The sequence below is a fragment of the Acidiphilium sp. 34-64-41 genome (genome assembly GCF_002282635.1).
Lineage (GTDB): Bacteria > Pseudomonadota > Alphaproteobacteria > Acetobacterales > Acetobacteraceae > Acidiphilium > Acidiphilium rubrum.
In genome coordinates this window covers 1-46,263 of sequence record NZ_NCJX01000004.1, presented here as the reverse complement: position 1 = coordinate 46,263, position 46,263 = coordinate 1, and the positions used below count along the sequence as shown (strand labels likewise).

General features: G+C 64.9%; 42 protein-coding genes. 13 read left to right on the top strand and 29 right to left on the bottom strand.

Annotated elements, in window-relative coordinates; genetic code table 11:
- Nucleotides 1-106 precede the first annotated feature (106 nt).
- Nucleotides 107-907, top strand: coding sequence for a hypothetical protein (locus B7X49_RS01620; protein WP_286703024.1), 801 nt, complete (start codon nucleotides 107-109; stop codon nucleotides 905-907).
- A 47-nt stretch (nucleotides 908-954) separates the two neighbouring features.
- Here B7X49_RS01620 and B7X49_RS01615 read toward each other — a convergent pair whose 3' ends face one another.
- From B7X49_RS01615 to B7X49_RS01580, 8 genes are all read right to left on the bottom strand, one after another.
- Nucleotides 955-1,935 (bottom strand): ABC transporter ATP-binding protein, encoded by a 981-nt coding sequence (locus B7X49_RS01615; protein ID WP_286703025.1) that lies wholly within the window; start codon nucleotides 1,933-1,935, stop codon nucleotides 955-957.
- On the bottom strand, nucleotides 1,932-2,930 hold the full coding sequence (locus B7X49_RS01610) for an ABC transporter ATP-binding protein (RefSeq protein ID WP_286703026.1): 999 nt from the start codon (nucleotides 2,928-2,930) through the stop codon (nucleotides 1,932-1,934). The genes B7X49_RS01615 and B7X49_RS01610 overlap by 4 nt, the downstream gene beginning before the upstream one ends.
- A complete protein-coding gene (locus tag B7X49_RS01605; protein WP_286703027.1) occupies nucleotides 2,927-3,901 on the bottom strand; it encodes an ABC transporter permease in 975 nt (324 codons plus the stop codon). The genes B7X49_RS01610 and B7X49_RS01605 overlap by 4 nt, the downstream gene beginning before the upstream one ends.
- 4 nt (nucleotides 3,902-3,905) lie before the next feature.
- Entirely contained in the window at nucleotides 3,906-4,925 is a 1,020-nt protein-coding gene (locus B7X49_RS01600) for an ABC transporter permease (RefSeq protein ID WP_286703028.1), read from the bottom strand.
- Nucleotides 4,922-6,565, bottom strand: a complete 1,644-nt coding sequence (locus tag B7X49_RS01595; RefSeq protein WP_286703029.1) for an ABC transporter substrate-binding protein — start codon at nucleotides 6,563-6,565, stop codon at nucleotides 4,922-4,924. Before B7X49_RS01595 ends, B7X49_RS01600 begins: the two co-directional genes overlap by 4 nt.
- Nucleotides 6,562-7,563 carry a tryptophan--tRNA ligase gene (trpS, locus tag B7X49_RS01590; RefSeq protein WP_286703030.1) on the bottom strand — a complete coding sequence of 334 codons (1,002 nt, stop codon included), beginning with the start codon at nucleotides 7,561-7,563 and terminating at the stop codon, nucleotides 6,562-6,564. The genes B7X49_RS01595 and trpS overlap by 4 nt, the downstream gene beginning before the upstream one ends.
- A 222-nt stretch (nucleotides 7,564-7,785) precedes the next feature.
- On the bottom strand, nucleotides 7,786-9,345 hold the full coding sequence (gene murJ / locus B7X49_RS01585; protein ID WP_286703031.1) for a murein biosynthesis integral membrane protein MurJ: 1,560 nt from the start codon (nucleotides 9,343-9,345) through the stop codon (nucleotides 7,786-7,788).
- A gap of 9 nt (nucleotides 9,346-9,354) precedes the next feature.
- Nucleotides 9,355-9,867, bottom strand: coding sequence for a CHAP domain-containing protein (locus B7X49_RS01580; RefSeq protein ID WP_286703032.1), 513 nt, complete (start codon nucleotides 9,865-9,867; stop codon nucleotides 9,355-9,357).
- A 43-nt stretch (nucleotides 9,868-9,910) separates the two neighbouring features.
- Between B7X49_RS01580 and B7X49_RS01575 the strand changes: the two genes are divergently transcribed.
- A complete protein-coding gene (locus B7X49_RS01575) occupies nucleotides 9,911-10,603 on the top strand; it encodes a tyrosine-protein phosphatase (RefSeq protein ID WP_286703033.1) in 693 nt (230 codons plus the stop codon).
- Nucleotides 10,604-10,606: 3 nt separating this feature from the next.
- Here the strand turns inward: B7X49_RS01575 and B7X49_RS01570 are convergent, their stop codons facing one another.
- The 9 genes from B7X49_RS01570 to B7X49_RS01530 form a co-directional block, all read right to left on the bottom strand.
- Nucleotides 10,607-11,080 carry a DUF4167 domain-containing protein gene (locus B7X49_RS01570; protein WP_029312792.1) on the bottom strand — a complete coding sequence of 158 codons (474 nt, stop codon included), beginning with the start codon at nucleotides 11,078-11,080 and terminating at the stop codon, nucleotides 10,607-10,609.
- Between the two features lie 253 nt (nucleotides 11,081-11,333).
- Nucleotides 11,334-12,197 carry a peptide chain release factor N(5)-glutamine methyltransferase gene (gene prmC / locus B7X49_RS01565; RefSeq protein ID WP_286703034.1) on the bottom strand — a complete coding sequence of 288 codons (864 nt, stop codon included), beginning with the start codon at nucleotides 12,195-12,197 and terminating at the stop codon, nucleotides 11,334-11,336.
- Nucleotides 12,198-12,201: 4 nt separating this feature from the next.
- A complete protein-coding gene (prfA, locus tag B7X49_RS01560) occupies nucleotides 12,202-13,257 on the bottom strand; it encodes a peptide chain release factor 1 (protein WP_029312794.1) in 1,056 nt (351 codons plus the stop codon).
- Nucleotides 13,254-14,489, bottom strand: a complete 1,236-nt coding sequence (gene hisS, locus B7X49_RS01555) for a histidine--tRNA ligase (RefSeq protein ID WP_286703035.1) — start codon at nucleotides 14,487-14,489, stop codon at nucleotides 13,254-13,256. The genes prfA and hisS overlap by 4 nt, the downstream gene beginning before the upstream one ends.
- A gap of 252 nt (nucleotides 14,490-14,741) precedes the next feature.
- Nucleotides 14,742-15,878 (bottom strand): flavodoxin-dependent (E)-4-hydroxy-3-methylbut-2-enyl-diphosphate synthase, encoded by a 1,137-nt coding sequence (ispG, locus tag B7X49_RS01550; RefSeq protein ID WP_286703036.1) that lies wholly within the window; start codon nucleotides 15,876-15,878, stop codon nucleotides 14,742-14,744.
- Between the two features lie 15 nt (nucleotides 15,879-15,893).
- A complete protein-coding gene (locus tag B7X49_RS01545) occupies nucleotides 15,894-17,054 on the bottom strand; it encodes a helix-turn-helix domain-containing protein (RefSeq protein ID WP_286703037.1) in 1,161 nt (386 codons plus the stop codon).
- 86 nt (nucleotides 17,055-17,140) lie between these two features.
- Nucleotides 17,141-19,411, bottom strand: a complete 2,271-nt coding sequence (ptsP, locus tag B7X49_RS01540) for a phosphoenolpyruvate--protein phosphotransferase (protein WP_051657486.1) — start codon at nucleotides 19,409-19,411, stop codon at nucleotides 17,141-17,143.
- On the bottom strand, nucleotides 19,389-20,429 hold the full coding sequence (locus tag B7X49_RS01535; protein WP_286703038.1) for a nitronate monooxygenase family protein: 1,041 nt from the start codon (nucleotides 20,427-20,429) through the stop codon (nucleotides 19,389-19,391). The genes ptsP and B7X49_RS01535 overlap by 23 nt, the downstream gene beginning before the upstream one ends.
- Nucleotides 20,429-21,646, bottom strand: coding sequence for an aspartate kinase (locus B7X49_RS01530; protein WP_029312800.1), 1,218 nt, complete (start codon nucleotides 21,644-21,646; stop codon nucleotides 20,429-20,431). The genes B7X49_RS01535 and B7X49_RS01530 overlap by 1 nt, the downstream gene beginning before the upstream one ends.
- A gap of 130 nt (nucleotides 21,647-21,776) precedes the next feature.
- Here B7X49_RS01530 and ubiG point away from each other — a divergent pair, with 130 nt between their 5' ends.
- Complete coding sequence (gene ubiG / locus B7X49_RS01525) at nucleotides 21,777-22,496, top strand: bifunctional 2-polyprenyl-6-hydroxyphenol methylase/3-demethylubiquinol 3-O-methyltransferase UbiG (protein ID WP_286703039.1); 720 nt, start codon at nucleotides 21,777-21,779, stop codon at nucleotides 22,494-22,496.
- Between the two features lie 99 nt (nucleotides 22,497-22,595).
- Nucleotides 22,596-23,453: an oxidoreductase gene (locus tag B7X49_RS01520; RefSeq protein WP_286703040.1), complete on the top strand. Its 858-nt coding sequence runs from the start codon at nucleotides 22,596-22,598 to the stop codon at nucleotides 23,451-23,453.
- 98 nt (nucleotides 23,454-23,551) lie between these two features.
- On the opposite strand, the gene B7X49_RS01515 is transcribed toward B7X49_RS01520, so the two are convergent.
- The 3 genes from B7X49_RS01515 to mutL form a co-directional block, all read right to left on the bottom strand.
- A complete protein-coding gene (locus B7X49_RS01515; protein ID WP_051657487.1) occupies nucleotides 23,552-25,306 on the bottom strand; it encodes an ABC transporter ATP-binding protein in 1,755 nt (584 codons plus the stop codon).
- Between the two features lie 133 nt (nucleotides 25,307-25,439).
- Entirely contained in the window at nucleotides 25,440-27,122 is a 1,683-nt protein-coding gene (locus B7X49_RS01510; protein WP_286703041.1) for a M3 family oligoendopeptidase, read from the bottom strand.
- A gap of 40 nt (nucleotides 27,123-27,162) precedes the next feature.
- Nucleotides 27,163-28,899: a DNA mismatch repair endonuclease MutL gene (gene mutL / locus B7X49_RS01505; protein WP_286703042.1), complete on the bottom strand. Its 1,737-nt coding sequence runs from the start codon at nucleotides 28,897-28,899 to the stop codon at nucleotides 27,163-27,165.
- 54 nt (nucleotides 28,900-28,953) lie between these two features.
- On the opposite strand from mutL, the gene B7X49_RS01500 reads away from it, so the two are divergent.
- Together B7X49_RS01500 and B7X49_RS01495 are read left to right on the top strand one after the other, a co-directional pair.
- Nucleotides 28,954-29,802 carry an SDR family oxidoreductase gene (locus B7X49_RS01500; RefSeq protein WP_286703043.1) on the top strand — a complete coding sequence of 283 codons (849 nt, stop codon included), beginning with the start codon at nucleotides 28,954-28,956 and terminating at the stop codon, nucleotides 29,800-29,802.
- Between the two features lie 32 nt (nucleotides 29,803-29,834).
- Nucleotides 29,835-30,725 carry an alpha/beta hydrolase gene (locus tag B7X49_RS01495; RefSeq protein WP_286703044.1) on the top strand — a complete coding sequence of 297 codons (891 nt, stop codon included), beginning with the start codon at nucleotides 29,835-29,837 and terminating at the stop codon, nucleotides 30,723-30,725.
- Nucleotides 30,726-30,750: 25 nt separating this feature from the next.
- Here B7X49_RS01495 and B7X49_RS01490 read toward each other — a convergent pair whose 3' ends face one another.
- The 4 genes from B7X49_RS01490 to ileS form a co-directional block, all read right to left on the bottom strand.
- Nucleotides 30,751-31,962: an MFS transporter gene (locus tag B7X49_RS01490; RefSeq protein WP_286703045.1), complete on the bottom strand. Its 1,212-nt coding sequence runs from the start codon at nucleotides 31,960-31,962 to the stop codon at nucleotides 30,751-30,753.
- 68 nt (nucleotides 31,963-32,030) lie between these two features.
- Nucleotides 32,031-32,609: a DUF3035 domain-containing protein gene (locus B7X49_RS01485; protein WP_286703046.1), complete on the bottom strand. Its 579-nt coding sequence runs from the start codon at nucleotides 32,607-32,609 to the stop codon at nucleotides 32,031-32,033.
- Complete coding sequence (gene lspA / locus B7X49_RS01480) at nucleotides 32,606-33,115, bottom strand: signal peptidase II (RefSeq protein ID WP_029312810.1); 510 nt, start codon at nucleotides 33,113-33,115, stop codon at nucleotides 32,606-32,608. The genes B7X49_RS01485 and lspA overlap by 4 nt, the downstream gene beginning before the upstream one ends.
- Nucleotides 33,112-35,979: an isoleucine--tRNA ligase gene (ileS, locus tag B7X49_RS01475; protein WP_286703047.1), complete on the bottom strand. Its 2,868-nt coding sequence runs from the start codon at nucleotides 35,977-35,979 to the stop codon at nucleotides 33,112-33,114. The genes lspA and ileS overlap by 4 nt, the downstream gene beginning before the upstream one ends.
- Before the next feature lie 259 nt (nucleotides 35,980-36,238).
- Here ileS and B7X49_RS01470 point away from each other — a divergent pair, with 259 nt between their 5' ends.
- The 6 genes from B7X49_RS01470 (at nucleotide 36,239) to B7X49_RS01445 (ending at nucleotide 42,196) form a co-directional block, all read left to right on the top strand.
- Complete coding sequence (locus B7X49_RS01470) at nucleotides 36,239-37,093, top strand: sulfite oxidase heme-binding subunit YedZ (protein WP_286703048.1); 855 nt, start codon at nucleotides 36,239-36,241, stop codon at nucleotides 37,091-37,093.
- A gap of 72 nt (nucleotides 37,094-37,165) precedes the next feature.
- Nucleotides 37,166-38,455, top strand: coding sequence for a hypothetical protein (locus B7X49_RS01465; protein WP_286703049.1), 1,290 nt, complete (start codon nucleotides 37,166-37,168; stop codon nucleotides 38,453-38,455).
- Nucleotides 38,452-39,792: a hypothetical protein gene (locus B7X49_RS01460; protein ID WP_286703050.1), complete on the top strand. Its 1,341-nt coding sequence runs from the start codon at nucleotides 38,452-38,454 to the stop codon at nucleotides 39,790-39,792. Before B7X49_RS01465 ends, B7X49_RS01460 begins: the two co-directional genes overlap by 4 nt.
- The gene (locus B7X49_RS01455) at nucleotides 39,789-41,096 is read left to right on the top strand and encodes a nickel-dependent hydrogenase large subunit (protein WP_286703051.1); all 1,308 of its coding nucleotides are present in this window, start codon (nucleotides 39,789-39,791) and stop codon (nucleotides 41,094-41,096) included. The genes B7X49_RS01460 and B7X49_RS01455 overlap by 4 nt, the downstream gene beginning before the upstream one ends.
- Nucleotides 41,089-41,592, top strand: coding sequence for an NADH-quinone oxidoreductase subunit B family protein (locus B7X49_RS01450; protein WP_029312816.1), 504 nt, complete (start codon nucleotides 41,089-41,091; stop codon nucleotides 41,590-41,592). Before B7X49_RS01455 ends, B7X49_RS01450 begins: the two co-directional genes overlap by 8 nt.
- Complete coding sequence (locus B7X49_RS01445; protein ID WP_286703052.1) at nucleotides 41,585-42,196, top strand: ribonuclease HII; 612 nt, start codon at nucleotides 41,585-41,587, stop codon at nucleotides 42,194-42,196. Before B7X49_RS01450 ends, B7X49_RS01445 begins: the two co-directional genes overlap by 8 nt.
- Here the strand turns inward: B7X49_RS01445 and B7X49_RS01440 are convergent.
- Together B7X49_RS01440 and B7X49_RS01435 are read right to left on the bottom strand one after the other, a co-directional pair.
- The gene (locus B7X49_RS01440; RefSeq protein WP_029312818.1) at nucleotides 42,193-42,489 is read right to left on the bottom strand and encodes a hypothetical protein; all 297 of its coding nucleotides are present in this window, start codon (nucleotides 42,487-42,489) and stop codon (nucleotides 42,193-42,195) included. The genes B7X49_RS01445 and B7X49_RS01440 overlap by 4 nt on opposite strands.
- Before the next feature lie 289 nt (nucleotides 42,490-42,778).
- Nucleotides 42,779-43,834 carry a ribonucleotide-diphosphate reductase subunit beta gene (locus B7X49_RS01435; RefSeq protein ID WP_029312819.1) on the bottom strand — a complete coding sequence of 352 codons (1,056 nt, stop codon included), beginning with the start codon at nucleotides 43,832-43,834 and terminating at the stop codon, nucleotides 42,779-42,781.
- A 318-nt stretch (nucleotides 43,835-44,152) separates the two neighbouring features.
- Between B7X49_RS01435 and B7X49_RS01430 the strand changes: the two genes are divergently transcribed.
- A complete protein-coding gene (locus B7X49_RS01430; RefSeq protein ID WP_029312820.1) occupies nucleotides 44,153-44,425 on the top strand; it encodes a hypothetical protein in 273 nt (90 codons plus the stop codon).
- Here the strand turns inward: B7X49_RS01430 and B7X49_RS01425 are convergent, their stop codons facing one another.
- The 3 genes from B7X49_RS01425 to B7X49_RS01415 form a co-directional block, all read right to left on the bottom strand.
- Nucleotides 44,426-45,121 carry a thioredoxin domain-containing protein gene (locus B7X49_RS01425; protein ID WP_286703053.1) on the bottom strand — a complete coding sequence of 232 codons (696 nt, stop codon included), beginning with the start codon at nucleotides 45,119-45,121 and terminating at the stop codon, nucleotides 44,426-44,428.
- A 106-nt stretch (nucleotides 45,122-45,227) separates the two neighbouring features.
- Nucleotides 45,228-45,650: a type II toxin-antitoxin system VapC family toxin gene (locus B7X49_RS01420; protein ID WP_286703054.1), complete on the bottom strand. Its 423-nt coding sequence runs from the start codon at nucleotides 45,648-45,650 to the stop codon at nucleotides 45,228-45,230.
- Nucleotides 45,651-45,652: 2 nt separating this feature from the next.
- Complete coding sequence (locus B7X49_RS01415; protein WP_286838092.1) at nucleotides 45,653-45,985, bottom strand: type II toxin-antitoxin system Phd/YefM family antitoxin; 333 nt, start codon at nucleotides 45,983-45,985, stop codon at nucleotides 45,653-45,655.
- Between the last annotated feature and the right edge of the window lie 278 nt (nucleotides 45,986-46,263).

Genomic DNA, 46,263 nt, shown 5'->3' with positions numbered 1-46,263 from the left:
GAAAAGCCAGTTCGTCACGCTGGTGAATGTCAATGGCCGCCATGGCGGGGGCCACTAGCCCTAGTGGGTGTCTGAGTCAACCGGATAGGCACGCAACAAGATAGCAGTGCCGCAGTTGATACAAAACGATATATATCGCCAGTATATCGCACGTCATTCAATCGTTATGGTTCTTCCAGTATTAGCGGCCAATGGTGATGCCATACTGTGGCAAACTGAAACCAAAGGTTATTTTAGGATATTGGATGGTTATGGTGACTTTGTCCCACCTCCTTTCATTCATTGGCCAGTTATCCAGATGTTGGGTCAAGGTGCTGCCGGCCCAGGTTTCTCCAAACAATTCAACCTGTTTATGAAATATTTCGGCGCGCAAACCGTACTCGCCCCAGCCTCCCAGCTCACGATTTGGGGCGCTGCCTTGAGGCGAGCCGGATGGCATGAAAAACTTATCGGTCATATCGGGCTCTTCACGATGCACGCCAAATCCTGGGCGTCAATTCCGGTTCTCTCAAGGTCCGACACCATTTTCAGGATGACGAGCGCTCACTTGGCTGCTTTGAAGGGCGCCGCGACCTGTATGATCGACAAGGGGGCCACGATCCTGAACCCGGGCGCGGCGATAGCGGCGGGTTGTCTTGCGCCTGACTTTGGTGCTGGACCAGGGCCGGCAAACAACTGGGACAAGATGAGTGGTTGGCTTGGTTTTCTTGGAAATGAAATTGGCGTTTCCGTCGTTACGAGCGGTACCGTTGCGAACCGGCTCGTTAAACAAGCGGGCGATGGTGCCGCAAAAATCTATTTCCCTTATCCGAAGATTTACAATTCACAGACAGCGAAATCAATATCTTGGGGGCAGTTGATCATCGCTTACGACCCCGGAGGTCTCAAATCCGCCAAACCAAACTAACAGAAGTTTTTGCTTCTTTTTTCAAAAAAAAGCACTTGCTATTCTTGTTATTCTCCCACCGGATGGTGACAGGCAACCGACCGTCCATCGGCCATTTCACGCAGCGCCGGCATCGCGGTTTTACAAATATCGGTGGCATAGCGGCAGCGCGGATGGAACGGGCAGCCGCTGGGCGGGTTGGCCGGGCTCGGCGGATCGCCGGCGAGGACGATGCGGTGGCGTTGTTTCGCGCGGGCCGGGTCTGCCACCGGCACGGCGGAGATCAGCGCTTCGGTGTAGGGATGCGCTGCGGCCGCGAGGATTTGTTCGGTCGCGCCGATCTCCACGATATGGCCGAGGTACATCACCGCGACCCGATCCGCGATTTGCCGCACCACGCCCAGATCATGCGCGATGAACAGCATGGCGATGCCGCGATCGCGCTTGAGATCGGTCAACAGGTTGATGATCTGCGCCTGCACCGAAACGTCGAGCGCTGATACCGGTTCATCGGCGACGATCAGCCTGGGTGCCAGCGCGAGCGCGCGCGCAATGCCGACGCGCTGGCGCTGACCGCCGGAAAACTCGTGGGGAAACCGGTCGAGATGTTCCGGCCGCAGGCCGACATCGGCGATCAGGCGCCGTACCGAATCGCTGACGGTGGCGCGGTTGCCGCGCCGATGCACGACGAGCGGCTCGGCCACGATATCGCGCACCCGCCGGCGCGGGTTGAGCGACGCGTAGGGGTCCTGGAAGATCATTTGCAGATCGGCGCGGGTGGCGCGCAGGGCAGCGCCGCGTTGCCGGGTGATGTCGGTGCCGGCCAGCGTGATCCGCCCGGACGAAACATCGAGCAACCGGGTGACGCAACGCCCGAGCGTGGATTTGCCGCAGCCGGATTCGCCCACCAGGCCGAGCGTTTCGCCATCCGCTATCGTGAACGACACGTCATCGACAGCGCGGATCAGCGATTTGCCCGCCCGCGTCAGGCCGCTGCCGGTGGTGTAGGTTTTGCTCAGCCGGTCGATCGTCAGCAAGGGCGTGCTCATGCCGCCAGCACCTGATTGCGCGCGGCGGCGCGTTCATGATCGGCGATCACGCAGGCGGCCTGGTGCGTAGTGCCGGTCAAACACGGTGGCGCCGGCAGGCATTCCGGCCGCACGAAGCCGCAGCGTGGCGAGAACGCGCAGCCTTGCGGCCGGCGGTCGAGCGCCGGCGGCAGACCGGGAATGGTGGTCAGCCGTGGGCGGCGGATGCCATCGAGCGCCGGCATCGAGCCCAGCAGGCCCCAGGTGTAGGGGTGGTGCGGGTCGGCAAACAGCGCGCCGGTGTCGGCGGTTTCGACGATGCGCCCTGAATACATCACCGCGACGCGATCGGCGGTTTCGGCGACGACGCCCAGATTATGGGTGATCAGAATGACCGCGGAATTGAAATCATCCCGCAATTTGCGGATCAGTTCGAGAATCTGCGCCTGCACCGTCACGTCGAGCGCGGTGGTCGGTTCATCGGCCAGCAGCAAGGCGGGGTTGCATGACAGCGCCATGGCGATCACGGCGCGCTGGCGTTGCCCGCCGGACAATTCCTGCGGATAGCGCGCGGCGGCGCGGTGCGGATCGGGCAGCCCCACCGCATCGAGCAACTCGACCGCGCGTGCCTGTGCTGCATGGCGTGACAAATCGGTATGGATGCGGATCTGTTCGCTGATCTGCGCGCCGATGGTAAACACCGGGGTCAGCGCTGTCATCGGGTCCTGGAAAATCATCGCGATGGCGCCGCCGCGCAACCGGCGCAGGGTTTCGGGCTTCTGCCCGATCAGTTCGGTGCCACGAAACCGGATCGACCCGGTGACGACGGCGTTGGGGTCGCCGATCAGGTCGAGAATGGCAAGCACGGTGAGGCTTTTGCCCGAGCCCGATTCACCGACGATGCCGAGAATTTCCCGCTCGGCGATGCTGAACGAAACCCCATCGACCGCGCGGATCAAACCATTGCTCGTGCGGAAACTGACAGCCAGATCCACAATCTCCAGTAAAGGGTTCATCGGCGCAACCGCATGCGCGGGTCGAACGCGGCGTAAACAATATCGACCACCGCGTTCGAGACGACGACGAACACGGAGGCATAGATCACGGTCGCCATGATCATCGGCAAATCCAAAGTCTCCAGGGCCTGATAGGTCAGATACCCGACGCCTTGCAGCCCGAACACCACCTCGGTCAACAGCGCGCCGCCGCCGACCAGCACGCCGAAATCGAGGCCGAACAGCGTCACTACGCTCACCAGCGAGCAGCGCAGCGCGTGGCGCAGCAGCACCTGGCGTTCGGATAATCCCTTGGCGCGGGCAGTGCGGATGAAATCTTCCTGCATGGTTTCGATCAGGGCGGCGCGCAGCACGCGGGCATAAAGGCCGATGTAGAGTATAGCGAGCGTGATCCACGGGATCAGCAGTGATTTAAACCACAGCACGGGCGATTTCGAAAAATCGACATAGCCGAGCGGTGGCACCCAGGAAAACAGCCACGTATGATGCCAGATGCCCTGGGTGAACAGATTGGCCATGGTGCCGACCCAGAACACTGGCATGGAAATGCCGATCAACGACAGCACCATCAATAATCGGTCGATCCAGCTATTGCGAAACGCCGCCGCCACGGCCCCGATCGCGATGGCCACGACAATCCAAATGATTGCCGCGCCCGCCACCAACGATAAAGTGATCGGTGCCGCCTTGAACACCTGCGGCACGACTTTTTCACCAAGGTTCACGTAGGAGGTAAGATTGCGGGTGATAAAGATTTTTTTCATCATGAGAGCGTATTGAATTGGCAGCGGCCGGTTGAGGCCGAACTGCCGCTCCACCCGTGCGACCGTCTGCGGCGAGGCGTTCTTGCCGGCGATGCGCGCGGCCGGATTGGCGCCGGGGGTTGCGAAAAAAATCAGGAACACCAGGACGGAAATGCCGAACAGCACGGCAACCATATGAACCAACCGGCGAATGATGGTGCTTGCCATGCCTCTAGTTCCGCAGTTTCGCGCGCGGGTCCAACGCATCGCGCAGGCCATCGCCCAGAATGTTCAGCGCCAGGACCGTGATGACAATGGCAAGCCCCGGCGCGATCGCGACCATCGGGCGGGTATAGATCAGGCTCTCGCCGTCATGAATAATCGTGCCCCAGCTTGCCGCCGGCGGTTGCACCCCGATCGACAGGAACGACAGCGCCGCTTCGGTCAGCAGATCGAGGGCGATGATCAGCGGCGCGAACACCACCAGCGCTGAAATCACGTTCGGCAGAATATCGAACCACAAGATCCGCCAAGCCGGCGCGCCGATGCCGATGGCGGCGAGCACATAGTCGCTCTGGCGCAAACCCATCACCAGGCCACGCACCGGCCGCGCCACATAGGGCACGTAGATGACGCCAATGATCGTGATCGGCAGCGCAAGGCTCGACGCATCGAGCCTGAACAGGCCAAGATCGATCCCATGCGCGATCAGCACGACCGAGAGCGAAATGGCCAACAGGAATACCGGAAACGCCCAGAGCGCATCGAGCAGCCAGGAAATGACGCGATCCACCCAGCCGCCGAAAAACCCTGCCAGAATTCCGGTTATCGCGGCCAGAATCAGGCAGACGGCGGCGGCGGCGAAGGAAATGATCAGAGAATTGCTGCCGCCATAGAGCAGACGGGCCGCGACATCGCGCCCCTGTTGATCAGCACCCAGCATATAGGGACCGAGCCGCCACGACGGCCCGATTGGCTCGATGCCGAGATGCAGCGGGTTGTTCGCCGCACCCAGCACCTCGACCGGCTTGCCATGACGCATCACCGTGCCCGACAAATTCGAGCGGAACGGATTGGTGTGCGCAATATGCGCGGCATACCAGGGAGCAGCCGCGCACAGCAGCGCGATGATAACAAGCACGGCCAGTGAAATCATCGCCGCCCGGTCGCGCAGCAGCTTGCGGCCGGCCATCGCCCAATACCCCGGCGCCGGCGGTGCGATATCGCGTTCCGTTGCGCTCACCTCGCTCATTTGACCACCGCAAGCTGGGGCAGAAACATGTATTCGCCACTGAACGTGAAATTTTTCAGCGTGGCCGCCGTGAAATCGAGTTTCGCGACCGAAAACAGGCTGACCACCAAAGCCCGCCGTGTGATCTGATGATCGACATGCGACCAGATGGCATTGGCCTGGTTGGGGTGCAGCAGCGACAAAGTTTCGGCATGCGCCATCTCCGCATCGATCGCGGGTTCACAGAATCCCGAAATATTGATCGAATTATCCGAGCCTTTCCGAAACGAATTACAGGAGAACAGCACATTCAGAAAATCCGATGCGGCCGGATAATCCTGGGCCCAGTCGGTCACAGAAATCTGCACCTTGTTGTTGGTGTTCTGGATGTAATTGAATTCGATATTCGACGAGAGCGGTTTGACATCGGCGACGAACCCAAGCCGGTTCAGCACATCCTGCAAATAAATACCAATCTGGCGGAACGGTGACTGCACTTGGGTGATTACGGTCACGTGCTGGCCGATCATACCGGATTTCTTCATGTAGGCACGGGCCAGGGTCCAGTTCGGGGCCGACCATGTGGGGCCGGGATGTTCGGTATACGGGCAATAGGCCTGATAACCCGGCATTTCGGGCGGTAGGATTTGGCAATCGGGCTTGGCCAGGGCGTTGCCGCCGAACAATTTGACCATCGATTCCCGGTTCACCGCATATTCCACGGCCAGACGTGCATCCTTGTTGTTGAACGGCGCAATATTCACGTTCATCGGCGCGTAATAGAACCAGTTGAGCTGATTGATATGGACCTGTGTGGTGTATTTGGTCGCAATCTCGTTCAGCCGGTCGGCCGGCACGTCTTCGAACATCCAATCGTACTGATTGTTTTCAACCGCGGTGACCTGCGATTCCGCCGATAGGCCGAATTTGTAGTCAATCTCGTTCGGGTAGCCTTTTGGCTGCGCCTGCGCGCTCCATTGATGAAAATGCGGATTGCGCACCATCACGATGCCGCCGGACGGATCGTAGGATTTGACCATATAGCTGCCGGTGCCGGGAATCGGCTGCGTGCCCATATCGTGATCGGGCGTGTCAGCCGGCAGGATCGCGCCGAACGGCACGGCCAACTGATCGAGAAACTCGGAATCCGGATGGCGCAGATGAATCGTGACGGTGTTGCTCGCGGCATCGATCACCACGCCCGGCAGGGTGCAATGGCGCGGATGGGCGTTGCAGGTGCGCCCGCCCACGATCACGTCGTACCAGGTGCCGGCGTTGGGATTGTTCACCTTGAACAGGCGGCGAAGACTATGAGCCACCGCCTGGACCGTAACGGGTTCGCCGTTCGAGAATTTTATCCCGCGGCGCAGATGAAACACGTAGGTCTTGCCGTCGTCAGTTGGTTTCGGCACCTCGGTCGCGAGATCCGGCACGATCACCAGCGATCCCGGCCCGCTGGTCTTCGCGAAAGTGACCAGGCCGTCGTACATGGCCTGGAAAATCTCCCAGTAGCGCTCGGTATAGTTGATCTGCGGATCAAACGAGCCCGATCCGGCGGTGGTAATCAGCCGCAGCGTTCCGCCATAGTCGGCGGCCTTCGCCTCGGCCTTGCCGGCGATGAGGCAGGCGACAATCAGCAGCGCCGCTGCAACGACCTTCATGCGGCCGGCAACATGCCGACCAGGCGTTCAGCCTCCGCGACGATCGGGTTGGCGATTGCGGCGGCACGGGCCGCACCATGTTGCAAAATCGTATCGATATGCGTGGGGTCGGCCGCCAGCCGGTTGGTTTCCTCGCGAATCGGGGTTAGTTTTTCGATCACGAGTTCGGTCAGTTGTTCCTTCAAATGCCCGAACCCCTGATTGCCATGCAGGCGCAGCACCTCGGCTTGGGAGATATCGGCAAGGGCCGCGAAAATACCAACCAGATTGCGCGCTTCCGGCCGGCCTTCGAGCTTTTCGGGATGATCCGGCAGATCGGCGGGATCTGTTTTGGCCCGGCGGATTTTCTGCGCGATCGTGTCGTTGTCGTCGGTCAGGTTGATCCGGCTTTGGTCTGACGTGTCGGATTTCGACATTTTTTTCGCGCCATCACGCAGGCTCATGATCCGCGCGGTGCCGCCGATGATGCGCGGGTGGATGACCGGGAAAAACTCGGTCTCATAATCGTGATTGAATTTCTGCGCGATGTCGTTGGCCAGTTCCAGATGCTGGCTCTGATCGTCGCCCACCGGCACTTCGGTGGCGTGATAGGCAAGAATATCGGCCGCCATCAGGTTGGGATAGACAAACAGGCCGGTCGAAACCGCCTCGCGATCCTTGCCGGCCTTGTCCTTGAACTGGGTCATCCGGTTGAGCCAGCCGAACCGCGCGACGCAGTTGAAAATCCATGCCAATCGCGCGTGCGCGTGCACGGCCGATTGATGAAACAGAATGCTGCGGGACGGATCGATGCCGCAGGCAATCAACAGGGCCGCGTTGGTGCGGGTTTGCGCCCGTAACGCATGCGGGTCCTGCCACACCGTGATCGCGTGCAGATCGACCAGGCAATAAATGCCCTCATTGCCCTCCTGCAGCGCCACCCAGTTCTGGATGGCGCCGAGATAATTGCCCAAATGCGCGATGCCGGTGGGCTGAATGCCCGAGAAAATGCGTGCCATGCGCCTGTATCGGCTGTGTTGTGCGGCGGGGTCAAGCAGGGGATCGGCCGGAGGGAGGCGAGATAGTTGGGGTAAAGGTTCTTCTTTTTTGTGAACAAAAAAGAAGCAAAAAAACTTTGTTAATTTGGGCCCGTGTCGTTTCAAACGCCCATGCCCCAGAGTCAAAAAGTTTTTTGTTTCTTTTTTACAAAAAAGAAGCCCTTCCTCAACTGACTCGCCCTTTCAACCTTTAACACCATCCAGCGCCGCGGCCCCCTTCGCCGGCCGCCGCAACAAGCCCCGCACTTCGGCCACGCGAAACGCCCCGATCCCCAGCCCGATCACGCCGAATCCGCCGATGCCCAGGCCGATCAGCCCGATCAGCGCAAGGCTGCCCGGCAGGTGCATCAGCGGTGTGGCGCGCAGTGTGACCAGCATGATCGCCATCGCCGCGCTGGCGATCACAATGCGGATGACGCGCCCGAGCAGTCGCCGATCCGGCGCGAAGCCGCCGTGCCGGCGCAGCAGCAGGGCGAGCATCGCGACATTGAACCAGGCCGCAGTGCTGGTCGACAGCGCGATTCCCACCTGCTGCAACGGGTGCATCAGCATCAGGTTGAGCGCCAGATTGAGCGCGACGGCGGCGAGGCCGATTTTCACCGGCGTTCTCGTATCACCGCGCGCGAAAAAGCCCGGTGCGAACAGCTTGACCAACACGAAGGCAGGCAGGCCGAACGCATAGGCCGCCAGGGCTGCCGCGCTGCGGGCGGCATCGGCATCGGAAAACGCACCATGCGCGAACAAGGTGCGCATGATCGGCAGGCCGATCGCCCCGAGTGCGGCAGCACCCGGCAGGGTCAGCAGCAGGGCGAATTCGAGCGCCCGATTGAGCGCCCCCTGGGCTTGCAGCGTCTCGTTGCGCCGAAAATGCCGCGACAGGCTGGGCAGCAACACGGTGCCGAGCGCCGCACCGATCACGCCGAGCGGCAGTTGATTGACCCGGTCCGCGTAATACAGCACCGAGACGGTGCCGTTCGGCAGCAGCGAAGCGATGATGGTATCGACCGTCAGATTAAGCTGCGTGACACCCGCACCGATCAACCCCGGCCCGAGGCGGCGCAGCACGGTGACCGCACCCGGCGTCAGGCGCGGCATGCGCAGGCGCAGCGGCGTGCCGGCCTTCACCAGGGCGCGCCCGAGCATCGCGAATTGCACGATGCCCGAAATCACCACGCCATAGGCCAGGGCTTCGGGCACGCGCTCGCCATTGCCGTGTAGAATGAACAAGGCTCCGATGATCGACACATTGAACAGGATCGGTGCGGCGGAAGCGGCGGCGAAATGGCCCCGCGCGTTCAGCACGCCGGCGAACAGCGCACACAGGCAGATCAGCCACAGATAGGGAAAGGTGATCCGCGACAAATGCACCGCCAGCGCGAATTTCGCAGGCTCCGCACGAAATCCCGGTGCGAGTGCATCGAGCACCGCCGGCATGAAGATCATGCCCAGCGCCATCAGCACGAACAGAAACACCACCATGATCGCCGTGATATCCTCGGCCAGTCGCCGCGCCGGCGCTTCGCCTTCATGGCTCAGTGTCGCGGTATAGGCGGGGATGAAGGCAGCGCTGAACGCACCTTCACCGAACAGCCGCCGGAACAGATTGGGCAGCCGCAGGGCCACGAAAAACGCGTCGGCCGCCGGCCCCGCGCCGAGCAGCGCCGCGATCAGGATATCGCGCGCGAAGCCGAGCACGCGGCTGCCCAGCGTCCAGGCGCCGACCGTAAGGGCGTTTCTGATCATTGCAGGGTCTTAGCGTGCGGCAAGCGTGGCTTCCAGCCGGGCTACGTTCTGCGGCGCGGTGGGCAAGATAAACCCATCCGCCGGATACTCGGTGATGCCCAGCGCCCGCGTCGGCGGATACCATACGCGCACCAGCGTCCAGTCGTTGCGCGGCGAGACATCGAACACCGGTTGCCCATGCTCGATCCGCCCCGGCAGCCAGTTCGCCTGGGTCACGGTGATTTCGCGGGATGCCACAATATGCGTCACCACGGCCAAATGCCCTTCATCCATCGAGCCATGCCGGCGCAGCACCAGCACGGCACCCACCGCCGGTGCGTGGCTGCGCGTATAGCGGCCGGCGGCCTCGTGCCACCAGGTCCAGGCATTGCCGGTCAGCGCAATACCGGAAACCGCGCGGGCATAGGGCACGCAGGAAAGGTTTGTGCGCTGCCCGTACGCGTTAATGCCGGTGCGCGGCGGCGATGTGCCGCAGCCACTGAGACCGAGCACCACGATAACCATCGGCCAGCCGATTCGCATGGCTGGATATTATCAGAGCCGCTGTCCTGCTAAACAGGATTTTATGGACACGATCTATCGCGGTGACATTGCAACCAGGGCCGGACGGCGCAACGCTTGGCTCGATGCGCTGTTCGTCGATCACGCCGTGCTCCGCCTCGGCTGGACCAATTTCGCCGCGGTGAAGGCAGGTGCGTTGTACCGCTCGAACCACCCGGTGCCGTTTCAGCTGGAAAAATTCACCCGCACCGTCGGGCTGCGCACACTCGTCAATTTGCGGGGCGAATGCCGCAACGGTTCGGATGCGTTGTCGCGCGACGCGGCCCGCCGGCTCGGGCTCGATTTCTACGACATGGCGCTGGAATCGCGCGGTGCGCCGCAGCGGGACCGGATTTTGCGGATCGCCGATATTTTCCGCACGATGCAGCGCCCTGCACTGGTCCATTGCAAATCCGGCGCCGATCGTGCCGGGATCGGCTCAGCGCTGTTCGTCCTGATCGAAGGCGGCACGGCGGCGGCGGCGCGCGCGCAGTTGAGTTGGCGGTTCGGCCACATCCGCCAGTCGAATACCGGCATCCTCGACGCGTTTCTCGATGAATACGAGCGCGCGGGCGAGGGGCGCAAACCGTTTCTGAACTGGGTGGCCGAGGATTACGACGAGATCGCCCTGCGGCGCGCGTTCGATGCGCGCAGCGCCAAATCCCTGCCACGCCGGATCGCCCGCTTCGTGAACGACCGGATCCTGGCGCGGGAGTAGCGCTCAGCCTTCCGGCGGTGCGACGCTGATCGGGATTTCGCGCGGCTCGACCTGCGGTTGATCGCCCAGGCCGTTGGCCTGATCGTTGTATTCACCCTCGTTCTGGGACTCGTCGCGCTGATTGTCATCGCGCCGGCCGTTGGCATGGCCGTTCTGCTGGTTGTTCTGATTATGCTGCTGGCCGCCCTGGTTGCCCTGGGCCTGGTTCATCGCGGTGATGATGCGGAAATAATGCTCGGCATGCTGATAATAGGCTTCCGCAAGCACGCGATCGCCGCTGCTCGACGCATCGCGACCCATCTGCTGGTATTTGTCATAAAGCTGCTGCGCCGTGCCACGCACCCGCTGCTCCGGGCCGGAACTGTCGAACACATGGTTCCGATTGAGCGGTGTTCCGCTCTGATAGCTTCGAAAATTACCGCCGCCGCCACCGCCGTTATTCCGGTTGTTGCGCCCGCGCATACGTTTGATATTCATCGAACTTCCGTCATCCTGTTGCAGTGCGTCCTGCCGCGCCCCCAGCGTTCGAACCTATGTCGAGCGTTCATGAGCGCGCCAAATCCGCTAACCCGAGAGATAAAGTGATTGATCATTACGAGATCGTTCATACACGCTCGATCCGGTGATATTGCACCACAACCGTTAATGTTCGGTTGTATGACCACCAACCCGAATCACATTTATCCGGGTATCAAAGAATGCACGTGCTAGATAGTCTGATTCGCGAGATTCACCAAATGGTTTTTTCACGCACTCCCTCCGGTGCTGACATGACGATGGCGCGGGGCACGCCGGCAAGGTCGGCGTGACTGACCGCGGCAAGTCCGGCCGCCGCCGCGAGGCCCGCAATTCCCGCCGCCTGCCCGATGCCGGCCTCGATAACAGCAATCCCCGCCGGGGCCAGCAGCCGCGGCAGCTCCGCAATGATGCACCGATAGGCATCGAACCCGTCCACCCCGCCATCCAGCGCTGAAACCGGCTCGAACCGGGCGACATCGGGCATCAGCCCGGCAAGCGCGGGTGAGGGGATATAAGGCGGGTTCGACAGGATCAGATCGAACGACCCGGCCAGCGGCGCGGTCCAATCCGCGACCACGAATCCGCAGCGTGCGGCGAACCCCAGGTGCCGCGCATTGGCGCGGGCGAGGGCGGTTGCCGCGGCGATCCGGTCGGTCCCGATCCCGAACGCGCCGTCGAAGGCGCTCAGCGCGGCCAGCAGCAACGCGCCGGTGCCGGTGCCGAGATCGAGCACGGTGCGAACCCACGCCCGATCCGGCCGATGATGCAGCGCTGCCTCGATCAGGGTTTCACTGTCCGGCCGGGGGATCAGCGTGGCGGGTGACACCGCCAACTCCAGGCTCCAGAACTCGCGGTGCCCAGTGATATAGGCCAGAGGCTCGCGCGTCGCCCGGCGCCGCGCCAGCGCCAGTGCCGCATCACTCATGACGGTTTCACGGCTGAACAGCGATGAAGGATCACACCCGATCGCATGCGCCAGAATCAGCCGCGCTTCCCGGCGCGGCTCCTCGATGCCGCCCGCCGCGAGAATCGCCGCGATCGCCGTTAAAGCCTCGTGCGTCGCGACGACCGCCATCCGATCAGGCGAGCGCCGCCAGCCGTGCCGCCTGGTCTTCCTCGGTCAGGGCGTCGATGATCTCGTCGAACTCGCCCAGCATCACCCGATCGATCTTGTGCAGCGTCAGATTGATCCGATGATCGGTGACGCGGCCCTGCGGGAAATTGTAGGTCCGGATGCGCTCCGATCGATCACCGGTGCCGACCTGCGATTTCCGGTCCGCCGCGCGATCGGCCGCAAGGCTGGCACGCGATTGCTCATAGAGCCGCGCGCGCAGAATTTTCATCGCCTTGGCGCGGTTCTTGTGCTGGCTGCGCTCCTCCTGCATCGCCACGACGATGCCGGTGGGAACATGCGTGATTCGCACGGCGGATTCGGTCTTGTTGACATGCTGCCCGCCCGCGCCCGAAGCCCGATACACATCGATCCGCAAATCTCCCTCGTTGACCTCGACATCGACCTCTTCCGCCTCCGGCAGCACCGCGACCGTGACCGTCGAGGTATGGATGCGCCCCTGCGTCTCGGTGGTCGGCACCCGCTGCACCCGGTGCACGCCGCTCTCGTATTTCAGCCGCGCAAACACCGACCGGCCGGTGATCTCCGCGATGCCTTCCTTCAACCCGCCCAGTTCGGTTTCCGCATAATCCATGATCTCGAAGCGCCAGCCCTTCGCATCGGCATAGCGCTTGTAGGCGCCGAACAACTGGGCGGCGAACAATCCCGCCTCGTCCCCGCCGGCGGCCGGGCGAATTTCCAGAATGCCTGAGCGCGCATCCGCCTCGTCGCGCGGCAGCAACGAGAGCGTGATCTCGCGTTCCAGTCTGGGCAAGCTCTCGCGCAAACCTTCCAGCTCGGCATCGGCCAGATCGCGCAACTCGGGGTCCGCCCGCGCCGCCTCCGCCTCGGCCTGCGCCCGCTGGGCGGCGCGAAACTCGATCACCTGCGCCTCGATCGTCTCGATCTCGGCCAGCTCGCGCGATGCGGCGACGAACCGCTCACCATCCAGCCCCGATGACAGCATCGCCCGCAACTCGGCGGCGCGATCGACGATGCGGTCGAGTTTGTCCGCAAGGTTCATCGCAGTGCTGAAATCAGATCCGCGATGGCGACCTCGCGCTGGCTGCCGTCATCGAGCGTCTTGAGGGTCACGGCGCCGCGCGCAAGCTCATCCGCGCCGATCAGCACGGCGTGGTTCGCATTGATTTTGTTGGCCCGGTCGAGGCGGCGCTTGAGGTTGCCGCGATAGGCCAGATCGGCCGCGATAGCCGCGCCGCGCAACCGGTTCAGCAGATCGATCGCAACACCCTGCTCGCCCTCGCTGAGCGGAATGATCGCCACCATGCGGTCAACCGCCGGCGTCTCGGCGAGCAGCATGGCCAGGCGTTCGACCCCCGCGCCCCAGCCGATACCCGGCGTCGAGGGGCCGCCCATCTGCTCGACCAACCCGTCATAGCGCCCGCCGCCGAGCACGGTGCCCTGCGCACCCAGGCCGGTGCTGACGAATTCGAATGCGGTATGATTGTAATAGTCAAAGCCGCGCACGATCCGCGGGTTTTCGATGAAATCGAGACCGAGCCGGGTGAGGGTGGTCTTCAACCCGTCATAGAAGGCCGCCGAGGTCGCATTGAGGTGCTGATAAATCATCGGCGCGTCGGCCAGCAGCCTGATGTCGCCGGCATCCTTGGAATCAAGGATCCGCAGCGGATTCTTGACCAGGCGGACCCGGCTGTCCGCCGATAGGTCCGCCTCGTAGCGCGACAGGTAATCGACCAGCGCGGTGCGATAGGCATCGCGGCTCTCACGGTCGCCGAGCGTGTTGATATTGAGAGTGACGCTCTCGGTAATGCCGAGTTCGCGCAAAATCTGCCAGCCACAGGCAATCGCCTCGGCATCCGCCAGCGGTTCGGCGGCGCCGATGATCTCGAGCCCGATCTGATGAAACTGCCGATACCGCCCCTTCTGGGGACGCTCGTAGCGAAACATCGGGCCGGTGTAGAAAATCTTTTGCGGCAGCGTCTGGGTCAGCCCATTCGAGACCAACGCGCGGCAAACCCCCGCGGTGCCTTCCGGGCGCAAGGTGATGCTGTCGCCGCCGCGATCGTCGAACGTGTACATTTCCTTGGTCACCACATCCGACGTCTCGCCGAGATTGCGCGAGAACACCGCCGTCGCCTCGAAAATCGGGGTGGACCATTCGGCGCAGCCATAAAGTGCTGCAATCCGCCGCGCGGTCGCCACCACATGCGCATGACGGCGCTGGTCCTCACCGATCAGGTCCTGGGTGCCACGCACGGGCTGCAGTTTGGTCAAGGCAAGTGATCCTTCAAAGGTCGGGAATCTGGTCCGTTTGCCGGAATTCATCGCCTTTGAACAGCAGCGGTATGGATCAGACGACCCTGTACCGTTCAGCCTGCCGGCGAATACGGGTCCACGACGGTCTGCAAAGGCGCTCGCTTCACAAACCCTGGGATGCGTGTCCAGAATTCATGACCTGTGCGGCAGCGTAGTCACGCCCGGAAAGCCGGCGACATGCTCGATCTATCGCGCGACACCATCCCTCGGCTATTCCGCAGCCTGCTGCGCCGCCTCCTTCGCGAGAGCCGCCTCAGCCTGCAATTTCGCCGCCCGCGTCTCGACCAGTCCGACCACGTGATCGATCATTGCATCACCTTCGATCGTGTGATCGGTCTTGCCGGCCGCATAGACCATGTGCCGGCCGTTGCCGCCGCCGGTCACGCCGAGGTCGGTCATCAGCGCCTCGCCCGGCCCGTTCACCACGCAGCCGATAATCGAAAGCGTGATCGGCGTTTCGATATGGGCCAGCCGGTCTTCCAGCTTGGCGACGGTATCGATCACGTTGAACCCCTGCCGCGCGCAGGACGGGCAGGAAATGATCCGCACGCCGCGATGCCGGATACCGAGCGATTTCAGAATATCCCAGCCGACCAGCACCTCTTCCTCGGGCTCCGCCGAAAGCGAGACCCGCATGGTATCGCCGATGCCGGCCCAGAGCAGCGACCCTAGCCCGATCGAGGATTTCACCGTGCCGGTGCGCCGCCCGCCGGCTTCGGTGATGCCGATATGCAACGGGTGATCGCACACATCGGCGAGCTGCTGATACGCCGCCACCGCCATGAACACATCGGATGCTTTCACGCTGATCTTGAATTCGTGAAAATCATGGTCCTGCAGGATCTTCGCGTGTTCGAGCGCCGATTCGACCAGTGCTTCGGGGTTAGGCTCGCCATATTTTTCGAGCAGATGGCGCTCCAGCGACCCCGCATTGACGCCGATGCGGATCGAGCAGCCATAATCCCGCGCCGCTGTCACCACCTCGCGCACGCGCTCGGCACTGCCGATATTGCCGGGGTTGATCCGCAGGCACGCGGCGCCCGCCTTGGCGGCCTCGATCGCGCGTTTGTAGTGAAAATGGATGTCCGCCACGATCGGCACATTCACCTGGCGGACGATATCCACCAGCGCCGCCGTGCTGGCTTCATCCGGGCACGACACCCGCACGATATCGACCCCGGCGCGTTCGGCGCGGTGGATCTGCGCCACGGTCGCCGCCACGTCATCGGTCAGCGTGTTGGTCATGGTCTGCACCGAAACCGGCGCATCGCCCCCCACCTTGACCGATCCGACACTGATCTGGCGGGATTTGCGGCGGGTGAGCATCTGGTATTCGCGGTAATTCATGACTGTGTCTCGCGGTTATGGCGCCGGTTTCGGCACTTGTGGCGTCGGTTGTGAGGTCCCGGCGGGTGCCGGGGTGCTCGATGTCGATGATGTTGGTGCGGCGGCGGCTGGCGTCAGCGGCACTTTGCGCATCACCGACCCCGCATTGCCAAGCGGGCTGCCGCTCACGCCGTTATGGATCAGCACGGTGCCGCCGGCATTGCCGGTGGTCAGCGTCAGGCCGGGCTCGTCGGGCACCGGCCAGGTCTCGCCGGCCTTGAGCACGCGGCTGAACAGGATCGTGCCGGTCGGCCCCTGCACCTGCACCCAGCTATCGGCGGTGGCACTGATCACCAGCGGGCCGGCCTGGGTCTGATTCGATGCTGTGGAAGCGGCGGGCGGCGCAGCGCCCGCGGGTGCGGCCGAAGCAGGAGGCGTCGCCCCAGCATTGCCAGGACCCGTCGCCGCCGGTTGCGCCCCGGCGACCGCTGCCGCGGTTCCCGCGGGCGATGGCTGGGAATTGGTAGCGGCCGATCCATTGCCGCCGGCCGTGGTCACCGCCGTATCAGGCGTTGTCGTCGTGGTCGCGACGCTGCTCACCGTGCCGCCCGCCGGTGACTGGCTCGGTGTCACGGTTTCAGATGCTGCGGCGGCATTCGGCTTACTCACCGGCTTGGCCACCGGCGCAGGCTGCTTCGGCACTGCCAGCGGTGCCAGCTTGGCCGGAATTGCCGGCACCATCTGCGCCATTTTCAGCTCATGCTCGGAATGACGATACCACAGGAAATAAGCGCCGATACCAATCACCGCGACCAGAAACACCACCGCACCCGGTGGCACCGCGCGGTCGGGCACCGGTTCGGGAAACGTCAGATGCGGCTGTTTCGGCTTGGTCATGCCCTCGGCGCGAAACCGCCGGAGAATTTCATCAGGGTCCAACCCCATCGTCTCGGCGTAAGAGCGGATAAACCCCGCAGCATAGGCCGGGGCGGGCAGGGCAGCGAGGTCGCCCGCCTCGATCGCTTCGAGAAACGGCAGTCGGATTTTCAGCCGCGCCGCCAGATCCGGCAATTTCCACCCCAACCGCTCACGCACGCCGCGCAGTTCCGAGCCAACCTTGGCCGGGCCGCTCAGACCGGAAGCCTGATATTCGGGGATCGTCATGTCGGTGTCGCGGTTGCCGTTCATATTATTCATCGCAGAAATCATCCGTAAGCCGTATGACATCGTCTGCGGCGCTGCGCTGCCAACGCCAATCGGATCAAATGTTTACCCCGATCCGCTCAGATCGGCAAACCATGCTCGCGCGCCCAGGCGGTCAACGGATCGCGCAGCGAGCCGCCCGCAGCACCGGCGCGGCGCAATTCCCTCAGCACCGGCCGCATCGCACCCAGATCGGCCGCCGCCAGCAGCGCCTTGACCGGCAGGATGGCGGTTCCCGACATCGACAGCGTGTTAACCCCGATGGCCGCGAACACCAACGCATCGAGCGGCCGGCCCGCCGCCTCGCCGCAGATCGAAAACCCGACCTCCTCCTCGGCGCACGCCGCGGCCAGCCCTTCGATCAGTTCGAGCACCGGTGCCGATAGCACATCGTAGCGCCCGGCCAGCTTCGGTGTGCCACGATCGGCGGCGAATAAAAACTGCATCAGGTCGTTGGTGCCGAGCGATATGAAATCCGCTTCGGCCAGCAATCCGGGCAATTGAAACAGCAGCGCCGGTACCTCGAGCATGGTACCGACCTCGATCTCGGTCGGTTTGTCAGCCAGCTTGGCGGCTTCGGCTTCCAGCAGGTCGCGCGCCGCGCGGAATTCAGCGACCGTCGCCACCATCGGGAACATGATCGAAAGCCGGTGTCCGGCGGCCCCCATCAACAGGGCGCGCAATTGCTTGCGCAGAATCGCCGGCCGATCGAGCCCAACCCGCAGCGAGCGCCAGCCCATCGCCGGATTTTCCACCGCGTCATCGGCTTCGCCCGGCAGCATCTTGTCGGCGCCCAGATCGAGCGTGCGAAACACCACCCGCTGCCCAGCCGCGCGCTCGATCACGCGCCGGTAATCCGCCGCCTGCGCGGCCACCCCGGGGACGCGGGCGGCAGCAAGAGCCGCAATTTCAGTACGATACAGTCCGATCCCCTGGGCGCCGGTGCGCGCCAGCTGATCGAGTTCGAACGCGAGGCCTACATTGAGCATCAGCGTCAGCCGGGTGCCGTCCAGCGTGGCGGCCGGGCGGTCCCGATACACACTGAGCTCCGCCGCGCGCGAAGAGCGGGCGGCAAGCGCGCGCTCATACAAGGCGGTCACTTCAGGGTCCGGTCGCAGGATCAACGCGCCGGATTCCGCATCGAGCAGCACGGCGTCGCCCTGCTGCGCCGCCTCGGTGGCGCCAGCCTCGACCGCGAGAGCCGGAATATCCAGCGCACGCGCCAGAATCGCCGCGTGGCCGCCGGAACTCGCCTCCTCGATCGCCACCCCCGCGATCCCGCGCCGATGCCAATCGAGCAATTCCGCCGGCCCCAGCCGCCGCACGATCAGGATCATGCCGCTCGCATCATCGGGCTTGGCGGTGCCCGCACCCAGCGCGGTCAGCATTCGCTCGATCATGTCCTCGACATCGGCCAGCCGTTCACGCAGATACGGATCGGCGATCTTGCGCATCCGCCGCCGCAATTCCGACCCCACCTGATCGACCGCGGCCTCGGCGGTCAAGCCATCGTTGATCGCGCTCCGCACCCGCTCGAGCCAGCCGGTGCCCTGCGAGATCAACCGATACGCATCAAGCACTTCGCGCGTCGCGTGGCCCTGCGGCAGATGATCCGCCATCAGCGTATCGAGGCTCTGCTCCGCCTCGGTCATCGCCTGTTCGAGCCGCGCGATCTCGGCCGCCGGATCATCGGCCAGCACATGGCGCGGCCCGGTTGAGCGGCCGAACGGCAAAGCGCTGCCCCGTACGATGCCCGGCGCCAGCGGATGCCCGGCATACCGGCGCGAGAGCGAATCACCCAGCCCGGTCGGCGCGATATTGCCGGCACCCTGGGCCGACAATATCTCACCCAGCAGCATGGCGATGGTCGAAATCGTCTCGGCCTCGAACGTATCATATTGCCGTGGTTCGATATTCTGCACCGCGATCACGCCCAGCGTGCGCCCGGCGCGGCGGATCGGCACCGCCAGCATCGAGGCGTAGCGATCCTCGCCGGTTTCCGGCCGGTAGGCGAATTCAGGATGATTCTGCGCATCCGGCAGGTTCATCAACTCGCCCTTGGCCGCCGCCAGCCCGATGATGCCTTCGCCCACCCGCAACCGCGTCCGCCCGACCGCGCCGATCCGCAGCCCATAGGTGGCGGCGAGCTCCAGCATTTCGCCCGGCCGCGCGACATAGATCGAGCAGACTTCGACCTCGAGTTCGCTCGCGATCAGTTCGGCGAGTTCCGCCAGGCTGGAATTGCCGCCGCTGAGCCGCTCGCGCAGTTTCGCGAACAGCCGGCGCGCGGCCGCGAACGGCTCGGCGCCCGACTCCGGCAGGGCAGGATCAGGCGGCGTGGCTTCGAGCATCCGTGCGTGGCACCTGTGCCTGACGCGCGGCGTGCGCCGCCTCGGCCTGACCGATCAGTTCCGCAATGATCGCCGCTACTGGCTGGATCGCGGTGACCATCCCGACCGATTGCCCCGCCATCACCGATCCCTGCTCGACATCGCCATCGATCACCGCGCGGCGCAGCGCGCCCGCCCAGAAATGCTCGATCGAAAGCTGTGCCGCCTCCTTGGTCAATTCGCCGGACTGAAACCGTTTCAGCGTCGCCGCCTGGTGTGCGAGGAAATTGCGCGTTCCCTCGTTCGCCAGGCCGCGCACCGGAATCACCGGAAACAGCGCGTCCAGCTGCACCGAAGGCACCGCATCGCGCGCATTCGCCCGCACGAACGCGGCCTTGAACTTTTCATGCGCAATGCTTTCGGTCGCGGCCGCAAACCGTGTGCCGAGCTGCACGCCCGATGCGCCCATTTCCAGAAACGCCAGAATCGCCTCGCCGCGCCCGATCCCGCCGGCCACGAACACCGGCACCTCGCGGATCACTGGCAGAATCTCCTGTGCCAGCACCGTTAACGACACCGGCCCGATATGCCCGCCCGCCTCGGACCCTTCGATCACCAGCGCATCGGCGCCGGATTTGATCAGCCGCTTGGCCAGCACCAGCGCCGGCGCAAAACACACCAGCTTCGCCCCGCTGTCGCGTACCGCCCGCACCGCGGCACCCGAAGGCACGCCGCCCGCCAGCACGACATGGCCGATCTCATGGCGGATGCAAACCTCGATCAGTTCGAGCAACTGCGGATGCATTGTGATCAGATTGACGCCGAACGGCTTGCCGGTCAGCGCCTTGGTCGCGCTGATCTCGGCATCCAGCAGGGCCGGGTTCATCGAACCGCAGGCGATCACGCCAAACCCGCCGGCATTGGAAATCGCCGAAACCAGATGCCGCTCGCTCACCCAGCTCATCGCCCCGCCCATGATGGCGGTCTCGGTGCCCAGGAAGTCGCAGCCGCGCGCCCACAGATGATCGAGTGCATTCATCAGGCAACATCCAATCCATAGGCGGTGTGCAAGGCGCGCACCGCGAGTTCGGTATATTCCGCCGCAATCAACACGCTCACTTTGATCTCGCTGGTCGAGATCACCAATATATTGATCCCCCGTCCGGCGAGTGCGCGAAACATCGTGCCCGCGACGCCCGCATGGCTGCGCATGCCGACGCCGACGACCGATATCTTGGCAACATCCGCATCGATCGAAAGATCGGCGTACTGAATTTCGGGGTGCATCGATTCCAGCACGGCGCGCGCGCGCGGCAATTCGGTCTTGTTCAGCGTGAACGTCATGTCGGTGGTGCCGTCTTCGGACACGTTCTGCACGATCATATCGACATTGATGCTCGCCTCGGCCAGCGGCCCGAACACGGCGGCCGCCACCCCCGGCCGGTCCGGCACGCGGCGGATGGTAACCTTGGCCTCGTCCCGCGAATAGGCGATGCCGGCGACGATTTCCTGTTCCACGATTTCATCCTCATCAACGACCAGGGTTCCCGGCTCCTCGGAAAAACTGGACAACACCTGCACCCGAACCCGCTCCTTCATAGCGAGTTCGACGGAACGCGTCTGCAACACCTTGGCACCAACCGAGGCGAGCTCCAACATCTCCTCATAGGTGATCGCCGCAAGTTTGCGTGCCTTGCGCACGATCCGCGGATCGGTCGTGTAAACACCATCGACATCGGTATAAATATCGCACCGGTCCGCCCCGATCGCCGCCGCCACCGCGACGGCCGAGGTATCGGACCCGCCGCGCCCCAGCGTGGTGATCCGCTTGTCCGGCCCGATGCCCTGAAACCCGGCAATCACCGGCACCTGGCCCGCCTGCATCCGCCTGATCAGCTCCGCACCGTCGATCGAGTTGATCCGCGCCTTGCCGTGCTGCCCATCGGTCGCCACCGGAACCTGCCAGCCGGTCCACGACCGTGCCTCGACCCCCAGCGTCTGCAACGCGATCGCGAGCAACCCAACAGTCACCTGCTCGCCGGTCGCCACCACCGTGTCGTATTCGCGCGCATCGTACAGCGGGGATAATTCCTGGCACCACGCGACCAGCTGATTGGTGGCACCCGCCATCGCCGAGGTTACCACCGCAACCTCATGCCCGGCATCGACCATGCGCTTGACGCGGGACGCCACATTGCGAATCCGGTCCAGATCGGCGACCGATGTGCCGCCGAATTTCATCACGATACGCGCCATAACAATCCGTTCGTTGCCGTGGGTATTTTGGTTGACTTTGGGCGGAGCGCTTGCCGGTTTGCCCCGCCGGGCTCACATAAACTCCGCGTCCCCATACCGGGCGGGGCGGCGAAGGGCAATGCGAGGCGGCATGATCATCACGGAACGACAAGGAACCGCCGATCGGCGCGAAGTCGATAAATTCGACGCGCTGGCGGCACGCTGGTGGGACAAGACCGGCCCGATGCGACCGCTGCACGCCATGAACCCCGCACGTACCGCCTGGATCATGCAGCGAATCCGCGCGCGCTTCGGCAATGATCCGGTCGATCTGCTCGATGTCGGCTGCGGCGCCGGCCTGCTCGCCGAAAGCCTGACCCGTGCCGGTTGCCGCGTCACCGGCATCGATGCCGCCGGCGAAGCCATCGCCGCCGCCCGCGCGCATGCGTCCGGCCAAGGTCTGACCATCGCCTACCGCGCCGCTGAAACCGACGATCTGATCAACGAGGGTGCGCGCTTTCCCATCGTCACCGCGCTCGAAGTGATCGAACACGTCCCCGATCCGCAGGCGTTTCTCGCGAGCCTCGCCCGCCTGCTCGCACCCGGCGGCTTGCTCTTCCTGTCCACGCTGAACCGCACACCGCAATCCTTCGCCATCGCCAAGCTGGGTGCGGAACACCTGCTCCGCCTGCTGCCGGTCGGCACGCATTCCTGGGCGCGCTTCATCACGCCCGGCGAATTATCGATCATGTGCCGCAACGCCGGCCTGCGCATGGGCGACATGGCGGGCCTGGTGCCGTCGCTGCGGGGCGGCGGGTTCCGGGAATCGCGCAATCTTTCAGTGAATTACATCGGCGTCGCGCACGCGTGACCCGGCATCCGCGTCGCTCAGCCCGCGCGCCCCTTGCGCACGCCGGGCCGGCTCATGACATGATGACCCGTAACGATCTGCTCGAAAAGGAGACCTCGCATGACGGAGTCCACAAAAATCTGGTTCATCACCGGCTGTTCGACCGGCTTCGGCCGTGAACTGACCGAGGCGGTGCTCGAACGCGGCGGCCGTGTCATCGCCACCGCCCGCAACCTGAAAAGCCTCGATGATCTGGGCGGCCAGCACCAGAGCAACCTGCTCAAACTGCAACTCGACGTCACCAAACAAGCCGATGTCGATGCCGCTGTGGCCGCGGCCGAAGCCAAATTCGGCCGGATCGACGTGCTCGTGAACAACGCCGGCTACGGCTACCTCGCCGCGATCGAGGAGGGCGAGGATCAGGCGGTCCGCGCCTTGTTCGAAACCAACGTGTTCGGCCTCATCGCCATGACCAAGGCGGTGCTGCCCGGCATGCGCAAGCACAAGAGCGGCCATATTGTGAATATCTCCTCGATCGGCGGTCTCGTCAGCTTCGGTGCCACCGGCTACTACCACGCCACCAAATTCGCGGTCGAAGGCCTGTCGCAATCCCTCGCGATCGAGGGCAAACCCCTCGGCATCAAGGTCACCATCGTCGAGCCGGGTCCGTTCCGTACCGACTGGGCCGGCCGTTCAATCGTGCAATCCGCCACCCAGATCGCGGATTACGCCGAAACCGCCGGCGTCCGCCGCCGTGAAACCGCCGCCCGCAGCGGCAAACAACCCGGCGATCCGCGCCGCGGCGCCGAGGCCATGATCGCCGCCGTCGAAGCCGCCGAACCGCCGCTGCACCTGGTGCTCGGCCGCCCGGCACTCGACCTTGCGCGCAAACACGTCGCAACGCTCGGCGCCGAGCTCGAAAAATGGCAGGGTCTGACGCTCTCGGCCGATTTCCCGGAGCATCAGACCGCCGCCTGATCCAGCGTGGTGCCAACCCGATGACAATGTAAATCGCCGCCTCCGCATGCAAGCGGCGGCGGCGATTTAACATCACAGTAGCCGGCGTTCAGCCTCGCTCAGACCAGTTGCATCCCCTGATGCGCCAGCAGATCCCGATACGGCCCCGGCCGCGCCGCCAGCGCATCCGGCGCGCCCTGATCGACAATCCGGCCCTGCTCCATCACCACGATCCGGTCGAAATCCTTCACCGTCGATAGCCGGTGCGCCACGGCAATCACCGTCCGCCCGTGCGACAGCCGGGCCAGCGCCTCCTGCACCGATTTCTCGGATTCCGAATCCAGCGCCGAGGTCGCCTCATCCAGCAGCAAAATCGGCGAATCGCATAGAAACGCGCGCGCGATCGCAATCCGCTGGCGCTGCCCGCCCGATAATTTCATTCCCCGCTCGCCGACCATCGTGTCGAACCGGTCCGGCAATTTGCGAATGAACCCCATGCATTCCGCCGCCTCAGCCGCCGCGCGCACCTCGGAATCCGTGGCGGATGGCTTGCCATAGCGGATATTCTCCAGCACCGAGCGGTGAAACAACTGCACATCCTGCGACACCACGGCAATCGCCCCGGCCAGGCTGGCCTGGGTACGGGTCGAAATATCCTCGCCATCGATTAAAATCTGCCCTTCCGGCAGGTCGAACTGGCGTTGCAGCAACGCCAGCAGCGTGGTCTTGCCCGAGCCCGAACGCCCGACCAGCCCGATCTTCTCGCCCGGCTGGATGTCGAGCGAAAAATCCCGCAGCAGCACGTCGCTGTCCGGATAGGCGAATTCGATATGCCGGAAACTGATCGCCCCGCGCCGCACATCGAGCGGCGGCGCATCCGGATCATCGACCATGTCATGCGCCACCAGCAGCGCCTTCAGCGCATCGGTCAGCCGTGCGAAATCCTGCACCATCTCGACCAACGCCACCGCCAGATCGCGCGTGCCATGCAGCACGGTAAAGCCCAGCGTCGTCACCAGCACGACATCCCCAGGTGAAACCCGCCCCAGCACCCATAAATGCAGCGTCCAGGCGAGCAGGGCGGAGGTCAGGCCGGCGGTGCACACCGCATGAAAGATCCGCAGTTTTTCGAGGTAGCGCAGACTCTCCTGCCGCGCATCCATCTCATGGCCCACCCGCCCGGCAAATCGTCGCCGCTCGCGCCGCAGCGCGCCGAACGCCCGCACCACGCCCACGTTATTGATCACATCGACCAACTCGCCATCGACCGATGCGGCCTTGACCGCATAATCCTTGTGCAGCGCCTCGCCACCTTCGGCCAACCGCTTCAGGATCACCCCCAGCACCAGCGCCACCACCACCACGGCAAGCCCCATCACGGCATTGACCGAAATCAGCAGCAGCATCGCACCGAACACCGCGAATAACGGCGGCAGCACGTTCCAGAAGGTCAGGCTCTCGATCCGGAACACCGCATTGCCGGTCGCGGAAATCCGCCCCGCCAGCATCCCGGGCCGCCGCTCGGCGAAATACCCGTGGGAATGGCCGAGCATATGGTTGAACAGCCGCCGCCGGATATCGCCAGTCACCACCACGAATGCCCGCGCCGCGACCCAGCCGCCGACCCGCCAGGCCAGATTATCCGCCGCGATCAATCCCGCCAGCAGCCCGAACGCCAGCCAAACCTCATCCACCCGGTGCGCCGCCAGCACATTGACCATGTTCTTGACGGCATATTGCGAGCCGATCGAACAGCCCACCGCAACCATGACAGACAGCAGCACCACGATGTGCGACCAGAACCGCCGCCGTGCCGCGCCGAGAATAAAGCGGAGCGCGCTTTGCTGTTCGAGCGGCAGTTCGCTCGCCGTCATTTCGCGTCGCCGAAGTGCCAAAACCCGCCTCGCTGCAATGGATCCCATGCGCCAGAATGGCCCTGGAACCGTGGCAATTTTAGGCAGGCATGAAGCAAACCGAGAGAATTGACGGTAATTTAATCCGTTTCGATCAGTCCGACCGCAAGGCCTTGGCCGCTGCCGCGACCGATGTTTCGAGCGCCCCCGGCGCGAACGGCGAGATCAACCCCGCCGACTCCACCAACTCCAGAAATGGCGCCGACCCACCACGCCGGCACAGCGCGATGTAATCCGCGAGCGCCACCGCGTAATTCTTGCGCGACCGTGTCCAGAACTGCAGGGCGCAGCACTGCGCCAGCGCATAATCGATCATGTAGAACGGCATCAGATATAAATGCAGCACCTGCTGCCACGACCCACCATCCGCACCATTGGCCAGATCGCCGTAATCGCGCCACGGCAGGTAGTGCCGTTCGAGCTTCCGCCACACCGCGCGGCGCTCGGCCGGCGTCATATCCGGGTTCGCATAGACCTCGTGCTGGAAATGATCGAGGCACGCACCGTGCGGCAGAAACGTCAACGCGTCGATCAGGTGCATCTGGCGGTAGCGCGCTGCGGCATCTGTCCCGACCAGCAACTCGGCATGCGGATAGGCGAAAAATTCAAAACTCATCGAGTGGATCTCAGCCGATTCCATCCCCGGCGTGAGGTAATCGACCCCCGGCAGATCGCGGCTGACAAAGCTCTGAAACGCATGGCCCATCTCGTGCGTCAGCACGTCGATATCACCGCTGGTCCCCACAAAATTGGCAAAAATGAACGGCATGCCGACCGTATCGAAACTGGTGCAGAACCCGCCGTTGCCCTTGGCGGGCCGGTTCTTCAGATCGAGAAACCCACCCTGGTTCATCGCCTCATAAAACCGGGCGATTTCCGGGTCCATCCGATCATACATCGCCTGACCCGCCGCAACCAACTCATCATGCCCGCCCAGCGGGGTCGGGTTGCCGAGCGGATCGACGATACGTTCGTCCCAGGCGAATACCTTGTCCCAGCCGAATGCCGTGCGCCGCTGTTCCATGATTTGCCCGACCAGCGGCGTCACATGCGTCGCAATCGCGTCGCGATACCGCGCGACCTCATCGGGCCCGTAATCCAGCCGGCGCATCCGCTTGTAGGCAAGCGGAATGAAATTCTCATAGCCGAGTTTGCGCGCCATTCCGTGGCGCAACTTCACCAGATCGTCATAAATCTGGTCCAGCTCCGCGGCATTCTGTCCAAAGAACGCATCGATCTTCTGCTCGGCCTCATGGCGCAGCGCACGATCGATATTTTCGCGGAACGGCGCCATCCCCTCGTAATTCACCGTCTTGCCATCGATCTCGATCTGCACCGAGGCGGTCAGTTCGGTGTAGCGCGCCGCGAGTTTGGCCTCCTGCTCCAGATCGGCCTCGATCTCGGGGCGGAAAATCCCGATATCGAGGTCCCACAACGCGACCGCATGGGCACCCACCGCATGCACGACCGCGGTCCGGTCACCGTGATCCAGCATGCGCTGCTTGAACGCGGTTTCGTGGTTCTGCGCCGCCGGCAGCAATTCATCCCGATAATCGAGCGCCGCCTTCGCCCCGGCATCATCGGTATTCTGCTGAAACCGCAGTTCGACGAGGGCTCCCCACGTCCCGATCTCGCGCCGCAACCGATCGAACCGCGCCGCCGCCTCGGCAATCTCGCCATCGTCGAACAGCGCGTTGATCGCCGCGTAATCGCGCGCGAGGCTCGCACGGTCCGGCGTCGGGGCAGTGATATCGGCAAAACGGATATTGTTGTCCATCCCTGATCAAACCAAGTTCGGCGCCGCCGCGCAATCCCGCCTAGCCGGCCCGCCCGAACATCCGCTCCAGATCGCCGCGCGTCAGTTTCAGCACGGTCGGTCGCCCGTGCGGGCAGGTCTGCGACAGCGGCGTGGCTTCCATCGCCCGCAGCAGCGCCGCCATTTCCTCGAACGCCAACCGCCGCCCGGCGCGGATCGAACGGTGGCACGCGATGCGGATGAGCATGGCATCGAGCCGCCCTTCCAGCGGGCCCGCCATCCCCGTATCGGCAAGCGCATCGGCAATGTCGCGCACCAGCGCCCGCGGATCGGCGTTGCCCAAGGCCGCCGGAATGGCGCGGATCAGCACGGCCCCGGCGCCGAAGCCTTCGACCATCACGCCCAGTTGCGCGAGCGTCGCGGCACTGGCCATCAGGCGGGCAACATCGTCATCCGCCATATCGAGCGGCACCGGCGACAGCAGCCCCTGGCTGGCAATCCCGCCAGCATCGCGCTCGGCGCGCAGGCGCAATTCGGTCAGCCGCTCATGCGCCGCGTGCTGGTCGATCAGGACCAGCGACCCATCCGCGATCTGCGACAAAATATAGGTATCGAACAGCTGCGCGAGCGGCGTGCCCAGCGGAAACGCACCGATCGGCGCCGCCGGTGCCGGCCGCCGCAGGCTCGGCGGCAGATCGAACGCCAGCGCCGTCTCCGCCTCGGCAAAGCCGCGCGCCGCCGCACTGGCCGGCACCGGATAGCTCCAACTTGCCCGCCCGCCACCGCCCAGGCGCAGCGCCGGTGCGGCGGCAACCCCGGCCGGCGTCGCCAGATGGCGCTGCACCGCGCCGATCAGCAGGCTGCGCACCGCATCCGGCGCCGCGAACCGCAGTTCGGATTTCGCCGGATGCACGTTGACATCGAGTTGTTCGGGCGGAATTTCGAGCCAGAGTGCCGCCAGCGGATGCCGCCCGGCCGGAATCAGATCGCGATACGCCACGCGCAGCGCCATCCGCAGCAGCGGGTCGCGCACCGGCCGCGCGTTGACCATCATGTGCTGATGCCGCGCCGTCGCGCGCGTCACGCTGGCGGGCGAGATGAAGCCGCTGATCGTGATATCCTCGCGTACCGCCTCAAGCGCGACCAGCGCCTCGGCATCGCCGCGCCCGTACAGCGCCGCCACCCGCGCCCGCCGATCCTGCGCGGGCACGTCAAAACTGGTGGTCCCATCGATGCTCAGCGCGAACGCGACATCCGCCGCCGCCAGCGCCAGATGCCGCACCGCATCGGCGCAGGCGCTGGTTTCCGATGCCACGGAGCGCAGGAATTTCCGCCGCGCCGGCGTCGCATAGAACAAATCTTCCACGATCGCGCTGGTGCCGAACGGTGCCGCCACCGGCGTAATTTCGCTCACCGCGCCGCCCGCCACCGCGATCCGCGCCGCCGCATCCTGGCCGCGCGGGCGTGACACCAGGGTCAGCCGCGCCGCCGCCCCGATCGAGGGCAGCGCCTCGCCGCGGAACCCGAGAGTCGCGATCCGTACCAGCGCCTCATCGGTCAGTTTGGAGGTGGCGTGCCGGGTGATCGCGAGTGCCAGCTCCGTTTCGGGAATCCCGCCGCCATCGTCGGTCACCTCGATCCGCGCGATGCCGCCGCCGTCGATTCGCACGGCAATCCGCCGCGCCCCGGCATCCAGCGCGTTCTCGACCAGTTCCTTGACCGCGGCGGCCGGCCGTTCGATCACTTCGCCGGCAGCGATTCGGTTGATGGTGGCGGGGGCTAGGAGTCGGATCGGCATGCGACCATGTAAAGCCGTTGGGTTAACGATGTCCAAACCACAGGGAGTTCGCCGATGCGCATGAGGGTAAACGGCAAGGTCGCGGTGCTCACCGGTGCCGCCAGCGGGATCGGCGCGGCACTTGCCCTGGCGCTGGCGGCGCGCGGCGCCGATCTGGCGCTGATCGACCGTGATGCCGAAGGTCTCGCGCGCATCGCCGAACAAGCACGGCTGTTCGGCGCCACCGTGTCCACCCATGTCGCCGATCTCGCCGATGCCGCCGCCATCGCGGCGTTGCCAGACGCGATCGCCGCCAGCCACGCGGCACCCGCCCTGCTGATCAACAATGCCGGCGTCGCCCTCGTCGGCGCGTTCGAACAGATGGACGAGGCCGAATTCGCCTGGCTGATGGACATCAATTTCTGGGCGGCGGTGCGGCTCACCCGCGCCATGCTGCCGGTCCTGCGCAATGGCGGCGGCGAACCCAGACGGATCGTGTTTCTCTCATCGGTGTTCGGCCTGGTCGGGCCGCCCTGGCAGACGGCCTATGCCGCCTCGAAATTCGCCATCCGCGGCTTTGGTGAATCGCTCCGCCATGAGTTGGCGGATACCAACATCGGCGTCACGATCGTGCATCCTGGCGGCATCCGCACCAACATCGCTCGCGCCGCGCGGCTGGCGGCGCGGATCGATCCGGCGATCGCCGCCGCCGGCATCAAGGCGTTCGAGGTCTCGTTGAAGACCCCGCCGGAGACCGCCGCGCGCGTCATTCTCGATGGGGTGGAGCGCGGCGCGCCCCGCGTGCTGATCGGCGCGGATGCCTATGCGATCGATACGCTGAGCCGCCTGATGCCGGTGCGCGCCTGGAGCGTGATCCAGCGCCGGCTCGCCAGACCTCAAGATCTGGCAACCGCCAAACCGTGATACCGTCCCGCCGTTGACCTCAAGGAGTCGCCATGGCCAGTCTTGCCGCCCATCTGCTCAATCCGGTCCTGCGCTATCAGGTCAAGCGCAAGCTCTCCGGCAGCGCCGATCCTGAAACCGTCCGCCGCGCCTTCAAATCGCCGATGCCGGTGCCGCGCGGCGTGCGCTATACCGAGGCGGTGATCGGCGGCGTGCCGGGCGAGTGGGTCGAACCGGCCGAGGGTGCCCGCCCGGCGATGACTGTGCTGTATTTTCACGGCGGCGCCTATCTGGTCTGTTCGGCCGAAACCCATCGCCCGATCACCGGCGCGCTCGCCCGGCGCGGCGTTCGCGTGTTCGCCGCCAATTATCGGCTCGCCCCCGAACACCGCTATCCTGCGGCGGTCGATGATGGTCTGGCCGCCTATCGCGGCCTGCTCGACCAGGGCGTGGTGCCGGAACGCTTCGCGATCGCCGGGGATTCCGCCGGCGGCGGCCTGGCGCTCGCCGTGCTGCTCGCGGCGAAGGAGGCCGGCCTGCCGATGCCGGCGCGCGCGGTGGTGTTCTCGCCCTGGACCGATCTGGCCGGCACCGGTGCCAGCGCGATCGAGAACGAGGGGCGCGACCCGATGATCATCGGCACCAAAATCGCCGACGGGGCAAAAATGTACCTCGGCGACGCCGATCCACGCACCCCACACGCCTCGCCGCTGTATGGCGATCTTGCCGGCTTGCCGCCGCTGATGATCCATGTCGGCGCCAACGAGGTTCTGCGCGACGACAGCGTGCGGTTCGACGAAAAGGCCCGCGCCGCCGGTGTGGTCAGCCTGCTGCGCATCTGGCCGGTGGTGCCGCATGTCTGGCCGATGTTTCACAGTTTCGTGCCGGAAGGCCGCCAGACGCTCGATGACAGCGCCGCCTTCATCCGCGGCGCGGCGCGCTAGCGCTCAGGCTGCGCGGCGGTCGGTGTCAGGCGAACGCCGCGCGCCGCCGCCGGATTTCGTTCAGGATGAAATAGCTTAGCGCGAGGGCAGGGGCCGCCGCGCCGACCAGGGCGACCAGCGTCCAGCCGCCGCGGATCAGCAGGGCACTCGCCACCGCCGAGCCGGTCGCGCCGCCGACAAAGAACGCCGCCATATACGCGCCATTCAGCCGCGCCCGCAGCTCCGGCGCCAGCGCATAGATCGCGCGCTGGCCGAGCACGTTGTTCGCCTGCACGCCGAAATCGAGCGCAACCCCCGCCAGCGCCAGCAGCACCACGCTGTGCAGCGCCGCACCCAGCGCCGAGACCCCGAACGAGGCCAGCACCAGAGCGAGCGAAACCGCGCTACCCACCCTGCCATAGCCCGCATCGGCCAGCCGGCCGGCCAAAGGCGCTGAAATCGCCCCCGCAGCACCGACCAGTGCGAACACCGCGATGCCGAATTGCGTGTAGTGGAACCGCTCGGTCAGATAGATCGGCACCGCCGTCCAATACAGGCTGAACACGCCGAACGCCGCGCATTGATAGGCCGCCCGCCGCCGCAGGGTCGGCTCGGTCGCGTAGAGTTTGAACATGCTGAGAATGAGCGAAAAATACCCCGCCCGCGCCTTCGGCGCGACGTGCGGCAACTTACGGCGCAGCACCAGAAACAGCGCGGCCATGCCCAGCGCCGAGAGGCCGAACACCGCGCGCCAGCCCACCGCATAGGCGATCAGGCTCGCCACCGGCCGGGCCAGCAGAATGCCGAACACCAGGCCACCCATCACGTTGCCGACCACCCGGCCGCGCGTGGCATCCGGCGTCAGCGTCGCGATCATCGGCACCAATATCTGCACCGCACTCGAACACAGGCCGATCAGCAGGGCGGCGGCCAGAAAGATCGGCCAGGTCCAGGCGGTGGCGGCCAGCGCGAGGGCGACGACCGAACCGCCGATCAACCGGGTGCTGAGCGCTCGGTTCTCGACCAGATCGCCCAGCGGCACCAGCAGCAACAGACCGCTCGCATAGCCAAGCTGGGTGAAGGTCACCAACAGGCTCGCGATCGGCTTGGGCAGATGCAGCGCGGGCGCGATCAACCCGACCAGCGGTTGGGCATAATATAAATTGGCCACCACCGCGCCGGCCGCGACGGCGTACAGGGTGACCAGGCCGGCGGAGGGTGCGGCCGGGCCGGTCGAAGGGTTCATGGAGTCGGACATGCCAACGGATATGCAAGTTGTTCAGCCGCGTGCAACCGACACGGCGTCAAGGCTCACATGCGGGCGGCTCAGAAAATGTTGAGAATCCGCCCGATGATGCCCTTGGACGGTGTGGCACTCTGCTGCGGCGTGGCACCCGAAGTTGCCGGCGTGCCGAGGGCGGCATTTTCCTGCAGGCGCCGCTGCTCGGCCGAGGCATTGACCACCTGATCGCCCGGCTTGCCGCCGCCGAGCGACATCAGCGAGGACACGAAACCCCGGCTGCGGCTTTCAAGCTCGGCCTGGTGATTGACGATGGTCCGAATCCCGGAGGGTGGCGTTGGTCCGGCCTCCTGCAACAAGGCCTGCTGACCGGGGCCCATGCTGGCATCGCCATTGGCGAGTGCCGTCTGCGGCGAGAGCACATCCTCGGCCTGCTGCGATGCGGAGACCTGCTGCGGCCGGGGCGCGCCGGGCTGCGGCGTCGGCAGCGCGAGATCGGGCGGCATCGACAGCGGTGCCTCGGTCGCGACATCGTAGGCATCGGGCGGGGTGACCTCGAGCCCGAAGGTTTTCGAGGCATCGCTGCACCCGGCGAGCGCCAGTGTCGCGATGGTGGCGATGGCGGCAAGGGTCAACGGCGCGGCCGATTTGCGTGTGCGGATCATGACGCCTCCTTATCGCCGCGCGCCCCGGTGGGCAAGGGAGCGGCGGGCTCACGACGGAGCATCGAGTCGAGAATCAACGTCCCGACACCGCAGACGATCGCGGCATCCGCCACGTTGAACACATACCAATGATACGCACCGATATGCGCATCGATGAAATCGACCACCGCGCCGTACTGCACCCGCGAAATAATATTCCCGATCGCCCCGCCGATGATCGCGCCCACCGCCAGCGTCGTCGTCAGATGCACCGCCCGCCACAGCCAGACCGCCAGCGCGATCACCGCGACCGCGGCCACCACGATGAGCAAGAGCGTCGCGTTATCGCCCGCCAGAATGCCGAAGGTGACGCCGTGGTTCCATACCATCGCGAAATTCAGCACCGGCAGGATACGCACGACCGCGCGCTGCGGCAGGTCGAGACCGTACAGCACCCAGTATTTCGACGCCTGATCGGCCAGCAGGACGACCAGCGCCATCACCACGCCGGCAAGGCGGCGGTTCATCCGACATACTCGCAGCAGCGGCGGCACAGGGTTGGGTGAGCCTGATCCTCGCCCACTTCCGGCAAGACCTGCCAGCAGCGCGCGCATTTGGTGCCCGGCGCGATCGTGACTTTCGGCGGCGCGCGCAACGGTGCCGCCGCACCGGCGCCGGCCTCATCGGTCGCGATCATGGTTTCGGCCGCCGAGGTGATCAGCAGTTCCGCCCAGTCGACGCTCTGCAACGCGATCGGCGCATCGACCGCGAGGGTGATGCTGATGCAGGCCTGCAACGAGGAAGCGATGTCGCCGCTGCGCCGTGCTTCCTCCAACTGGGTGTTGGCGAGCTTGCGCACCGCCCGGATTTCCGCCCAGCCGGCATCGAGCGCGTCATCGCGCCACGTGGCCGGCACCGGCGGAAACTGCGCCAGATGCACGCACTCATCCTCACCGAATCGTGCCCGCCATGCCTCGTCGGCGGTGAACGGCAGCACCGGTGCGAGCCATGTGGTCAGGCACCGGTGCAGAATATCCAGCACGGTCCGGCACGCGCGCCTGGTGTCGCTCTGGGCGAGCTGCCGACCCTCGGCATCGAGCTTCACGTCGCAATAGAGCGCATCCTTGCGGATATCGAAATAAAACGCCGAGAGATCGTTGTTGCAGAACTGATGGATCGCCGGATACACGCCGGTCCAGTCATGCGTCTCGACCGCGCGGCGCAGCATCGCCTCGAGCTCGGCGAGTTTGTGCAGCATGTATTGCTCGAGCTCGGGCATCGCCGCGCGATCGAGTATTTCCGCGTCGGAATAACCCTCCAGCCCGCCCAGAATCCAGCGCAGCGTGTTGCGGATGCGGCGATACAGATCGGCCTGTTGCTTGAGGATTTCCTTGCCGATCCGCAGATCGTTGTGCACGTCCGAATTCATTACCCACAGGCGCAGAATGTCGGCGCCGTACAGGTCGATCACCTCCTGCGGCGCGGTGACGTTGCCGAGCGATTTCGACATTTTGCGGCCCTGCTCGTCGAGCACGAAACCATCGGTGACGATCGCCTTGAACGGGGCCACGCCGCGCGTGCCGACCGCTTCGAGCAGCGAGGCCTGAAACCAGCCGCGATGCTGATCCGACCCTTCGAGGTACAAATCGGCCGGCCAGGGCATGCCGCGCGCTTCGAGCACGAAGGCATGGGTCGAGCCGCTCTCGAACCAGACATCGACGATGTCGAACACCTGTTCGTAATCATCCGGGTTATAGGCATTGCCGAGGAAATCGGCGGCGGGGCGAGCGTACCACGCATCCGCCCCCTCGGCCTCGAACAAGGCGCGGGTGCGGGCGAAGACCGCCGGGTCGTTCAGGATGGATTTATCGGCTTTGCGCATGAAGATCGCGATCGGCACACCCCAGGCGCGCTGGCGGGAGATGCACCAGTCGGGGCGGGACTCCACCATCGAGCGGATGCGGTTGCGCCCGGCATCGGGGACGAAGCGCGTGGCGTCGATTGCTTCGAGGGCTTTTTCGCGGATATGTTCGGGGCCGTCCATCCGGATGAACCAGTTGGGGCGGGCGAGGTAGATCAGCGGGGCTTTGGAGCGCCAGGAATGGGGGTAGGAGTGGCGGAACTCTTCGCGTTTGAGGAGGGTGTTGTTGTCATCCAAGGCACGGCAGACGTTATCGGCTACTTTGTAAACGTGCTGACCGGCGAATAGCGGCACGTCGGCGGCGTAAGTTCCGTCATCGTTGACCGTTTCGGGTACTTCGATGCCGTTTTCAGTGCAAACTATAAAGTCATCTTCACCGTGTGCGGGTGCCATGTGAACGAAACCGGTGCCGGCATCAGTTGTAACAAATGTTCCAGGTAACATCGGAACATCGAAATCGTAACCAGAAAACTTTGAGAGCGGGTGTAAAACGCGCAAATTAGACAAATACCGACCGTAAGTTGTGGCAAGTCTTCTTAAACGAATACCCAAATTTTGTGAAAATATTTGAACTAAATCATTTGATACTATATAATATTCTTGTTCTGGCTCTGTCGCCGGATCATTTCCGGAAATTTTCTGCAGCAGAGAGTAAACAGCGGAGGGCTTAAATGCTACGGCTCTGTTACCGGGAATTGTCCATGGCGTGGTGGTCCAGATAACTACGGAAATAGTACTACCAGAATTTAACCCATCATACTTAAAAATAGGCTGCAAGATTTCTTTGTTGACAACCCTAAACCGCACCCAGATCGCCGTATCCGTCCGATCCTGATATTCAACCTCGGCCTCCGCCAGCGCGGTCTTTTCGACCGGGCTCCACATCACCGGCCGCAGGCCGCGATAGAGCGCGCCGTTCGCCGCGAATTTATGGATCTCGGCGGCGATCGCCGCTTCGGATGGAAAATCCATCGTCGCGTAGCGTTGCGCCCAATTGCCTTCGATGCCGAGGCGTTTGAACTCGGCGGCCTGGATGTCGAGCCATTTGGCGGCGTAGGCGCGGCACTCGGCGCGGAAGTCGAGCACCGGCACTTCGTCCTTGTTTTTGCCGGCTTTGCGGTATTGTTGTTCGACCATCCATTCGATCGGCAGGCCGTGGCAATCCCAGCCCGGCACGTAATCGGCGTCGAACCCGGCCATCTGGCGGGCGCGGTTGATCACATCCTTGTGGATTTTGTTCAGCGCGTGGCCGATGTGCAGATTGCCGTTGGCGTAGGGCGGGCCGTCGTGCAGAATGAAGGGGGTGCGGCCGGCGGCATCGGCGCGCAGGCGGGCGAACAGACCCATCGCCTCCCAGCGGGCGAGTGCTTCGGGTTCGCGTTTGGGCAGGTCGCCGCGCATCGGGAATGCGGTGCGGGGCAGAAACACGGTGGCGCGGTAATCGCGCTCGGCGGGGACGCTATCGTTCATGGCAAGCTCCGGAGGAGAGGAAACAGGTGTGTGACCCGGCCCTTAGCTCAGGGCCGGCCCGATAATTCGTCCGCTCACGCGCCGGATGCAGCACCCATTCATGGTCAATATATGCAAGCCCCAAGCCACCCCGGTCAAGCCACAGCGCCGCGGCGCCCACAGGACAAAAAGTTTTTTGCTTCTTTTTTTCAAAAAAGAAGCCCTACTTTTGCCTGTCGCCCCATTTGCCAGCGTAGATGCGTAAACACATGAGACCCACATGAGCACCACAACCAAGCGCCGCCCCTCCGTCTTCGCAATCCCCTGGCGCACGCCGGCCGGGCGGTTTTCCTGGCTGAAGCTGATCACGCTGCTGCTCTGCATCGCGCCGACGCCGTTCATTCTCTGGCAGTGGCGCACCGATAATCTAGGCAGCCGGCCGGTACATCACGCCATGCTGGAAACCGGGTTCTGGGCGATCCGCTTCTTGATCCTGTGCCTCGCGGTCACCCCGGCGCGCGCCCTGTTCGACTGGCCGCGCGTGGTGATGCTGCGGCGCATGCTCGGGCTCGCGGCGGCGTTCTACACGATCGCGCACATCGTGCTCTACGCGTGGGACGAGGGGTTCGCGCTCGGCTTCGTGGTCAGCCAGATGCTGACGGTATTCTACCTCATTCTCGGCACGATCGCGACGGTCGGGTTCATCGCGCTCTCGGTCACCTCGACCGATGCGGCGATGGCGCGGCTGGGGAAAAAATGGAAAGCGCTGCACCGGCTGATTTATCCGGTCGCGATCCTGTCGCTGTGGCATTTTTTCCTGACCCAGAAGGTCGAGGTCGGGGTGGCGATGGTGCCGGCCGGGCTGTTCGTGTGGCTGATGCTATGGCGCGCGAGTGCGCCAGGGTTTCGCCGCTCGGTGTCGGGCATCGTGATCCTGGCGGTGGCGAGCGTGATGATCACGGCGCTGGGCGAGGCGCTCTGGTACAAGCTCAACTCGGGGATCAACCCGTGGCTGGTGCTCGATGCCAATTTCAGCACGCTGCGGATCAGTGCTGCGGCATTCGTGGCGATCGATCTGGCGATTCTGGTCGGTTTGGTGATCGCGCGGCGGGTGCAGAAGCGCGCATCGGCGTGACCGTGGTGATGGGCGAATCGGCCCGGCCTGCTATGCCGGGGCATGGCCCGACCCTCTGAGCAATCACGCGTGATGGCTGCGATGCCGGCCGCCGTGGCCGGCGGCGTTGCCGGTCTGGCGTTCGCCGGCGCGCTCGGCATGGCGGCGGTCGCGCTGTTCGGCCTTGCGCCGATGCAGGCGGCGCTGCCCTGGTTCGGCGGCGCCGGGTTCGATGTGGCAGATTTCGCGGTCGATCCGCTGCGGGCCGCACTGCTCGCGCCGCTGCTGCTCGCCGCCGCCGCCACCATCACGGCGGCGGGGCGGCCCAAGCCAGGTTTATACGCGCTGATCGTCGCGAGCGTGCTGGCGGTGCTGGCGCTCGGCCCGTCCGGTTCAGCGTTGGGCGCGGTCTTCTGGGGCGGCATCGCGCTGCTGCTCGCGCTGTGGGGCCGCCAGGGTGGCGCGTTCGCGCTGGCCGCGGTGCCGTCGGTCCTGGTCACGGTGGCGCTCGATGCGCCGGCGCTCGCTCCGGTCTTCGCCTTGGCGGGCGGGGCGGCGCTACTCGGCGGCGGGCTATGGGCGGCGCGCGCAAACACGTTGGCCGGCCTCGCCCGCGCCACGGCGCTGGGGTTCGCCGGGCTGGCGCTGCTGGCGCTCGGCCTCGGGGCCGCGCCGGCGGCGGTGGCGGCGATGATCGCGAACGCGCTGATCGCCCCGGTGCTCGGCATCGCCGCCGCGACGCTGACCGAGGCAACCGGCACCAGCGCGCTCGACTGGCTGGGCGGCATTGCGCGCGGCATGCCGCGCTTTGCCTTGCTGATGGGCGGCGGCCTCGCCTTCGCCGCCATGTTGCCGCCCGGACCGGGGTTTGTCGCGTTCAGCGCGGCGTGGCGTGCCGCGATCGGTGCCGGTGCCTGGACCGCGATCGTGGTGCTGGCGCTGTGGTTCGCCTTGATGGGATTTGCCGTCCTGCGCGCGTTCGCGGCCATCGCACTCGGCCGGCCGCGCAGCCTGCGCGCCGCGGCGGCCGAGGATGCGGCGCGGCCGGTACTGGTCGCACTCGCAGCATTGCTGCTCGGTGGCGCGATCTTCGCGCTGGCCGACTTTGCGCTGGCCTATCCGGCGCGGCTCGGACTTGCCCTCGCCATGGCCGCGCTGGCGCTCGGCGCGCGGCGGTTCCTGCTGCGGGCCGGCCCGGTCGACGTGCCGGCGTATGACGATGGTTTCGCCCGCCCGCCGGCCTGGCTGCCGTTCGGCGAGCCGACGACTCAGATCACCGCGACCGGGTTTGCCGGCGCGCTGCGCCTGCCGCCCCGCGCGCACCCCGCCTGGCGCTGGGCCTGCCGCGCCGCGCGCTGGCTCGCCGTGCCGTTCCGGCCATGATGCTGCTGAGCCGCCTGATTGCGACGCTGATCGATATCACCGCGCTGCTCGGCATGGCGGCCGCGCTGGCGCTGCTCGCGCCGGTCCTGCGCGCGGTGCACGATGGTGTAGCACCGCCCCGGTGGCGGCAGGCCTGGGATGATCTGGTCAAACTCAGCCGCAAACGTCGCCTGCGGCCGGGGTTCGCCTCGCCGCTCTATCCCGCCTGGCCGGTCATCGCGGTGACCGCGAGCGGTGCCGCCTTGCTGGTGGTGCCCGGCTTTGCCTTCGGCCTGATCACCGCACCGCTCGCGACCGTGCCACTGCTGGCCGGACTGCTCGCCCTGGCGCTGGGCGCGCGCCTGGCCGCATGGCTCGAATCGGGGGAGGGTGGGCGCGGCGCGCGGGCGGCGGGGGCGGCGCTGCGGCTGGCAATCGGCCTCGTGGTCTGGCTGGTCGTGCTCGGCGCGCTGGCGGTGCGGGCGGGTAGCGACCGGCTGGATGCGATCGGCGGCCTGCTCGCGGCGACACCCGCGAACACGGCGCTGGTGCTGCTCGCCGGCATCGCGCTGGCGCTCACGCTCGGCTGCTACGAGCTCGACGATCCGGCCGATTACGCCGGGCCGGAGCGCGCGCTGTTTCGGATCGAGGCGATGCTGCGCCGCATCGTGCTGCTGGCCATCGTGCTCGACGTGATCGCGCCCGTGCCGATGGCCGATGCCGGTCTCGCCGCCACCTGGCCGGTCGGGCTGCTCGCCTGGATTATCAAGATCGGCGTGCTTGGCTTGATCCTGATCTGGCTGGCGCCGCGCCGCTTCGCGATCCTGCTCGGCGTCGCGGCGGCGATCGGCTGCCTGGTGGTGATGCTGGTGCAGGCGGTTGCGGTGCCCACGCTGTTGATCGCCGGCGGCGGCGTACTGGTTCTGGCCGGGCTGATCGGGCTGATCCGGCGCGGCGCGGTGCTGGAGGCGGCGGGTTGCGTGCAACTCGGCGTCGCATCGCTCGGCTTCGGTCTGGGCGCGACCGACGGGGCCCTGCTGATCCTGGCGACCATCGCGCTCGCGCGCCTCGCCGGCGGCACCTTCGCATCCGCCGGCCTGATCGCGCTGCTCGCCCTGCCGCCGTTCGGCGCGTTCGCCGGCGATGTCGCCGTGCTGCGCGCCGCTTTCCGCCTTGATATCAGGCTGGGTGGGGCGGTGCTGGCGGCGGTGGTGCTGACCGCGGCGATCGCGCTGGCACGCCAGCCGCCGGCTCGGTTCACCATGCCGCCGGCGCGCCGCGCGATGCCCGCCGCGCTGCTGTTGCTCGCCGCCGCCGCGCTGGGGCTGCTGCCCTGGCTGATCGCGCTGCCCGCATGAACCCAGCACTCGATGCCGCGATCGCGTCGGCGGCCCCGCCGGGTACGGCCGTGATGCTGGATGCCGCCACCTGGCGCAGCCTCGCGGCCGGCGACGCCCGGCTGGCGTTTCTCGGCCTGTTCATTTCGGGCGGGCGGGTGCATGCGCTGTTCACCGATGGATCGGCGCCGCTGCTGCTGGCGACCGAATTGATCGCCAACGCCTATCCTTCGATCGCCACAGGGTTTCCCCAGGCCGCCTGGTTCGAACGGCTGGCGTTCGACCAGACCGGCGCCATCGCCGAAAGCGCCACCGACCGCCGCCCGGCGATCGCCCAAGGGGCCGCCGGCACCGATGCCGCCTGGCCGCGCTTCATCGAAACCGTGGGCGAAGGCTTCTATCAGATCGGCGCGGGCCCGGTTGCCGGGCGGATCGCAAGCCCGGTGCACCGGCGTTTCAGCATGGGGCGCTTCAGCATGGGGCGTTTCAGCACGGACGACACGCGGATTCTCCGCCTGGAACACCGGCTCGGCTACGCCCATCGCGGCATCGCGGGGCTGATGCGCGGCAAATCGCCCCGGGTTGCCGCACGGTTCGCCGCTCGCATCGCCGGTGATGCCACGGTCGCGCACGCGGTCGCGTTTGCCCGCGCGGCGGAGGCGGCGAGCGGTGCCGTGGCACCGCCGCGGGCGGTGGCGCTGCGCGCGATCATGATCGCGATCGAGCGAATGACCGCTGATCTCGCCGCGCTGGCGGCGGCGGTGGCGGCGGCGGGTGATGCGCGGTTCGCGACCCTGCTCGGTCAGGCGCGTGAGCAGAGCGCCGTGGCGCTGGGCGAGGCGTTCGGCCATCGGCTCATGATGGATATCGTGGTGCCCGGCGGTCTCGCGCTCGATCTGCGCGGCGATGCCGTTGCGTCCCTGCTTGCCGCGCTGGACCGCGCTTCCCTGGTGGTGCGGGCGTTCGCCTGGGGGCGGGTGCGGCGCGACCTGGGGCCGGCAGCTGGCATCGCGCAGGCGCGGGCACGCTCGATCCGCGTGCTCGCTGCATCGGTGCGCGCGGACCTCGCGATGGTGCCCGAAGGCATCATCGCCGCGGCCCTGCCCGCCGGCACCGGCACGGCGCTGGGAGCGGCCGAAAGCGCGCGGGGCATGGTGTATCACTGGATCGACCTGCTCGATGGGCAGATCCGCGATTGTGTCGCGATCGATCCTTCGGCGCGGCTGCTGCCGGCGCTCGAAGCCGGCGTGGTCGGGCTCGATCCCCGGGCGGCGGCCGTGCTGATCGCGTGTTATGGCCTGTCGGTGGGGGCGATCGATGGATGAAGCGGCGGTGAGTTCACTGGCGGCGCGCCTGGCGGATGCCGGCATCACAAGGCTTGGCCGCAGCCTGGCGGTGCGCCATGTCGATGCCGGCAGTTGCGGCGGGTGCGAAATTTCGCTGGCGGGTGCCGTGGCGCTGCGGGCCGGGCTGACCCGATACGGCATCACGCTGGTCGATGATCCGCGCGAAGCCGATGTGCTGCTGATCACCGGCGTCGTCACCACCACGATGGCCGATGCGGTCACCCGCACGCTGGGTGCAATGGCACCGCCGCGCTTCGTGGTCGCGGTGGGGGATTGTGCGGTCGATGGCGGCGTGTTCAAGGGTGCGCCGACCGTGCTGGGCGGTGCCGAGCGGATCGTGCCGGTCGATCTGCTGATCGCCGGTTGCCCGCCATCGCCGGGTCGGATCATCGCGGGTCTGGTCGCTTTGCTCGAGGCGAATGCCGCGCCCGTCGCGGCCGCGCGCCGCTCATCGCGCATCGAGCCGCATGCCTGATTTCAGCCATGAACTGCGCTGCGGCGGGATCGTGGCAGGGGTGGACGAGGTCGGCCGCGGACCGCTGGCCGGGCCGGTGCTGGCGGCTGCGGCGATTCTGCCGCTCCATCTCGACGCGACGATCATCCGGTTGATCGATGATTCCAAACGATTATCCGCCGCGCGGCGGGCCATGGCTCTGGCCGCGCTGATGGACTCGGGCGCCATCATCGCACTCGGCGCGGCGTCGGTTGCCGAGATTGCGCGGTTGAATATTTTGCAGGCGAGCCTGCTCGCGATGCGCCGGGCGGTGGCACGCCTGACCGTGCGGCCGGACCATGTGCTGGTCGATGGCACGATAACACCATCGCTGCCGATGAATTGTTCGGCGTTGATCGGCGGAGATGGGATTTCGCTCTCGATTGCCGCCGCATCGATCGCGGCCAAAATCGCGCGCGATCGGTTGATGGTGCGGCTGGATCAGCGCCACCCCGGCTATGGTTGGTCACGCAATGCCGGCTACGGCACGCAGGCGCACCGCACGGCAATCATGTCATTTGGGATCACCGCGCATCACCGCCGCGGTTTCGGGCCGCTGCTGCGGGACGTCACCGCGCAGGGTTAGGCGTATTTCTGTTCCGGATGCCGCAGGTGCCACAGACGCTCGTGCGCGGCCACCAGGCTCTCGATACTCTTGCGCCGGTTGGCGTCGCTGTTAGGGCTGCGGCGCGTCAGCATGTGCTCGAGAATGACCAACAACTGCTCGGCGATTTCGTAATCGTCCTGGTCGCAGGCGTGGTGAAACGCGATCAATATCTTGTCGGACAGGCGCCGGCTATACCGCGACTGGGTCTTATCAGCCTTGACAACGTCGTCGGCGAACTGGTCGATGGTATCCTCATCTGTCACTGCGGGCATTCCGATCAAAAGATGAACTACACGTCATCTTACCGGTTTTCTAACATTTGGCTATGCTCAAACACGTCTATGGCCAACAAAAAACGCTATACAAATGATTAGTGTTGTATGCAAAACGCAGTTCATGGGCCTTTCTTATTTTTTGAACTCACCGTATTTGATATAGAGCCACACTCTCTCATTTTTTACAAGACCTAATTCAAAGTGTGCGAATAATCTCGCGCGCGGCGCGAAACCACGCGCGAGTTTACTGCGCAACTCAACCGGATTTATGCTTCGTGACGATTGTTCACACCGCAACGATCAGCGGTGGTTCGGGCGAGGTGAACACGAAATCCGAGAAGGCTTCCTCCCACGATCCGGTGGTCGAGGCCTTGCTGTATTCGGTCGCCCGATTCTCGAAGAAATTGGCGTGTTCCACCGCGTTGAGCATTTCATCGAGCCAGGGCAGCGGGTTTTTCTCGACATGGAACAACGGGTTGAGGCCAAGCTGCTGCAAGCGGCGGTCGGCGATGAAGCGGATATAGCGCTTCACCTCGGCGCCATTGATACCCTCGATCGCGCCGAATTCGAACGCCAGATCGATGAACGCATCCTCGTGATCGACGATGGTGGCACAGCTCAAATACAGCTCGCGGCGCAGTTCCTCGGTCCAGATTTCGGGGTTTTCTGAAATGAAGGTGCGGAACAACCGAATGATCGACAGGCAGTGCAGGCTCTCGTCGCGCACCGACCAGGAAATGATCTGGCCCATGCCCTTCATTTTGTTGAAGCGCGGGAAATTCAGCAGGATCGCGAAGGAGGCGAACAGCTGCAACCCCTCGGTAAAGGCGCCGAACGCCGCCAGGGTCTTGGCGATTTCATGTTTGTTGTCGACCCGGAAGCCGTGCATGTAGTCGTATTTGTCCTTCATTTCCTTGTATTTCATGAAGGCGGAGTATTCGAGCTCGGGCATGCCCACCGTATCGAGCAGATGCGAATAGGCGGCGATGTGCACCGTCTCGATGTTAGAGAAGGCCGAGAGCATCATCAGCACTTCGGTCGGTTTGAAGACCTGGCTGTAGTGCTTCATGTAGCAATTATTCACCTCGACATCCGCCTGGGTGAAGAAGCGGAAGATCTGGGTGAGCAGATTGCGCTCGCCGGCGGTGAGGTTTTTGTGCCAATCCTTGACGTCATCGGCGAGAGGCACCTCCTCCGGCAGCCAATGCACGCGCTGTTGGGTCAGCCAGGCCTCGTAGGCCCACGGGTAACGGAACGGCTTGTAGACCGGGTTCTCGGTCAGCAGATCGAACTTGGTCGGCAGGACGATCGGGGTCGGCGGCGGGGTGATGATGGCGGACATGCGGTTATCCTTTGAGGCAAAGCGAGGTCAAGGCGAGGGAGTGGTCCCCGAGCCGACGTGACGCGCACGGCCAAACAGAGGGACGGTCCCGGACCGCGCTGGTTTTGATGATCGACTCTATGCATATCTTATGGACCGGTATGGGCGGTTCGGCAATTGCATTTTTTGGCTGGGCCGGCGTTTTGCCACTACATCTGTGCGCAATGCGGTACCGCGCTACTATATGTTGACGCGTAGGGCACCCCAAGCCGCGATGCGATTGACAGCGCCGCCAACCCCACCGAGACTCGCCAACCAAACCGCATGGACGGATGCACGATGACCGATGAACCGCAGAAACACGCCGAAACCCTGATCCGGACGCTGGAGGACAACAACCACCCCGAACACGCGGCGCGCTTTGCCGATGTGCTGTCCGGCAATCTGGTGGGCACGGCGCTGCTTTCGGCCCTGCGTGAGCTGAGCGATACACTCATGGCCGGGGTCGAGGCGCTGGATCCTTCAGCCGTGGTCGCGCTCGAGGATTTCCGCCTGTCAGTGGACCGGCATCTGACCGCGGGAGGCGCCGATGAGCCGCCCGCAGCACCCTGATCAGGATTTGTGGCTCGCGGTGGCTGCCTGGCCGTTGCCGGCCTGACGCTCCCGCTGCTCCGCCTGATCGACGGTTTTGACCAAATCGGCATAGCTGATCGAGCCGATGATGCGCTGGTGGCCGATGTACCAGCTCGGCACGTATTTCAAGCCAAGCCCATGGCCGCGCGCCAGATTGGCCGCGAGGCGGGCGGTGACCGCCGGCCCGTTCATCGCCGCCTTCAGGCTCGGCCAGTCGATCCCGGCGGTTTGCGCGTCCGCTTTCAGGATTGCCATGGTGGGTTTGCGCTTCTGGCGCATCAGGATGTGTCGGAGTGGCCGGTATTTGTGTTGCAGCGCCGCCGCGAACAGCGCCTTGGTGCCGAGCACGCTCGGCTTGCCGAGAATCGGGTAGTCGACCGGCACATAGCGGAAATCATGATCCGACTTCATCAACCGGTTGAACCGCACGTTCATCCGCCGGCAGGGCGGGCAGCGGATATCGTAGAAATCCATGATCGTGACGGCGGCGGCCGGATTGCCGAACACCGGATCGCCCGCGCGGATCAGGCTGGCGGCGGTAAACGGGGTCTGGATGACCGGTGGATTGGCATCGTTGGCGGGTTTCGGTTTGGGATGATGCAGCACGGCCACCAGAACGGCGGCGATGGCGATGGAACCCACGGCAAACAGGGCAGCTCTGATGCGGTTTGTCATGGTTTTCCGATACAGGGTTCGGGTGAACGGTCAATGAGAATCATGGTGCAGGTGCGAATGGTTTGGCCGGGTGATGGCGGTGGTGGGGGTGCGTGTCAAAGGGGCGTCAGCAGGGGATCGCGCGCACGCCGCCGGCTTTGGCGTAATCGATGATCCTGCGGTCGCGGGTGATGATCGGGACGTTGAGGTGGCGGGCGGTTGCGATGATCAGGCGATTGCCGGGGTCGGCGTGGAGATCGCCGGCGATGGTTGAGGAGTCGATGGCGATGGCGGCGGTGAGGGGGGCGTTGACGGTGCCGGGGCCGGCCATGAGTCGGGCGAACCAGGTTTTCGGGTCGGGCAGGAATTCCAGGGCAGGGCGGTTTTGTCTCGAGCGGGACAGCATGCCGATTTCCCAGGCGGAGACGGGCGAGATGTGGAGGGCATCGGCGAGGCCGGCCGCCAAAATGGCTTCGCGTGCCGCGGCCGATAGCGGGTCGCCATTGGCGAGCCAGATGACGGCGCAGGTGTCGAGCAGGGCGCCCGCCATGGTCAGTTGTGCAGGATGCCGTGGGCGGCGGTGCAATCGTCTTCGGCGATCGGGTCGGTCAGGTCGATATCGTGCGGGATGATGACGCTGTCGCGCATGAAACCATGCAGCGCGTGGACGGCGCTGGCCTCGCTAGCCGGCGGCGAGAGGATGGCAACGACCCGGCCCCGCTTGGTGATGGTGACCGTATCGAACTCACGATTGGCGACGCGGTCGAGAATATCGAGGCACTTGGCCTTGAACGCGGCGGTTGATTGGGGATTGGGTGGCTGAGCGGTGGAGGAAGGCTTCTTTTTTGTAAAAAAGAAGCAAAAAACTTTCCGACCCTGGGGCACGGGCGGTTTCAAAGGCACGGGCCCAAATGAACAAAGTTTTTTTTGCTTCTTTTTTGTTCACAAAAAAGAAGTGCTTCCCTTGTCTTTTGTGTCTTTTGTTACGTTATCGTAACGAAATAGACGTGCGAAGTCACGGCCCTTTGCGCCAGAGTTTTTTGACGTTGAAGGAGGGGATGAACGGCTGGTGCCAGGGTGGCACGGGCGGTGGGGGTGGGCCGAGGATTTCGTGGAGTTGTTCTGGCGTGAAGTCGATGCTGCCGTCGGGGTTGATTTTGTAT

Excerpts from the sequence above, each read along its gene's own strand:
- B7X49_RS01615 (WP_286703025.1), bottom strand. The coding sequence starts at position 1,935 with ATGAGCACGCCCTTGCTGACGATCGACCGGCTGAGCAAAACCTACACC.
- B7X49_RS01610 (WP_286703026.1), bottom strand. The coding sequence starts at position 2,930 with ATGAACCCTTTACTGGAGATTGTGGATCTGGCTGTCAGTTTCCGCACG.
- B7X49_RS01605 (WP_286703027.1), bottom strand. The coding sequence starts at position 3,901 with ATGGCAAGCACCATCATTCGCCGGTTGGTTCATATGGTTGCCGTGCTG.
- B7X49_RS01600 (WP_286703028.1), bottom strand. The coding sequence starts at position 4,925 with ATGAGCGAGGTGAGCGCAACGGAACGCGATATCGCACCGCCGGCGCCG.
- B7X49_RS01595 (WP_286703029.1), bottom strand. The coding sequence starts at position 6,565 with ATGAAGGTCGTTGCAGCGGCGCTGCTGATTGTCGCCTGCCTCATCGCC.
- trpS (WP_286703030.1), bottom strand. The coding sequence starts at position 7,563 with ATGGCACGCATTTTCTCGGGCATTCAGCCCACCGGCATCGCGCATTTG.
- murJ (WP_286703031.1), bottom strand. The coding sequence starts at position 9,345 with ATGATCAGAAACGCCCTTACGGTCGGCGCCTGGACGCTGGGCAGCCGC.
- B7X49_RS01580 (WP_286703032.1), bottom strand. The coding sequence starts at position 9,867 with ATGCGAATCGGCTGGCCGATGGTTATCGTGGTGCTCGGTCTCAGTGGC.
- B7X49_RS01575 (WP_286703033.1), top strand. The coding sequence starts at position 9,911 with ATGGACACGATCTATCGCGGTGACATTGCAACCAGGGCCGGACGGCGC.
- B7X49_RS01570 (WP_029312792.1), bottom strand. The coding sequence starts at position 11,080 with ATGAATATCAAACGTATGCGCGGGCGCAACAACCGGAATAACGGCGGT.
- prmC (WP_286703034.1), bottom strand. The coding sequence starts at position 12,197 with ATGGCGGTCGTCGCGACGCACGAGGCTTTAACGGCGATCGCGGCGATT.
- prfA (WP_029312794.1), bottom strand. The coding sequence starts at position 13,257 with ATGAACCTTGCGGACAAACTCGACCGCATCGTCGATCGCGCCGCCGAG.
- ispG (WP_286703036.1), bottom strand. The coding sequence starts at position 15,878 with ATGAATTACCGCGAATACCAGATGCTCACCCGCCGCAAATCCCGCCAG.
- B7X49_RS01545 (WP_286703037.1), bottom strand. The coding sequence starts at position 17,054 with ATGAATAATATGAACGGCAACCGCGACACCGACATGACGATCCCCGAA.
- ptsP (WP_051657486.1), bottom strand. The coding sequence starts at position 19,411 with ATGCTCGAAGCCACGCCGCCTGATCCTGCCCTGCCGGAGTCGGGCGCC.
- B7X49_RS01535 (WP_286703038.1), bottom strand. The coding sequence starts at position 20,429 with ATGAATGCACTCGATCATCTGTGGGCGCGCGGCTGCGACTTCCTGGGC.
- B7X49_RS01530 (WP_029312800.1), bottom strand. The coding sequence starts at position 21,646 with ATGGCGCGTATCGTGATGAAATTCGGCGGCACATCGGTCGCCGATCTG.
- ubiG (WP_286703039.1), top strand. The coding sequence starts at position 21,777 with ATGATCATCACGGAACGACAAGGAACCGCCGATCGGCGCGAAGTCGAT.
- B7X49_RS01520 (WP_286703040.1), top strand. The coding sequence starts at position 22,596 with ATGACGGAGTCCACAAAAATCTGGTTCATCACCGGCTGTTCGACCGGC.
- B7X49_RS01515 (WP_051657487.1), bottom strand. The coding sequence starts at position 25,306 with ATGACGGCGAGCGAACTGCCGCTCGAACAGCAAAGCGCGCTCCGCTTT.
- B7X49_RS01510 (WP_286703041.1), bottom strand. The coding sequence starts at position 27,122 with ATGGACAACAATATCCGTTTTGCCGATATCACTGCCCCGACGCCGGAC.
- mutL (WP_286703042.1), bottom strand. The coding sequence starts at position 28,899 with ATGCCGATCCGACTCCTAGCCCCCGCCACCATCAACCGAATCGCTGCC.
- B7X49_RS01500 (WP_286703043.1), top strand. The coding sequence starts at position 28,954 with ATGCGCATGAGGGTAAACGGCAAGGTCGCGGTGCTCACCGGTGCCGCC.
- B7X49_RS01495 (WP_286703044.1), top strand. The coding sequence starts at position 29,835 with ATGGCCAGTCTTGCCGCCCATCTGCTCAATCCGGTCCTGCGCTATCAG.
- B7X49_RS01490 (WP_286703045.1), bottom strand. The coding sequence starts at position 31,962 with ATGTCCGACTCCATGAACCCTTCGACCGGCCCGGCCGCACCCTCCGCC.
- B7X49_RS01485 (WP_286703046.1), bottom strand. The coding sequence starts at position 32,609 with ATGATCCGCACACGCAAATCGGCCGCGCCGTTGACCCTTGCCGCCATC.
- lspA (WP_029312810.1), bottom strand. The coding sequence starts at position 33,115 with ATGAACCGCCGCCTTGCCGGCGTGGTGATGGCGCTGGTCGTCCTGCTG.
- ileS (WP_286703047.1), bottom strand. The coding sequence starts at position 35,979 with ATGAACGATAGCGTCCCCGCCGAGCGCGATTACCGCGCCACCGTGTTT.
- B7X49_RS01470 (WP_286703048.1), top strand. The coding sequence starts at position 36,239 with ATGAGCACCACAACCAAGCGCCGCCCCTCCGTCTTCGCAATCCCCTGG.
- B7X49_RS01465 (WP_286703049.1), top strand. The coding sequence starts at position 37,166 with ATGGCTGCGATGCCGGCCGCCGTGGCCGGCGGCGTTGCCGGTCTGGCG.
- B7X49_RS01460 (WP_286703050.1), top strand. The coding sequence starts at position 38,452 with ATGATGCTGCTGAGCCGCCTGATTGCGACGCTGATCGATATCACCGCG.
- B7X49_RS01455 (WP_286703051.1), top strand. The coding sequence starts at position 39,789 with ATGAACCCAGCACTCGATGCCGCGATCGCGTCGGCGGCCCCGCCGGGT.
- B7X49_RS01450 (WP_029312816.1), top strand. The coding sequence starts at position 41,089 with ATGGATGAAGCGGCGGTGAGTTCACTGGCGGCGCGCCTGGCGGATGCC.
- B7X49_RS01445 (WP_286703052.1), top strand. The coding sequence starts at position 41,585 with ATGCCTGATTTCAGCCATGAACTGCGCTGCGGCGGGATCGTGGCAGGG.
- B7X49_RS01440 (WP_029312818.1), bottom strand. The coding sequence starts at position 42,489 with ATGCCCGCAGTGACAGATGAGGATACCATCGACCAGTTCGCCGACGAC.
- B7X49_RS01435 (WP_029312819.1), bottom strand. The coding sequence starts at position 43,834 with ATGTCCGCCATCATCACCCCGCCGCCGACCCCGATCGTCCTGCCGACC.
- B7X49_RS01430 (WP_029312820.1), top strand. The coding sequence starts at position 44,153 with ATGACCGATGAACCGCAGAAACACGCCGAAACCCTGATCCGGACGCTG.
- B7X49_RS01425 (WP_286703053.1), bottom strand. The coding sequence starts at position 45,121 with ATGACAAACCGCATCAGAGCTGCCCTGTTTGCCGTGGGTTCCATCGCC.
- B7X49_RS01420 (WP_286703054.1), bottom strand. The coding sequence starts at position 45,650 with ATGGCGGGCGCCCTGCTCGACACCTGCGCCGTCATCTGGCTCGCCAAT.